This is a genomic window from Psychrobacter sp. Ps2 (genome assembly GCF_022129405.1).
Lineage (GTDB): Bacteria > Pseudomonadota > Gammaproteobacteria > Pseudomonadales > Moraxellaceae > Psychrobacter.
The window spans coordinates 189243-235738 of the sequence record NZ_JADQAM010000060.1; the positions used below are offsets into that span (position 1 = coordinate 189243).

Annotated in this window: 40 protein-coding genes; 26 read left to right on the forward strand and 14 right to left on the reverse strand. The window is 42.9% G+C overall.

From position 1 onward, the window contains the following. The first annotated feature begins 276 nt into the window (after positions 1-276). The 7 genes from ahcY (at position 277) to I3254_RS11565 (ending at position 12842) form a co-directional block, all read left to right on the forward strand. Positions 277-1701, forward strand: a complete 1425-nt coding sequence (gene ahcY / locus I3254_RS11535; RefSeq protein WP_238052960.1) for an adenosylhomocysteinase — start codon at positions 277-279, stop codon at positions 1699-1701. Continuing rightward, positions 1685-2563, forward strand: a complete 879-nt coding sequence (gene metF, locus I3254_RS11540; protein WP_228707007.1) for a methylenetetrahydrofolate reductase [NAD(P)H] — start codon at positions 1685-1687, stop codon at positions 2561-2563. Before ahcY ends, metF begins: the two co-directional genes overlap by 17 nt. 300 nt (positions 2564-2863) lie before the next feature. After that, the gene (locus I3254_RS11545) at positions 2864-3760 is read left to right on the forward strand and encodes a 16S rRNA (uracil(1498)-N(3))-methyltransferase (protein ID WP_238052961.1); all 897 of its coding nucleotides are present in this window, start codon (positions 2864-2866) and stop codon (positions 3758-3760) included. A 173-nt stretch (positions 3761-3933) separates the two neighbouring features. Continuing rightward, positions 3934-5646, forward strand: coding sequence for a GGDEF domain-containing protein (locus tag I3254_RS11550; RefSeq protein WP_238052962.1), 1713 nt, complete (start codon positions 3934-3936; stop codon positions 5644-5646). 587 nt (positions 5647-6233) lie between these two features. Continuing rightward, positions 6234-8027, forward strand: a complete 1794-nt coding sequence (locus I3254_RS11555; RefSeq protein WP_201571754.1) for an acyl-CoA dehydrogenase C-terminal domain-containing protein — start codon at positions 6234-6236, stop codon at positions 8025-8027. Between the two features lie 348 nt (positions 8028-8375). After that, positions 8376-10160, forward strand: coding sequence for an acyl-CoA dehydrogenase C-terminal domain-containing protein (locus tag I3254_RS11560; protein ID WP_238052963.1), 1785 nt, complete (start codon positions 8376-8378; stop codon positions 10158-10160). Between the two features lie 237 nt (positions 10161-10397). Further along, the gene (locus I3254_RS11565; RefSeq protein WP_238052964.1) at positions 10398-12842 is read left to right on the forward strand and encodes a site-specific recombinase; all 2445 of its coding nucleotides are present in this window, start codon (positions 10398-10400) and stop codon (positions 12840-12842) included. Positions 12843-12981: 139 nt separating this feature from the next. Here the strand turns inward: I3254_RS11565 and I3254_RS11570 are convergent, their stop codons facing one another. The 4 genes from I3254_RS11570 to rsmA form a co-directional block, all read right to left on the reverse strand. Next, positions 12982-13503 (reverse strand): endonuclease V, encoded by a 522-nt coding sequence (locus I3254_RS11570; RefSeq protein ID WP_238052965.1) that lies wholly within the window; start codon positions 13501-13503, stop codon positions 12982-12984. Between the two features lie 50 nt (positions 13504-13553). Next, positions 13554-14489 carry a hypothetical protein gene (locus I3254_RS11575; protein ID WP_238052966.1) on the reverse strand — a complete coding sequence of 312 codons (936 nt, stop codon included), beginning with the start codon at positions 14487-14489 and terminating at the stop codon, positions 13554-13556. Between the two features lie 168 nt (positions 14490-14657). Continuing rightward, complete coding sequence (locus I3254_RS11580) at positions 14658-15494, reverse strand: symmetrical bis(5'-nucleosyl)-tetraphosphatase (protein ID WP_238052967.1); 837 nt, start codon at positions 15492-15494, stop codon at positions 14658-14660. Between the two features lie 141 nt (positions 15495-15635). Then, positions 15636-16499 (reverse strand): 16S rRNA (adenine(1518)-N(6)/adenine(1519)-N(6))-dimethyltransferase RsmA, encoded by an 864-nt coding sequence (gene rsmA, locus I3254_RS11585; RefSeq protein ID WP_102091795.1) that lies wholly within the window; start codon positions 16497-16499, stop codon positions 15636-15638. 521 nt (positions 16500-17020) lie between these two features. Between rsmA and I3254_RS11590 the strand changes: the two genes are divergently transcribed. Further along, entirely contained in the window at positions 17021-17800 is a 780-nt protein-coding gene (locus tag I3254_RS11590) for a transglutaminase family protein (protein ID WP_238052968.1), read from the forward strand. Positions 17801-17961: 161 nt separating this feature from the next. Here the strand turns inward: I3254_RS11590 and pdxA are convergent, their stop codons facing one another. After that, on the reverse strand, positions 17962-19062 hold the full coding sequence (pdxA, locus tag I3254_RS11595) for a 4-hydroxythreonine-4-phosphate dehydrogenase PdxA (protein WP_238052969.1): 1101 nt from the start codon (positions 19060-19062) through the stop codon (positions 17962-17964). A 298-nt stretch (positions 19063-19360) separates the two neighbouring features. Between pdxA and dnaB the strand changes: the two genes are divergently transcribed. From dnaB to argF, 3 genes are all read left to right on the forward strand, one after another. Further along, a complete protein-coding gene (dnaB, locus tag I3254_RS11600) occupies positions 19361-20764 on the forward strand; it encodes a replicative DNA helicase (RefSeq protein ID WP_238052970.1) in 1404 nt (467 codons plus the stop codon). Between the two features lie 178 nt (positions 20765-20942). Further along, complete coding sequence (gene alr / locus I3254_RS11605; RefSeq protein WP_238052971.1) at positions 20943-22049, forward strand: alanine racemase; 1107 nt, start codon at positions 20943-20945, stop codon at positions 22047-22049. A 247-nt stretch (positions 22050-22296) separates the two neighbouring features. Beyond that, positions 22297-23220 carry an ornithine carbamoyltransferase gene (gene argF / locus I3254_RS11610; protein WP_057760398.1) on the forward strand — a complete coding sequence of 308 codons (924 nt, stop codon included), beginning with the start codon at positions 22297-22299 and terminating at the stop codon, positions 23218-23220. A gap of 136 nt (positions 23221-23356) precedes the next feature. Here the strand turns inward: argF and rpiA are convergent, their stop codons facing one another. Further along, positions 23357-24016, reverse strand: a complete 660-nt coding sequence (gene rpiA, locus I3254_RS11615) for a ribose-5-phosphate isomerase RpiA (protein ID WP_057760400.1) — start codon at positions 24014-24016, stop codon at positions 23357-23359. 306 nt (positions 24017-24322) lie between these two features. On the opposite strand from rpiA, the gene ilvA reads away from it, so the two are divergent. Beyond that, complete coding sequence (gene ilvA / locus I3254_RS11620; protein WP_238052972.1) at positions 24323-25876, forward strand: threonine ammonia-lyase, biosynthetic; 1554 nt, start codon at positions 24323-24325, stop codon at positions 25874-25876. A 167-nt stretch (positions 25877-26043) separates the two neighbouring features. On the opposite strand, the gene I3254_RS11625 is transcribed toward ilvA, so the two are convergent. Further along, entirely contained in the window at positions 26044-26286 is a 243-nt protein-coding gene (locus I3254_RS11625; protein WP_238052987.1) for a hypothetical protein, read from the reverse strand. On the opposite strand from I3254_RS11625, the gene I3254_RS11630 reads away from it, so the two are divergent. From I3254_RS11630 to I3254_RS11660, 7 genes are all read left to right on the forward strand, one after another. Further along, a complete protein-coding gene (locus I3254_RS11630; RefSeq protein WP_201579448.1) occupies positions 26264-26368 on the forward strand; it encodes an excalibur calcium-binding domain-containing protein in 105 nt (34 codons plus the stop codon). The two genes, I3254_RS11625 and I3254_RS11630, sit on opposite strands and share 23 nt — an antisense overlap. 98 nt (positions 26369-26466) lie before the next feature. Further along, on the forward strand, positions 26467-26889 hold the full coding sequence (locus I3254_RS11635; RefSeq protein WP_102091790.1) for a S4 domain-containing protein: 423 nt from the start codon (positions 26467-26469) through the stop codon (positions 26887-26889). A gap of 207 nt (positions 26890-27096) precedes the next feature. Next, positions 27097-27594, forward strand: coding sequence for a low molecular weight protein-tyrosine-phosphatase (locus I3254_RS11640; protein ID WP_238052973.1), 498 nt, complete (start codon positions 27097-27099; stop codon positions 27592-27594). A 325-nt stretch (positions 27595-27919) separates the two neighbouring features. Further along, a complete protein-coding gene (murB, locus tag I3254_RS11645) occupies positions 27920-28960 on the forward strand; it encodes a UDP-N-acetylmuramate dehydrogenase (protein WP_238052986.1) in 1041 nt (346 codons plus the stop codon). A gap of 49 nt (positions 28961-29009) precedes the next feature. Continuing rightward, the gene (locus I3254_RS11650; RefSeq protein WP_238052974.1) at positions 29010-29738 is read left to right on the forward strand and encodes a YdcF family protein; all 729 of its coding nucleotides are present in this window, start codon (positions 29010-29012) and stop codon (positions 29736-29738) included. 115 nt (positions 29739-29853) lie between these two features. Next, positions 29854-30114 carry a cbb3-type cytochrome oxidase assembly protein CcoS gene (gene ccoS / locus I3254_RS11655; RefSeq protein ID WP_227526711.1) on the forward strand — a complete coding sequence of 87 codons (261 nt, stop codon included), beginning with the start codon at positions 29854-29856 and terminating at the stop codon, positions 30112-30114. Positions 30115-30211: 97 nt separating this feature from the next. Next, entirely contained in the window at positions 30212-31111 is a 900-nt protein-coding gene (locus I3254_RS11660) for a sulfite exporter TauE/SafE family protein (protein ID WP_238052975.1), read from the forward strand. 107 nt (positions 31112-31218) lie between these two features. Here the strand turns inward: I3254_RS11660 and I3254_RS11665 are convergent, their stop codons facing one another. Next, the gene (locus tag I3254_RS11665; RefSeq protein ID WP_102091784.1) at positions 31219-32373 is read right to left on the reverse strand and encodes a DEAD/DEAH box helicase; all 1155 of its coding nucleotides are present in this window, start codon (positions 32371-32373) and stop codon (positions 31219-31221) included. A 290-nt stretch (positions 32374-32663) separates the two neighbouring features. Beyond that, on the reverse strand, positions 32664-32879 hold the full coding sequence (locus I3254_RS11670) for a cold-shock protein (RefSeq protein ID WP_057760416.1): 216 nt from the start codon (positions 32877-32879) through the stop codon (positions 32664-32666). A gap of 445 nt (positions 32880-33324) precedes the next feature. Here I3254_RS11670 and aroQ point away from each other — a divergent pair, with 445 nt between their 5' ends. Both aroQ and I3254_RS11680 read left to right on the forward strand, forming a co-directional pair. Further along, on the forward strand, positions 33325-33861 hold the full coding sequence (gene aroQ / locus I3254_RS11675; protein ID WP_057760418.1) for a type II 3-dehydroquinate dehydratase: 537 nt from the start codon (positions 33325-33327) through the stop codon (positions 33859-33861). A 123-nt stretch (positions 33862-33984) separates the two neighbouring features. Next, on the forward strand, positions 33985-35286 hold the full coding sequence (locus I3254_RS11680; protein ID WP_238052976.1) for an AarF/ABC1/UbiB kinase family protein: 1302 nt from the start codon (positions 33985-33987) through the stop codon (positions 35284-35286). A gap of 41 nt (positions 35287-35327) precedes the next feature. On the opposite strand, the gene I3254_RS11685 is transcribed toward I3254_RS11680, so the two are convergent. After that, entirely contained in the window at positions 35328-36158 is an 831-nt protein-coding gene (locus tag I3254_RS11685) for an ion transporter (protein WP_057760421.1), read from the reverse strand. A gap of 317 nt (positions 36159-36475) precedes the next feature. Between I3254_RS11685 and I3254_RS11690 the strand changes: the two genes are divergently transcribed. Continuing rightward, entirely contained in the window at positions 36476-37225 is a 750-nt protein-coding gene (locus I3254_RS11690; RefSeq protein WP_102091781.1) for a YebC/PmpR family DNA-binding transcriptional regulator, read from the forward strand. Between the two features lie 80 nt (positions 37226-37305). Here the strand turns inward: I3254_RS11690 and I3254_RS11695 are convergent, their stop codons facing one another. Together I3254_RS11695 and ftsY are read right to left on the reverse strand one after the other, a co-directional pair. Next, entirely contained in the window at positions 37306-37872 is a 567-nt protein-coding gene (locus I3254_RS11695; RefSeq protein WP_238052977.1) for a methylated-DNA--[protein]-cysteine S-methyltransferase, read from the reverse strand. 54 nt (positions 37873-37926) lie between these two features. Continuing rightward, complete coding sequence (gene ftsY, locus I3254_RS11700) at positions 37927-38838, reverse strand: signal recognition particle-docking protein FtsY (protein ID WP_227526712.1); 912 nt, start codon at positions 38836-38838, stop codon at positions 37927-37929. A gap of 765 nt (positions 38839-39603) precedes the next feature. Here ftsY and I3254_RS11705 point away from each other — a divergent pair. From I3254_RS11705 to I3254_RS11715, 3 genes are all read left to right on the forward strand, one after another. Next, complete coding sequence (locus I3254_RS11705; RefSeq protein ID WP_156410696.1) at positions 39604-39753, forward strand: hypothetical protein; 150 nt, start codon at positions 39604-39606, stop codon at positions 39751-39753. Between the two features lie 65 nt (positions 39754-39818). Then, complete coding sequence (locus tag I3254_RS11710) at positions 39819-41315, forward strand: pitrilysin family protein (RefSeq protein ID WP_238052978.1); 1497 nt, start codon at positions 39819-39821, stop codon at positions 41313-41315. 67 nt (positions 41316-41382) lie between these two features. Next, positions 41383-42960 carry a pitrilysin family protein gene (locus I3254_RS11715; protein WP_238052979.1) on the forward strand — a complete coding sequence of 526 codons (1578 nt, stop codon included), beginning with the start codon at positions 41383-41385 and terminating at the stop codon, positions 42958-42960. 148 nt (positions 42961-43108) lie between these two features. Here I3254_RS11715 and I3254_RS11720 read toward each other — a convergent pair whose 3' ends face one another. Together I3254_RS11720 and I3254_RS11725 are read right to left on the reverse strand one after the other, a co-directional pair. Beyond that, complete coding sequence (locus I3254_RS11720) at positions 43109-43684, reverse strand: hypothetical protein (RefSeq protein WP_102093395.1); 576 nt, start codon at positions 43682-43684, stop codon at positions 43109-43111. Positions 43685-43952: 268 nt separating this feature from the next. Then, positions 43953-44900, reverse strand: coding sequence for a D-Ala-D-Ala carboxypeptidase family metallohydrolase (locus tag I3254_RS11725; RefSeq protein ID WP_238052980.1), 948 nt, complete (start codon positions 44898-44900; stop codon positions 43953-43955). 284 nt (positions 44901-45184) lie between these two features. Here I3254_RS11725 and rodA point away from each other — a divergent pair, with 284 nt between their 5' ends. Then, positions 45185-46327, forward strand: coding sequence for a rod shape-determining protein RodA (gene rodA, locus I3254_RS11730; RefSeq protein WP_057760433.1), 1143 nt, complete (start codon positions 45185-45187; stop codon positions 46325-46327). Positions 46328-46496: the final 169 nt, after the last annotated feature.

Here is a 46496-nt window from a genome sequence, read left to right on the forward strand (position 1 = left end):
ATTCCTGTTTGAGGTTTTGTTTGTCTAAGGCATCAGCTATTTATCTCAGTCAATAGGTGACAATCACTGATTCATCTATTACAATAACGACCTCCGAGAGGTGTTGCGCCATAATTATTGATAACTGCATTTGAGCTAAATTGCTTTGCAAACCATTTGTTATGTTAGGCTCGGTTAACTGTCGAGAGTCCATATTTTTGGTCGCTCACAGCGCAAACAACGGCACCTGCGTTTTTATTCTTTTTATCATTCGTTAACCACTGATAGGAGCATATTATGGACGCAGTGTCTACTACACCATCTGCCCATACGATCGATCCCTCTTTCACTGACTACAAAGTCGCTGACATCAGCCTTGCTGATTACGGCCGCCGTGAAATTACCCTTGCTGAAGCCGAAATGCCTGCCCTAATGGGTTTGCGTCGTCGCTACGAAGCAGACCAGCCGCTTAAAGGCGCGAAAATCGCTGGCTGTATCCACATGACCATTCAGACAGCCGTACTTATCGAGACACTAGTCGCGCTTGGTGCTGAAGTACGCTGGACATCATGTAATATCTTCTCAACTCAAGACCATGCTGCTGCTGCAATTGCTGCTGCTGGTATCTCTGTTTATGCTTGGAAAGGCGAAACAGAAGAAGAGTATGAATGGTGCCTACGTCAGCAAGTACATGTTGGCGGCGAAGCATCAGGCCAACTTTGGGATGCTAACTTAATCTTGGATGACGGCGGTGACTTAACTGCTTTGATTCACAGCGATTATGCAGAGCTGCTTGACAACATCCATGGTATCTCAGAAGAAACCACCACTGGCGTTCATCGCTTGGTTGAGATGCTTGGTAAAGGTGCACTTAAAGTACCAGCCATCAACGTCAACGATGCGGTTACCAAGTCTAAAAATGATAATAAATATGGCTGCCGTCATAGCTTAAACGATGCTATTAAACGCGCTACCGATATGTTCCTTGCTGGTCGCCGTGCTTTGGTTATCGGTTATGGCGATGTAGGTAAAGGCTCTACGCAAAGCTTACGCCAAGAAGGCATGATCGTACGTGTTTCAGAAGTTGACCCTATCTGTGCTATGCAGGCATGTATGGACGGCTTTGAAGTCTTATCACCATACATCGACGGTGATAACACGGGCGGCGCAGCCAGCATCAACAAGCGCTTGCTTGAAGACACTGACATGATCGTCACGACTACTGGTAACTACCATGTTTGTGATAGACATATGCTAGCAGCCCTTAAGCCTGGTGCTGTGGTATGTAACATCGGTCACTTTGACACCGAAATCGACACACAATTCATGCGTGACAACTGGCGCTGGGTTGAAATCAAGCCACAAGTACATCAAATCTTCCGCTCAGACGATGAGAACGATTATCTAATCTTGCTTGCTGAAGGTCGCCTAGTAAACCTAGGTAACGCAACTGGTCACCCATCACGCGTGATGGACGGCTCATTTGCCAACCAAGTATTGGCTCAAATGTATCTGTTCGAAGAAAAATTCGCTGACTTGCCAGCCGACCAACGTACTGACAACCTATACGTAAAAGTATTGCCTAAGAAGTTAGACGAAGAAGTGGCCGCTGCGATGGTTGCAGGCTTTAACGGTACGCTAACCAAGCTGACCCAAAAGCAAGCTGAGTATTTGGGTGTGCCAGTTGAAGGTCCATTCAAGCCTGATGCTTATAAATACTAAAAGGAGCCTGACTGTGAGTAAGCCTGCTTTCTCCTTTGAGTTCTTTCCTGCGAAGACCGAGCAAGGTCACGAAAAGCTTCTAAGTACTTATGATGAGCTTAATAAGTTGTCACCAGCTTATTTTTCGGTAACGTATGGTGCGGGCGGTTCAACCCGTAGCCGCACCTTAGATATCGTACAGGCACTAAGTGTACGTGGTACCACTGAAATCGCGCCGCACATGTCTTGTATTGGCGATGACAAAAGTGAAATCGCTGAATTGCTCGAGTATTATAAGACTTTAGGTATTAGACGCTTAGTAGCGCTACGCGGCGACTTGCCATCAGGTCAGGTGGGCATGGGTGAGCTACCATTTGCGGTAGATTTGGTAAAGTACATTCGTGAGCATTCAGGTGATCACTTCCATATCGAAGTGGCTTCCTACCCTGAGATGCACCCACAAGCGCGTAGCTTTGAGTTTGATATCGATAATCTGGTAAATAAATACCAAGCTGGTGCCAATGCGTCGATTACCCAGTTTTTCTACAACGCTGACAGCTATCTGTACTTGCGTGATAAGTTAGAGAAACGCGGTATTGATACAGTAGCTCAGCCTTTGGTCGCTGGTATCATGCCAATTACCAATTCAAGCAATCTCTTGCGTTTTGCTGATAGCTGTGGCGCTGATATTCCGCGCTATGTACGTAAGCAGTTGACGGATTTTGGCGATGATAGTAAGGCCATTCGTGAATTTGGCTTTGATGTGGTTTATCGCTTGTGTGAACGCTTGATTGCCGAGGGCGTCCCTGCCATGCATTTTTATAGCATGAACAAAGTTGAGCCAAACAAACGCTTGGTAGAAGCATTGGGATTGACTGCTTAAACTTGTAAGCATTCTAGAATACCCCTTAATCATTCCTGAATACACTATCAATGACTGGCGCTTCTAGGAGCGCCAGTTTTTTATTGTCAAAATTTTGACCAATCACCTTTTACAGTTTTATTCATACACTTTATCTTATTTGATTTTTAAAAATTTCTTCACTGTGTAATAATGCTGCTCTAAAAATAATTATCTTTATTAAGAAAAATTCTCATAAAACAAATGTCATTAATTGTCTCAAGTGATATTCTATAGATCTAATAATAACTATACTCAATCAAATAATAGGAATAAGACCACGTGCGACGTTTTTTTTATGCCGTTAACAACGACAATACTGATACCTCACCACTGCCTAAATTGGGTGAGTTACCGCTAGGTAGCAATGTCGAATTACCCGATAGTGTTGTCCATCACTGGTGCCGTGTACTACGAGCCAATATTGGTGATCAAGGGATTTTGTTCGATGGATTTGGCGGCGAATATAAAGTAGAGCTACAGGCAATCAGTAAAAAAAATGCCACTGCTACTTTGCTTACACATATAGACGACGATCGTACGCCGCCTACTATCACTCAGATTGGTTTGGTAATGAGCCGCGGTGAGCGTATGGATTATGCTATTCAAAAAGCAACTGAGCTTGGGGTAACTGCTATTCAGTTGCTCAGCAGCCACCATGGCGAAGTCACATTAAAACCTGCTCAAGTTGAAAAGAAACTGGCGCACTGGCAACAAGTAGCGATTGCAGCTTGTGAACAATGCGGTCTTAATCGTCCGCCCCTCATTCTTGCGCCACAATCTATCAACGAATGGCTAAGCAATACCAATTCTGATGCTAAGACTACTGAGGCTATGGCTACTGACGTTACAAAGACGCAAATGGCCGTCAGTTCTATCGTTTCTGTGCTTAGTCATGATCCTTACTACCAAGTATTAGCAAACGTTGCAGATCTGTGTATGCAGATGAGCGTACCAGCAGCAGGACAGCCTGCTATGCCTAACGCTTTACCCGATACTCTCAAACAACAGACTCCTTATATCAAACTGTTGATCGGGCCTGAAGGTGGTCTGAGTCAAGATGAATGTCAGCAAGCGGAGAGTGTTGGCTTTAAGCCTTGGCAAATCGGCACAAGAGTCTTGCGTACCGAGACTGCACCAGTGGTAGCGTTAGCTACTTTACATGCCTTAAGCACCTAGTAAAAACTGATAAGTATTAGTATGACTATCGTAGTTTTTATCTTTTATGCTTATAGTCAAAAATAATGTCTGTTCTGTATCGTGCATAGTAAAACGCGATGCCAACTCAATGTTAATAAATTGATAATGCAGTTCTTATTTTTATAAGCCCTTATCTTTTGTGAGCCACTATTATGAGCAATTTTGACACTATTCCAGTATCAATCAAGCAGCAGTTGATGAGTACGCTATGTGAACAGCTTGAAGACGCCATTTTTATACTAGACGAAAATCTACGTTATTTATCTGTTAATGCTAGTTATGAGCTTTTGATTGGCTACAAAGAAGAGTTCTTGGTTGGTCGGCCACTTGGTATTTATGCTGCTGAGTTTTTATCAGAAGAAGAGCAAGTAATTCTAAAAGATATCAAAAAAAACTTAAACGAACATGGTTTTTATGAACTTGATTTTTCGATGGCCAACCGTTATGGACAGAATATTGACTGTCATATTACTTATCGCAGAATTTATATAGATCAAATGGCTTATCATATTGGTATGCTGCGTGATATGTCTGCAGTTATTAAAGATCAAAAACAGGTCGCCCATTTACTCAACTATGATCAGCTCACAGGTCTCCCTAACCGCAAGGTATTTTTGAGTCAGACAAGTGACATGCTATTGGATAGTTACCAAGAGGTTGTCCTTGTACGCTTAAACATTGACCGTTATCGCAATCTTGCCAGCCTATTAGGGCCTGATGGTGCCAATGATTTAATAAAAAACTTTGCAGAAGGAGTCGAAAAGCTCAAACTGCATAATTTACGCTCCTTTTCTCACTTTGGGGGTGATGATTTTGCGCTATTATTTGAAGTTAAAGATGCCAATATGGTACGTCATCAGCTAGACACACTCATGCAAATGTGTGAGCGTCCCTTCTCTACTGACAAGAGCCATGCGACAGATGCAAATATCTATTACCATATTTCTGTGGGTGTGAGCTGTTTTCCAAAAGACGATAATGAAGTAACTGGTTTATTGACCAAGGCAGAAAAAGCGCTGGACTATGTCAAGCAGCACGGTGGCGATGATATTCGCTGGTACGATGAGGCCATTGAAAGCGCCACCGCTGGTAGCTTAGAGTTAGAGTCTGAGCTTAGGACTGCTACCCTTGAAGGTCAATTCGTTCCTTATTATCAGCCGAAGTTCTCATTAGAGACTGGGGCTATCACAGGTTTTGAAGCATTGGTACGTTGGCAACATCCTACTCGCGGATTGCTCAAGCCCGTTCATTTTATCAATGCCATTATCGCGCACAAGCTCTCCTTTGATTTGTTTTCGCAACTGGCCATTAAAATTGTCAAACAACTAGCCATTTGGCAACAGCAAGGGTTTCATCAACACGTCTGTATCAACGCTGATGCCGCAGAATTTAGCCACCCTGACTTCTTTGATATGGTGAGCACACTACTGACAGAGAATGACGTTGCTGCCCATCAGTTGCATATCGAAGTAACCGAGTCGTCTTTGATTCAGCGTCATGACAATGTAAAAAAACAGCTTAACTCGCTCAGAGAGCTTGGCGTACGTCTAGCGCTCGATGATTTCGGTACTGGTTATGCATCATTGAGCTACTTGCAAGAATATCCATTTGATTTTATCAAGATTGATAAGAGCTTTATCTCCAATATTGAAACCGATCGTACCCAGCACGCGATTGTAAAAGCCATTTTAGACTTAGCAGTCGCTTTAGACATGCAAGTCGTTGCTGAAGGTATCGAAACTGAGCAGCAGCGCGATGTGTTGTTAGGTATGGGTTGCAAAATTGGTCAGGGCTATTGGTTTAGCAAACCCGTGGCTGCTGATGTCGCCACTGCGATGCTGATTCAACAAAATGCTTCTGAGTAAACGCTAAGCTATTCGCTATTAATCATAAACTACTATGTTCAGACTCCTAGCATACGAGCATGTTTGATGTTTATCACGTCTATATCTGTGAAATAACTTACATGTTCGGTTCTACCAAATAGTGCTGTAATTTATACCGATGCGTTTGTCTTTATGGCGAACGCTATTTTTTTGGCTGTCGTTTTTTCATGTTAATATCGGTCATATAAAGGACTATCTGTCTTAGTAACATTAAATTTTTCATATGCTTAATGCTGCTGTTTCCTAGCGCCTAACGTCGATTGCATAACCGATGCAAGATAGGTTCATGACTTATCAGTCCTGTCACCAAACTTGTATAATCACTTATGAAAGCCTATCTTTTATAGTGAATTTGTTAGAGCACATTTAATCTCTCATTGACTCTGACAATCACCACTCTTTTCAACACTATTTTATGTAATCGATAGCATGGTTGACTTGCTTTACTGTTTATCATTTATTTAGATTTTCAGATTGGCTAGGTAAGAATAACGCACTAGAGGATAGTGCGACCATATGCTCATTATTGGCTATGATCGGTTACATTCCAAAAAGGACAGGAAGTTATGCAATACAAAGCGCCCTTACGTGATATCCAATTCGTTATGCATGAACTACTCGATAGTGAAAGCCACTACAAAACTCTGCCTGCGTTCCAAGAAGCTGACCGCGAGCTAATGGACAGCCTATTTGAAATGGCTGCAAGCTTTGCTGAAAACGAACTGTCACCATTGAACCAAAGCGGTGATGCTGAAGGCTGTAAGTTTGATAATGGTAAGGTCACCACGCCAAAAGGCTTTAAAGAAGCTTATGACGCGTATTGTGAGCTTGGCTTCCCTGCTTTATCTGCTGAAGAAGATTTTGGCGGTCAAAACATGCCGTTCTCATTATCTACTGTCATCAATGAAATGGTTGGTACGGCTAACTGGTCATTCTCTATGTACCCTGGCCTATCACATGGTGCTATTCAAACCATCGAGCATCATGGTACTGACGAGCAAAAACAAACCTATTTAGAAAAAATGGTCACTGGCGAATGGTCAGGCACCATGTGTCTTACTGAAGCGCATGCGGGTTCTGACTTAGGTATTATCCGTACCAAAGCTGAGCCTAAAGAAGATGGTAGCTATAGCATCACGGGTCAAAAGATTTTTATCTCTGCAGGTGAGCATGACCTAACTGATAACATTATCCACATTGTTTTGGCTCGTCTACCAGGCGCACCTGCTGGCACCAAAGGTATCTCATTGTTTATTGTCCCAAAAATGACGGTCAACGCAGATGGTAGCGTTGGCGAAAGCAACAATGTCGTTTGTGGCTCTATCGAACACAAAATGGGTATCAAAGCTTCTGCAACTTGTGTCATGAACTTCGATGGCGCAACGGGTTACTTGATTGGACCTGAAAACCGTGGCCTACAGTGTATGTTCACCTTTATGAACGTGGCACGTATCGGTACTGCTGTGCAAGGTTTGACTGCAGCAGAGTATGCGTTCCAAGGTTCATTGACTTATGCAAAAGACCGCTTAGCGATGCGTTCACTATCAGGTACGAAAGCACCAGAGAAAGCGGCTGACCCTATCATCGTACATCCAGCGGTTCGTAACATGCTATTGACTGAAAAAGCCTTTGCTGAAGGTGGTCGTGCGCTAGTGTATTATCTCTCACACTTTGCAGATACCGTCGCAAAAGGCGAAGGCAAAGAGTTGAAGTTTGCTGACCAAATGTTGTCACTACTGACACCAATTGCTAAAGCGTTCTTGACTGAAACAGGTCTGGAAGCTGCCAACCATGGTATTCAGGTTTATGGTGGTCATGGTTTCGTTAGTGAATGGGGTATGGAGCAGAACGTACGTGATACGCGCATTTCTTGCTTATACGAAGGTACCACAGAGATTCAAGCACTTGACTTGTTAGGCCGTAAAGTCCTAGGTTCACAAGGTAAGCTACTTGCGAACTTTGTAAACGTTATCCAAGAATTCTGTGAAGAAAACAAAGAAAATGACGAGATGGGTCAGTTCATTCGCCCACTTGCCAAGCATCTTAAAGAATGGGGCGATTTGACTGCACGCATCGGCATGCAAGCAACTGAAACGCCAGACGCTGTCGGCGGCGCTGCAGTAGACTATATGTATTTCAGTGGTTATGTCACCCTAGCCTACTTATGGGCACGTATGGCACTGGTTGCTCAGACTGCTATCGCAAACGGTACTGGCGAAAAAGCATTCTATGACGCTAAAGTTAAAACGGCTCAGTTCTACTTTGCTAAGCTATTGCCACGTACTACTACGCACGTACAGCGTATCAGCACTGGTGTAGAGCCATACATGAGCATGGACGTTGATCAGTTTGCCTTTTAATTAAAGCGCTAAACTTTGCAATCGTGTAATCCTGAGCGGCAACATACTTCGGTGTGTTGCCGCTTTGTTTTGCGTATGCTTATGACGACTATCGACATAGTTTTAACAGTAGCAACTATCTATAAGCACCGACCTATCTACCTTCTCACATTATAGTTGTCAGTGAGGTGTCTATAAGCACTTCAATAGCCGCTGCTAACTTTTGGTGTACGCACAATTCACGAAGAAATACACTCGCTCACAAGCTTATTTGTTAAACTTTGATTATTAATCGCTAAGGTTATACCAAGAGAACAGTTGATAATCTTAACAACTTCAATTTTAATTATTTGAACCAAAGGAATGTTTATGGCTGTTTATAATGCCCCTCTTAATGACATGCGCTTTATCTTAAATGACGTATTCAAAGCGCCAGAGTTTTGGCAAAACAACGAAAACTTGGCTCATGTCGACATGGAAACTGTCGATATGATTTTAGAAGAAATGGGAAAACTGTCAAAAAACATTCTACTTCCTATTAACCGTAGCGGTGATGAAGAAGGCGCAACTTTCGAAGGTGATGGCGTCGTCACGACTCCAACAGGATTCAAAGAAGCCTACAAGCAATATGCTGAATCAGGCTGGGTTGGCTTAAGCGGTAATGCTGAATACGGCGGTCAGGGCTTCCCTAAAATGGTTACCATGCTCACCGAAGAGATGGTTTTCACTGCCAACCAATCATTTGCCCTATATCCAAACCTAACTGTTGGTGCGACGCTTTGCTTAAATGCAGCTGGCTCTGAAGAGCAAAAGCAAACTTATCTAGAAAAAATGTACAATGGCGAATGGGCTGGCACCATGTGCTTGACGGAGCCGCATGCTGGTACTGATTTGGGTATTATCAAAACCAAAGCTGTGCCTAATGATGATGGTAGCTATGATATCTCTGGTACCAAAATCTTTATCACTGGTGGTGAGCATGACCTTACTGACAACATCATTCATTTGGTATTGGCAAAAACACCAAATGCACCAGAAGGCTCAAAAGGTATCTCGCTATTTGTCGTACCAAAATTCTTGGTCAATGCAAATGGTAGCTTAGGCGAGCGCAACACATTAGCGGTAGGCTCTATCGAACACAAAATGGGCATCAAAGCCTCTGCAACTTGTGTCATGAACTTTGATAATGCTAAAGGCTGGATGGTTGGCGCGGAAAACACTGGTCTATCATCAATGTTTATCATGATGAACTATGAGCGTGTCACTATGGGCTTGCAAGGCCTTGGTGGCTCTGAGCTTGCCTATCAAAATGCAGCATTATATGCCAATGACCGTGGTCAAGGCCGTAGCGATACACAGCTACAAAGCCCAGAAAAACCCGCTGATGCTATTATCCATCATGCTGACGTCCGTCGTATGCTATTGAACGCCAAAGTAAACACTGAAGCGTCGCGCTGTTTTGCGATGTATGTTGCCAAAAATCTTGATGAAGAGAAGTTTAGTACCGATCCTGAGTCAGCCAAAGCAGCTGCGGCTCGTGTTGCCCTACTGACACCGGTTGCTAAAGCGTTCCTGACTGATAAAGCACTAGAAGCCACTGTTGATTGTCAGCAAGTATTTGGTGGTCATGGCTATATCCGCGAATGGGGTATGGAGCAGATCGTTCGTGATACACGTATTGCACAGATTTATGAAGGTACCAACGGTATTCAAGCGCTTGACTTACTAGGTCGTAAAGTTGCTCGTAACAACGGTAAGTACGTCACTCACTTCTTGGGTGAGATTCGTGACTTTGTTAGCAACATGCAAGCAGATCACGCTATCAAACAAGCTACGTTAAATGCAGCAGATACCATTGAAGAGTTAACCACCACTGTGCTTAACAACATCGGTGAACGCAAAAACGAAATCAATGGCTGTGCGGTTGACTACATGCATGCGTTTGGCTACCTTGCTTACTCATACATGTTTGCGTTGATGGTAGAAGCCGCTAATGGCAAAGAAGGCGAGTTTTATACCAATAAAGCCAAGCTTGCTGACTATTTCGTTGGCCGTGTCCTACCGCGTATCGATGCTCATGCAAAAATGGTCAAAGCTGGTAGTGACCCAATGATGAACTTTGATCTTGCTTATTTCGACGTTCCTGCAAGCTAAGCTAGCTTTACAACTAACCTAAAATACCTTTATTAAAAGGACAGTCGTGTTACTGTCCTTTTTTTTGTCAAAATAACTGCTAACAAAATAATTCAATATCAATAGGCAGTTCCGATTAAAATAACGCAAGACAAGATGTCGCTCGACTACAATTGAACGATTGGTAAACATTACTCAACCACTTATACCGACTTAAATAATAAAAACGATTGAAACAACCATGATAAAGGGTGCGACGTGTCAGAATTAAAACGCATTTTACAACAGATTACCGCCTTGAGCGATGTGCCAGATCCTGCGGTACTCAAACGCTTGATTGATGAGCTACGAGTCAGTGATAAAGAACCTGCATTGGCCAACGAAAAAATTCAATCCCTTATTGATATCATACATCAGCATCCAGAATATGGAGATGGACTGTCTAGTTTTGTGCTAAAACTGATTATCCAATATCGACAAATTGCACTGTATACCGACACTGGTATCATGTCCGACCAAGGATTTTTTAACAGTTTACGCCGGTTAATTGGTCATCGGTTTTTGCCATTATTACCACAAGATGACTCTGTCGTAGAATTGGTGGGCTACTTATTTAATAAACGCTCTGATGAACGCTGGCTGGCCAATATCGAAAAGGAAAAATGGGACAAACTGGTTGAGCTGGTTCGCGTAGAAGAGAAACATTTAAATCTAGTCGCTACTGCAAAAAATAGTATTTTAAACGCCATTATTATCTTATCTTATCGCATCAGCGGTATTGGCTTGCATCCTGATTTGATGGAGTCGTATCCACAGATACTGAACTATTCCGCATCTTTTGTTGCACAAAATCAAGAAGCCGTACTCTTCGTTAATCAATATCGTCAAGCACATGAGCTTGATACCTTGACAGATATTACGCCTGAGCAAGCAGTCGATCCCGCACCTCTATTGGTTATGCTTGAACAGTGCGAAGATATCGTCGCTACCGTACGCAAGCGGATTTATAAAACTGGTATCTCTATCCGTTTGACCAATATGATGCTGCGTTTAGATCAAAGCTTGCAGCGTATGCGGATTTTGACTGAGCTGGTCACAGACGATAATCAAAAGCGAGATCGTGCTGTTATCGAACTGATACAGGCGCTCATCACTACAGCCAACCAGCGCTATAGTATTGGTTATTTGATTGATAACAATACCAAACTACTCTCTCGAAAAGTCACAGAAAATGCCAGCCGCGTCGGTGAGCATTATATTAGTACCGACAAAGCTGGCTATCAAAAGATGCTCAAAAAAGCCTCTATTGGTGGCTTTATCATTGCATTTATGGCAACTATAAAAATACTGGCGTACCACTTAGCGCTCGCACCCATGGGTCGCGCGTTCATCAACAGTATGATCTATGGTTTGGGCTTCGTATTTATTCATGTTATTCGCGGCACAGTCGCGACCAAGCAGCCAGCCATGACCGCAGCTGCGATTGCCTCTACCATTTCTGAAGGCTCTGGTAAAAAATCGCATCAGTTGACTAAGCTATCAGAATTGGTGGTCGATATCTTGCGTACCCAGTTTATCGCTATCATGGGTAACGTCATGTTAGCCGTACCCGTCGCTTTGATTATCTCTTTTGCTTGGTTGCAATATACTGGCGCGCCAATGATCGACACCGAAAAAGCAGGACACTTGCTACATGATCTCGACCCGTTCCACTCATTAGCACTTCCCCATGCTGCCATTGCTGGGGTTTACCTGTTCTTATCTGGTTTGATTGCCGGCTACTACGATAACTTGGCAGTTTATAACAACGTAGGCGCACGCATACAACGTCACAAATTATTAAAATACATATTGCCCAGCTCATGGCTTCAGCGTTTAGGCGGTTTTATAGAAGCCAACTTGGGCGCTATCATGGGTAACTTCTTATTCGGGGTGTTCTTAGGTAGTACCGCGACTATTGGCTATATCTTTGGCCTACCAATTGATATCCGTCACATTGCCTTTGCTTCAGCAAACTTGGCACACGGGCTATTCAATATATCTGCTGATGACATCAGTTGGAGCCTCATCCTGATTTCTATACTTGGCGTGGCACTTATTGGTCTGGTCAACTTGATCGTTAGCTTTTCGTTGGCACTGTTTGTCGCCCTACGTTCTAAAGAAGTTCGCTTTTTTGAATGGAGTCGCCTCACAAAGCTGGTATTTGGCCATATTATTAGTCATCCATCTGATTTTTTCTGGCCACGTGATAAGCCTATGAAATATGCGCGTATCGATAGTCAGGGTCACATGATATTTGATGATACCTCCGCACAAAAAAATGGCAAATCCATACCGAGTAATTATGTGGTAAGGCGTTTGTCTGATGTCAGAATCCTGCCTGAATCTAAACATGCTGATGCTCAACATTCCCAGACAAACACCGACATCAACTATGAAAAGCAGCCAACAGATGAGCATACGCAGCCGTATAGCTCTCCTGAAAAGGTAATGGATTTGGACGATGGTTTAGTCGATGACGAGCTAAACAGCGTTCCTTATACCGATGACATCCAATACGATAAGGTCACCAAAACGATAAGTGCGGTTGATAGCGACGTTGTTAGTGATGATCCACACCATACTGACTCTGATGACAAGCAGACTGGTGACGCAAAAACACCTTTACCAAAACCTAAAAAACCACCAAAGCTACCTAGTTAAATAGGTAGTTGCGGTGGGTTTTTGCTCGATCGACTGTTGATAATAAAGTCATTTATCATAACGTCTGTTGTGGGAAGAAGAGCGGTTCCCTAGTTAATGTTTGGCTGTAGTCCAAATTCTTTCAATAGGTATAGCTGTTCTAATTTATGACACGGCCTAGTTTATCTACATCAGCGACCATTTTAGGTATTCGATGTTCACCTTCCATTTCACTGACCATCTTTTTCGCCGTTGTAATATTTATACCAATACTGGTGACATATAGAGGGCGCTTACTTATCCCTCGCCAAACGGCATAGTCTTCTGTAATGTCATAAAAATGATTTTTAGCGATACCGATGATGGGCTTTGTATTAGCTAGGTGATCATACAGATATTTGCCTAATCCTGCTTTGCCAACACTATCCAGAAATACATAGCCGTCTATGATAATTACATCAAAAGGTTCGTCAATCTGGTTAATCAAAGCCAGTAAGCAAGGCATTTCTCGTTTATAGAACTGACCTGACTCATAAGGCGCAACGTCATTAACTTCTACAGTATATTCATTTAGAATACGTGATTGCTTAATGCCTTCGAAGCGGATACCTGCAACAGTTGCTGTAACAGCGTCGGTTTCTTGGCCTTCTTTATAATGTACGTCTAGAATTAGGTAAATCAATTTATTACTACCTTAAAATACAGATGACTTAATTTTAGTGCTTCAAACAATTAATAATTCAGTATTACGATATTGGTATCGGGCATGTGGTATTTGAGTCGATTTATTTGCTTCGCTGAAGTTATCTTATCTAAACGAACCTCTTTTAATTTTCCAAATACTTGTTTATTAAAAAAGTAATCGAAATCCTCTAAGCCATCTAGTCCATTAAGAGACATGCTTTCAATATGTTCAAAGCTGTTATTTTTGACCCATATATTGAATAAGTCTTGTATGAAGCTTTTATCTATATCTAATCGTATAGACTTGCCAAATATAAATCTCTTATAATTACTCAATATTCTATACACGTCAGGCACAGATATAGGACTTTCCATATAAGATTTTGTGATTAAGGTATTGCCTGCGACTTCAAAATAGCTAATTCTGTTCAACGGTTCAGTGTATCTTATGCCAACCTTTTCATCATTGTTTTCTCCGCAAACAGAACTATAATAATTGAAATTTATTTCAGTTGAATGTACATCGTAAGAGTGCATCACTCCATTATCGCAATAATTTAATAAAAATTCTTTTGGTTCATACGAAAGAGTATTCCAGTCAATTCGATTTTCGGATATGCCGTCTTCGTGAGTATATAACTCTAGGTTGCACCTACCTTCTACAAAGGTATAAGACATACCTTGATACAGCTTATTCTTATAGAGTTGTGGTATTCCACGAGAACCATATATATCATCAATCTCATTACAGAACTCTGTAGAATCTATTTGGATAGGCGAAGATAGTCCTCTCTGACAGGGTGATACATAAGGCCTGATAATCTCTCCATTTTTGACCTCATAAGCTTCAAGTTGATGGTCAGGTTTATCAAAGAAGATAATGCCTGTGTATAGCTTATCGCGCTGATACCATTTACCCTTCTGATACCATTTACCGTTACTTTTATTTAACAATGTTGATTTCAATCGTTGCATATTACTCATGTTAATCTTCTCTGAAAGAGGAGTTATTAATCGTACCAGTAGAAGCGGTAATGTTAGAGCGAGTTAGCTTAAGGTATACCCCAAAGGAACCAATTGTCTTACCCTTCAAACCTATTAACAGACTACTTAAAACAGGCTGATATAATGGAACCACTTATAACAGACTATTTATGGGCTCAGGCACTGTGCGCTTGAAGTTATTACCTTGCCGTCACCCAATCTATAAGCCAATAGATAATTACCCCACACACAGCCCCCGTCGAGTGCGCGCGCATGTGGCAAATCAATCTCGCCTTTTAGCGCAGCCCAATGACCAAATAGTATCTTACGAATGCGCGGTACTTGCCACTCAAACCAAGGCAAAAAATCGGTTGGCATAGCTTCCTCTAAGCCTGCTGAAAAGCTAAACTCAAGTGACCCGTCCTGCTTACACAAGCGCATACGCGTGAAGTAATTAGCAATCGCCCGCATCTTAGTAAATCCTTCGATACCTGCATGCCATTCATCCGCTTCTTTGCTATATAGATTCGGCAGCAATTGATCGAGCTGATTCAAATTACTTTGCAGCTGAGCTTCTAATTGCTGTGCGTATCCTGCAGCGGCTTCAATACTCCAATGCGGTGGAATCCCTGCATGTACTAGCACCGTGTGCTCATCAGGATAGGCTAATATCGGCTGCCTACGTAACCATTCGAGCAACTCATCACAGTCATCCGCAGCAAAGATAGGTGCCGTTTTGTCTTTATTTTTAAGCTTGGCGGCCCCGCGCCAGACTGCTATCAAATTAAGATCATGATTGCCCAATACCGTTGCCGCAGCGCCTTGCTCACACAACACTTTGACATGACGCAGCGTGTTCAATGAGTCCTCGCCGCGTGCTACCAAATCACCAGCAAACCATAACTTGTCTTGGGCAGGATCGAAATCCAGTGTCTTTAGCAATTGTAGATATGCAGCATAGCAACCCTGTAAGTCACCGATAACATACTGATGGCGAAAACTCATAACACCTCAACGATTTAAATACGATAGTTAAAGACAGCTCGATAAGAAATAAATACTTAAGTACTAGTCATAAAAATAAAGCATAAAAAACCGCCATTATAATTGACGGTTAGTAGCATGCTATTATTCATTGAAAATACATTATACGTCTAGCTGTTGTGAATGATTGCTCAGGTTCACAAAGTCTGTGACGCTTAATGTCTCAGGTCGTGCCTGTGGATCGATACCACAAGCCTCAAAATCGTCTTCGCTCAATGTCGGTAGCAACGTTGATTTTTTGAAGATAGCACGTAGCGTCTTGCGACGATGGTTGAAAGTCTCACGCACGACAATAGCAAAGTGCTCTTCATCATTTGCGACTACTGGTTTGTTGATATGCGGTGTCAGGCGGAAGACAGCACTGGTCACCTTGGGTGGTGGATTAAACGCACCGCGAGGAACGGTCAGCAAATAATCTGTATCACAGTGGTACTGCATGATGACCGATAAGCGGCCATAAGTCTTGCTGCCCACATCAGCTGTGATACGCTCAACCACTTCTTTTTGCAACATAAAATGCATATCTTGAATCACATCGGCATAGCTAAGCAAATGAAACAAGATAGGCGTTGAGATGTTATACGGTAGGTTACCCACCACGCGCAACTTACCGCGCTCTTCACTATACAGCTCACGGTAGTCCACATGCATCGCGTTGTCTTTGATAATCTCAAAGTTTGGATGGCTATTGGCACCGATACGAATACGTAAACTATCAGCCAAATCGCGATCCAGCTCCACCACGGTCATCGCATCCACTTCTGCCAATAACGGCTCGGTCAATGCGCCCATACCAGGCCCAATCTCGATCAAATTGTCATCGCGCTCTAGACGAATACTTTCGACGATTTCGCGAATGACGCTAGTATCATGCAAGAAATTTTGGCCAAAGCGCTTACGCGGCTGGTGCTTAGCAGCACGTAAGCTGTTAGAAATAGTTTGAGCATCAAATGAAGTTTTGGACATAAAAGAGTCTTAATGTATAAAAGATAAATGGGCGACAATAATGTAATGGCAGCGATACGCTGACTTTATAATGACAAATTATACCACAGCTCATAATTAGGCTGTGTTTTTGAATAATTATTATCGATAGACGAGCCATGCTTTGGAGCAACTGACTCGGTAACTTTTTACCTCTACATCCATATAATATAAACTCTGATTATGCTAAATGGCAGCATCAAACCAAGTGCTAGCAGACAGAAACAGGTCCAAAGATGGAATCCTCATAACAATTATAGCGTTAAAAATAAATCGATAATTAATTGATTTTTAACGCATCTCAGGTTTAGTAAAGCCCGACTGCATAACGCAATTGGTTATGTCTCACCTTTTGAGTTTGAAAAGCGCTATTATGATAATTTAACTCTGTCAGGTATTGCTGTCTGACTCCAGTAAAGTAAGCCAGTCTCTGATATGGTCGAGGCAGTTTAGCCCTACGCGATCGTCAGCCCGCCAGATAAATCCCCTTAGGGAATTCACATATGATCCTGAAACTTAACGTCACCCTCCATTATCGACTCTCAGAGCCAATGGATCTTTTGCTTCAGATCGAAGCTGCTGATCTTGCGGATCAACGGGTACGGTCAGCCGAGATTTGGACATCAGACGTTGCGCATTTTTCACGGGTTACCGCCGATGATGGCATAGGAGAGCGGATTTGGATTCACGCTGAAGGGGATTTTAGCTGCACTTATCTCGCAGAAATCGCCGTTGACCGTCCTGCCTTGGACATATCGGTACTGTCCCAAACGCCCCTGCATCTTTTGCCCGGAGAGACGATCAGGCATTTAATGCCGTCTCACTATTGCCCGTCAGAACAGTTCCATGCCTTCGTGGACGCCGAGTTTGGCAATCTCGCTGGCGGCGCACGGATTGCCGCGATGCGCGACTGGATCGAGTCGGCATTTAGCTATGTACCCGGATCGAGCCATGCACAAACCACCGCGCTCGACAGCTTTGCTCAACGTCAGGGCGTATGCCGCGACTTTGCGCATGTTCTCGTAACACTAGCGCGCGCGTCGTCGATACCAGCTAGGTTTGTGAGCGTTTATGCGCCCGATGTGACACCACAAGACTTTCATGCCGTGGCCGAGGTCTATCTTGAAGGGAGCTGGCACCTCATTGATCCGACTGGCATGGCAGGTGCCGACACAATGGCCCGCATCGGTGTTGGGTCCGATGCGTCCAATGTCGCGTTCTTAACCTCGTTCGGATCCATGGAATTGGTCAATCAATCGGTATCCGTAACCAGACAAGCTTAGGCTCCTGACCCTAGGCTTACGGGCCTGTGTTTAAGACAGATGCTGCCTGTCATACACGATAAAAACTTTACTAAATCGTCTTAAGCGGCTGCCTTTTTAGGTAGGCATTACTGATAATAAAATTATTAAGTACTATGTGAAAAATATCTATAAGCACTGACTTATACAGCAGGTACATCGATAAGTGACTTATCCGCCATCTCATTAGCCATATTTAGTGCTTGATATAAACTGGTCGCACTCGCACCGCCGCTTCCTGCCAAGTCTAACGCCGTACCATGATCGACAGAGGTACGAATGTAAGGCAAGCCTAAGGTTAGATTGACCGTATCGCCAAAACCGTGCGATTTTAATACTGGCAGTCCTTGGTCGTGATACATGGCAATGACCGCATCACAGTTTGCTAAATGTCTGGTAGTAAATAACGTATCCGCTGGCATTGCCTCTGAAATATTGACGCCCATATTGATAAACTCGTTGAGTACTGGATTGATAATTTCAATTTCTTCCATACCCAAATGCCCGCCCTCGCCTGCATGTGGATTGAGGCCGCAAACCAAGATACGAGGCTGCGTGAGACCAAACTTCTCTCGCATATCATCGATGACAATTTGTACCGTTTGGCGCACGTTCTCCGCGGTGATGGCAGCAGGGATGTCCTTTAATGGTAAATGCGTAGTGACAAGCGCGACTTTCATCGCTTGATTGGCCAGCATCATGACGACTTTTTTACGATCGCTTTGCTGCATAAAAAATTCAGTATGACCACTAAACATGGTGCCATCTAATAGCTTGATACCAGCATCTATCAACGCTGATTTTTGCAATGGCCCAGTGACGATGGCAGCGACTGTATTATTTATTGCCAGTTTATGAGCAATATCTAATTGCTGAGCCACCATCGCTGAGTTAGCGATATTGATTTGCCCGCAGACAACTGGTGCGGCACAAGGAATATCCAGTAGGATGAAAGCACTATCAGCGTCTATATCTTGCTGCGATATCTGATCTACCAAGTTAACATCGACGTTATCGGCATTTATATCTGTATTGATAGTATGCCAACTAGGTGTGCTTTTGAGAACGCTAGCTGCAACCAATTCCTCCGCGCGAGTTTGCATCGCTTTAGCATCAGCAGTCACCCAAATTGGTCGAGCAAAGTCTTGCAACTTACTCTCTGTTGCTAGTCCTAGTACTACGTCCATGCCAATACCCGCAGGCTCACCTGTGGTGATTAATAGCGGGCGTTTTTCTTCTGTCATAACAATAGCCTTATGTTATTCAAATTATTGATTTTATTGTATTTATAATTGATATTATAAGTTTTTATACTTAGTTATTGTATGGTATTTCTTAGTTCATGAAAAACAATCACTTCATATTTAGTGCTTTATCAAGTCTAAAAAACCACATTATGTGTTAAACTTTCGCATCTGATTGTAGCATTTACAGACAAACCTGAAACCGCGTTTTGGTACTTCTATCGTAGAGGCGCGCTATGTTTGTATTGCCCTATCATCGACATCTTTTTTCATACCCATTTTAACTCATTAGGCACTCATGGCAGAAAACGACAAAACCGACGACTTACTCAATCAGACACCGCCGCACAATATTGATATTGAAAAGGCATTGCTCGCGTCTTTGATGAGTATCGAAGAGGCGTACGACAAGATTGCCGATATTGTCACCAAAGATGACTTTTATGCTGGGCGACATCAATACATTTTTGATGCCATTGCTCATTTGGCGGCAGTGAATGAGCCTTATGATACGGTCATGGTGCACGACTGGTTAGAAGCGCAAAAGTTACTCAAAGGCGCAGGTGGAGACAGCTACTTAGCCGATATTTTGAGCCAAAGTCCGGCGACCTTGTTCAACCTGACTGCCTATGCCCAGCGTGTGCGTGAGCTCTCAACGCTGCGTCAACTAATTACCACTGGCAATGAGATGCTGACGCTTGCCTATAATCCAAAAGACCAAAGCGTTAGCGACATTCTAGACAATGTCGAAGGCAAGATATTTAGTATCAATGAGCAGCATAACAAACGTGCGGAACAGCGCGGACCTGTTGGTATCACTTCTGTCTTGACCAATGTTATCGATAAGATTCAAGAACTCAAATCCAACCCCGACGGCATGATTGGTTTGCAGACACCATTTGCTGAATTGAATAACAAAACCCAAGGCCTACAAGCGGGTGACTTGATTATTGTCGCTGCGCGTCCTTCGATGGGTAAAACCACTTTTGCGATGAACTTGGCAGAAGGGATTTTATTTAATGAAGATTTGCCAGTCGTGGTGTTTTCGATGGAGATGCCTGCGGAATCTATCGTCATGCGTCTGCTATCCTCATGGGGCGCGATTAACCAGACGCACCTGCGTTCTGGGCAAATGAATGAAGATGAATGGGCAAAGATGATGAACGCCATTCAACATTTGCAATCAAAGCATTTATATATTGATGATAGTACTGCCCTACCGCCGTCTGAGATGCGTTCTCGCTGCCGCCGTATCGCCAAAAATCATGACGGTCGCTTGGGTGCTATCGTAGTCGATTATCTTCAGCTGATGAAAGTACCCAGTCTAGATGGTAACCGTGTTGGCGAGATTTCCGAGATTTCTCGTAGTCTAAAGGCGCTCGCACGTGAGCTTGAATGTCCAGTGATTGCGTTATCACAGCTTAACCGTAGTCTAGAAAACCGTCCAAATAAACGCCCTATCATGTCGGATCTACGTGAGTCTGGTGCGATTGAGCAGGATGCCGATTTGATTATGTTCATCTATCGTGATGAGGTTTATAATGAAAACTCAGACCACAAAGGCGTGGCGGAAATCATTATTGGTAAACAGCGTAACGGCCCTATCGGTACTATTCGTTTAGGCTTTGAAGGTCAATTTACCCGCTTTATTAATCTAACGCCAGAGTACTATCAAGGCGTGAGTTTTGAGAATGATGAGTAATTAACCTTATAAAACTTAACCCTAACAAAGACTGAGCCTTATATAAACTCAGTTTCAATTATAGGTTAATGAATAATTTTACATAACCAGTTTTAATACAATAGCCAGTACCGCATCAACTCAATCGATGCAGTACTGGCTTTATAACTTCATAATTCTACTCATACAGAAGGCGATTATGCGCACTATCACCATAAAACCAAAAGCCCTTACTCATAACCTAAATCAAGTCAAACAACGAGCACCCCAATCGAAAGTGTTGGCCATGGTCAAATCCAATGCTTACGGACATGGCGTGGCGGCAGTCTTGCCAGCCCTGCAGCAAGCAGATGGTATTGGGGTCGCGACTTTAACAGAAGCATTAGAAGCCAGACAATTAGGCTGGGAGAAAACCATCGGTCTAGTAGAAGGTGCATTTACCGCTGATGAGTGGCAACAAGCGATTGATCATGAGATCAGCTGCGTGATTCACCATGGACCACAGCTAGAGTGGGCACTACAAAACATCCCGCCAGCTGGCAGTGCAACTAGAGTAGCTTGGCTCAAATACAATACAGGTATGAACCGTTTGGGTTTCAATGCTGAGGGTGTGCTATCAGCAGCAAAACGCCTACATGAAGCGGGTTATCAGCTGATCCTAGCCACGCATTTTGCCAATGCTGACGACTACGATCACCCATTGAATGCGATGCAGATTGAGCGTTTCTCAAGCGTACTGGCGACTTTGAAAGACACCATTAGCCCAGATATCCAAGGCTCATTATGCAACTCTGCTGGTATCGTCAACTTTCCAGAACATCATTATGATTGGGTACGTCCAGGCATTATCTTGTACGGTAGCTCACCTGTCGTCGATAAAAGTGCACAAGAACTAGACTTGCAGCCCGCGATGGATTTCAGTGCTCAAATCATTGCTCTACAAACCGTTAGCGCCAATGATACAATCGGCTATGGTAGCCGCTGGCGTGCGCAGCAAGACACCAGAACGGCGTTGGTCAGCGTTGGATATGGCGATGGCTACCCACGTGTGGTCACTGACGATGCGTATGTCATTGTCATGGATGCTAACGACAAACAAAGCTACCGTTGCCCGGTGATTGGACGCGTGGCAATGGATATGATTGTTATTGATATCAGTAATGCACCTGAGAGTCTTGCTATAGATAGCAAGGTCATGCTATGGGGCGATGCGCCGCGTGTCGATGAAGTTGCAAATCATGCTGGGACGATTAGCTATGAGCTATTATGTCGCCTAAGTATACGTCCAAACCGTACACAGGCATAGTCATTAGCGGCACAGTCATTAGCGGCACAGTCATTAGCGGCACAGTCATTAGCGTACAAGGTATCGTGGCTTGCTAAGGAGATTTCGGTCTATTTGGCAAGCCATTTGATCTTGATAAAAATGAACGTTTACATTGAAAGTAAATACGCTATACTAAAAGTTTGTTGTCAACCCAGTATACGCACTGACGCGATGCTATTGAAGACTGATGACGTTTCACTGACTGCGATCGACTGCTAGGATTACTATGAGTTTGCGCCATTTTTTAACCTTATCTGATTTAACCAAACAAGAACTAGAAAACTTAATCAAACGCGCAAGCGAATTGCGTAAGATGCAACACGCAGGCGAGATATACCAGCCTTTTGTTGGTCGTACGCTTGGCATGATATTTGAAAAATCTTCAACGCGTACCCGTATCTCATTTGAGACGGGCATGGGTCAATTTGGTGGTAACGCCATATTTTTATCACCAAACGATACGCAGCTCGGTCGCGGCGAGCCACTAGAAGATTCAGCACGCGTGATTTCCAGCATGGTAGATATCATTATGATTCGTACCTTTGGTCATGAAAAAGTTGAAACCTTTGCTGAATATTCCAGTGTACCGATTATCAATGCGTTGACCGATGACTATCATCCTTGCCAGTTGCTTGCTGATATGCAAACCTATTACGAGCATCGCGGTAGTATCGAAAATAAGATCGTCACGTGGGTCGGTGATGGCAACAATATGTGCTCCTCATTTATGCAAGCTGCAAATCAGTTTGGTTTTGAATTACGCGTGGCAGCGCCTTATGGGTTTGAGCCTGATCCGAAACTTATGGAACGTTTCTCACACTGCGTCAGTCTGGTAGAAAACGTACAAGATGCGGCAAAAGATTCTAACTTAATTGTCACCGATGTGTGGGCAAGTATGGGTCAAGAATCAGAGCAAAACACGCGTGCACGTCGTTTTGCGCCTTATCAAGTGACGCCGTCTCTATTAGACAAAGCCGATCCTGAAGTGGTGTTTATGCATTGCTTGCCAGCCCATCGCGGCGAGGAAATCTCTCATGATATGCTTAATGACCCACGCTCTGTCGTATGGGATGAAGCTGAAAACCGTTTACATGCACAAAAAGCATTGATGGAGTTTTTACTTAAAGACAAAATCAAGTTACCTGCATAACTTAGACTATTCTGTAAAAAGACAGTGAGATCAATAGTAAAAAAACTTGCTAGTACCCTCCTAAATAAGTTCTCAAATAAAAAAGCCGTCCAGATCTGGACGGCTTTTTTGGTTATACAAATGATTCAAAGATAGTTTAACGCGTGAGCGTTGTCACGCCATTAGCACCTGCTTTTAGCAAAACGTCTGCTTGGTTTGCTGCAAAGATACCATTACAGACCACACCTACGATATTATTTAGCTCTTTTTCGAGCGCGATTGGATTACTCACATCCAAATCATAGGTGTCTAGAATGACATTACCATAATCAGTGACAAAGTCTTCACGATATACTGGCTCACCGCCTAATTTGGCCAATTGGCGAGCCACATAAGAGCGTGCTTGTGGTAATACTTCAATCGGTACTGGAAACGCGCGACCTAATATATCAACACTTTTACTATCATCGACCATACAGACGAACTTGTTTGAAGCGGCTGCCACAATCTTTTCGCGAGTCAATGCACCGCCGCCGCCTTTGATAAGTTGCAAGTGTTCATTGACTTCATCCGCACCATCGATATAAACATCCAACGTACCAGCAAAGTTTAAATCGACTATTTCGATACCAAGCGCACGAAGTTTGTCTTCTGTCACCTGTGAGCTAGCGACAGCGCCAGCAAGCTTCAATTGTGGCAACAACTCAATTAAACAGTTGACCGTACTACCTGTCCCTACCCCAAGTATCATATCGTCTTCGATATAGCTTAGAGCAGCTTTGGCCGCGGCTTGCTTTTGTGCTTGCTGATCACTCATCATAAATCCTTGGAAAATAAACGTATGGTCTTAAAAAAAGTAAAAGGCTAAAACAGATAAAATGCGCGGCTATTATAACCGATGATATTAATGGATGTTAGCGCATCATGACGCTAATTTGTGAGTCCTATCTTGCCGACCTAAGACTTAACTTCGTCAAATACTTGCACTTCATGTAAATTTGAGCATGAAATCTCAAGAAAACTGCAATTGAGTCTTGCAAGATACTAAAAATCGGCATAGGCTAATCTATTTCGTTTTTATATTCATTTACACTTTTTATATTCATTCTGTTTAGGGATTACTATGCTGTCACACTGGGTACGAGCCATCTTACAAGCCACCGTCTATGACGTTGCTATTCAAACACCACTTGAAACGGCGCCCAAGCTGACCCAACGTTTTGCCAATGACATTAGATTTAAGCGTGAAGACTTACAACCAGTCAAATCATTTAAATTGCGCGGTGCCTATAACCGTATCAGTCAGTTGAGCGATGAGCAAAAAGCGCGCGGTGTGATTTGTGCTTCGGCAGGTAATCATGCGCAAGGCGTGGCTTACTCTGCGCGCAAACTATCACTAAATAACATCATCGTCATGCCAACCACGACTCCTGATATCAAAGTGGATGCGGTAAGAGCACTTGGTGGTAATGTAGATCTGCACGGTGATAGCTTTGATCAAGCAAACTGCTATGCGATTGATCGTGCTGAACGCGAGGGACTTACCTTTATACCACCTTATGACGATGAACTGGTCATCGCAGGACAAGGTACCATCGGTCTTGAGCTGACCCAGCAGTGGCGCAACATGGACTATGTGTTTGTTGCCGTTGGTGGTGGTGGCCTAATCTCTGGTGTGGCCGCATTCTTAGGCGAAGTGGCACCACATGTCAAAGTGATTGCGGTAGAAGCCGAGCAGTCAGCTTGTCTAAAAGCCGCGCTTGAAACAGGTGAACGTGTCAAGCTCGAGCAAGTAGGATTGTTCGTTGATGGCGTGGCAGTCGCGCAGATTGGTGAATTGCCTTTTGACGTCGTCCGTACACAAAAAAGCGATAACTCAGGTCCTATCGTTGAGCCTGAAGTGATCACTTGTACCAATGATGAGGTGTGTGCAGCCGTTAAAGATATATTTGAAGAAAACCGTAGCATTGTTGAGCCTGCTGGCGCACTGTCAGTCGCTGGTATGAAAAAGTATATCGAAGCCAATAATATTCAAGACAAAAACTGCGTCGGCATTATTTGCGGTGCCAATATGAATTTTGACCGCCTACGTTATATCGCTGAGCGTACTGAAATTGGTGAGAAAAAAGAAGCCATTTTTGGGGTCACTATCCCTGAACAAACGGGCGCTTTCTTGAACTTCTGTCGCAGTCTACACGGTCGTAATATCACAGAGTTTAACTACCGTGCTGATAGCAAAAAATCACCAGATTCAATGGAACCTGCTTCAATCTTCGTTGGCATCGCTTTAAAAGAAGGCGAAAAAGAGCGTCAAACCATTAGTAACCAATTGTCAGACGATGGCTACACTGCTCACGACCTGACTGATGATGATATCGCCAAATCACATATCCGTCATTTGATTGGTGGTCATGCTCATGTCGAAAACGAGCAATTGCTACAAGTGGTATTCCCAGAACGTCCAGGCGCATTGCTAACGTTCTTAGAGAAATTGGGTGATGACTTCAATATTACCTTATTCCATTACCGCAACCATGGGGCTGCTGAAGGTCGTGTACTGGTTGGCCTGCAAGCCTCCGAAGGCAACTCTCGTCAGTTACAAGACGCACTTTTAGATATTGGTTATGACTGTGCCACGGTCAATGACAATATTGGCTATCAGTTGTTTTTGAGATAGTAAAAATAGATATCATATTTCTTACCTAATGGCAGTTTTTAAGTCGATTAAAAACTGCCATTTTTATATTAATAGTAATTATGAGCTGGCAGGTATGGCACAGTGATAAACAAAGTATTAGTGATATTGACCTGTCTGATTTTCGTGCTTATAGGTTATAAATTCCTTCAACCTAAGAACACGGTACACCAACCTGCAACCAATGCAGCAGCAGATATCGTAACGCAACCTACTCTTACCTCTAATGACGTTGATAATATTGATGATATACCGCCAACATACGTTGATTTGGGTACCACTTCAACATCGGCGCCAACTGCAACCCCGGCCTTATCGACACAACCGACCTCAAACTTTTCATGTGACGGCAGAACACATTGCTCACAAATGACATCCTGTGCAGAAGCCACCTATTTTACAAACTACTGTCCTAATACTAAAATGGATGGTAACCACGATGGTGTACCTTGTGAACAACAATGGTGCAACTAACCCACAGTTATCAAATCTATTTGCAAATATTAAAGTTGCCCTAATATTGTTTATATAAAACTATGATTTAATATAAAAACGAATGCAGAGTGACTCTTATGAAAAAAAATACTGATGACAATAACCAAGGTTTGGTGAAAATACGTCTCGATAAATGGCTATGGGCAGCTAGGTTTTATCGTACACGCACCCTTGCTAAGCAAGCGATTGAAAGTGGACGCGTACACTATGCCGGTAGCCGGGTAAAAACCAGTAAAGAGATTTCAGTCGGAGATGAGCTAACCATTCGCCAAGGCTCAGCGACCGCTATGACCGAAAAGACTGTCGTTGTTGAGGCGCTATCTGCACAGCGTGGCAATGCGACTGCCGCTGAAGTGCTATATTCAGAGACCAAAGAGAGCGAGACGCGCCGTGCTTACTATGCCGAACAGCGCAAACTGGCCAACCTTGCTCGTCCTGACAACAAGCCCAACAAAAAAGAGCGACGCGATCTACAGCGTTTTAAAAGTAATCAAGATTAAAACCATTTCACTATCTCGCCTTTTGGCCATGCATCATATGGCCAAAGCTTCATTGTTAAATGACGCTATTGTTTAGTCTCTATCCTTGCCATTCCAAGCATTAAGCGTTACGCTAGCAGCTGATTCAATCGATTGCATGCTAATAAAAGCCGCATTAACAATGCCGGTCTCTTATAGCATGTTTTTTTTGTTATAGAAGGTCATATTATGCTGATGAAAGCCTGTACTCCCTCGTCTGTATTATTGGTATGTTTGGGAAATATCTGCCGCTCCCCTACTGCTGAAGAAGTTTTTCGTCAGCAAGCAGCGATTGCTGGACTATCCATAAAAGTAGACTCAGCAGGCACCAGTGATTGGCACGTTGGTAGTGCGCCTGATGCTCGCTCACAACGTCATGCTAAGTCACACGGCTACAAAATCAATAAGCTGGTCGCTCGTCAAGTCAGTGCCAATGATTTTCATAATTTTGATTTAATCTTAGCCATGGATTCACAGAATCTAGCTGATCTACAAGCGATCAAAGACAGCATTGCAGAATCAGAAGATAGTTTAGCAACACTAGCACTGTTCAGTGAAGAAGACCCTACCTATTGCGGTAGCGATGTGCCAGATCCATATAAAGGCGATAACGATGATTTTGAAGAAGTGATCGAGCGTATCGAATCAAGCGCCCAAGCTTGGATAGAAAGCTGGAAAGCCTGCTAGCCATACCGTCTATATTTCTGCTACTCTTGCATCCGGTATCCTCTATAATATGATTAATCCTCTATAAAAGAGCTACAGCGTTAACCTCGCTTAAAGTATCACAGTTACGTCTGCACTCAGTTGCCTTGTATCTCTTTTAAATTGAATCAATTATAGCTACCTTATCATTTATTATCATTTATTATCATTTTGCCACATAGGCTACGTTATGACCCAAGCTTCACGCCTTGACCACAGTGCTCAGTCTAGCATCGCCACTGATGTTTCGAATGTCTCAGCGACTGCCGTAGTCAATGATTCGATCGACTTATCACATGACAATACGATGGCATTGGCCTGTGTTGCTGACTCTGTCGTGACATTAGAGAATGAGGCGCAGCTTGACAGTTTTATGGCAACTTATATAGAAGATATAGCAAACAAATTGCCACTGTTTGTGTTGTCTGGCGGTAGTAATGTTTTATTACCTGAAGCGTTGAACGCCATAGTATTGCAGCCAAAGATGCGTGGTATTCATCTGACCAATCAAACCGACGATTATGTCGATATCGAAGTAATGGCTGGCGAAAACTGGCATGATTTGGTCGTACATACGGTCAATCAAGGTTGGTATGGGTTAGAAAATCTTGCACTAATACCGGGCCTGACGGGCGCAGCACCCATACAAAATATCGGTGCATACGGCGTACAATTAGAAGACCGCTTACAGTATGTACGTGCCTATCATTTGCCGACACAAACTTGGCATCATTTATCAGCTGCTGATTGCCAATTTGGCTATCGTGACAGTATCTTTAAACGCACACCAAACACATGGCTTATTAGTCGTGTGGGTTTCAGATTACATACTGATCCTGCCAATATTTTAGCCAGTTATGGCGATGTACAGACTGTGGCGCAGCGCTATGCGCAGCAACAAGGGCGCGAGCAAGCAACTCCTGTTGATGTTATGCAAGCTATTATAGATATTAGACAACAAAAGCTGCCAGACCCGAAGCAGCTACCTAATTGTGGCAGTTTTTTTCAAAACCCTATTATCGCTCAGGAGCAGTTCACAGCGCTGCAAGCAACTTATCCAGCTATCGTTGGTTATGCGATGCCTGATGCAATGGTAAAGGTTGCTGCAGGTTGGCTCATTGAGCAAGCAGGGTTAAAAGGGGGCGGCATTGCACCTATTTTTACGCATAAGCAGCAAGCACTCGTACTGACCAACCATACGCCTCAGCAAGCCACGCAAGAGGATGTAGCCATAGCGCAGAAATATATCGCTGCTACTGTCTATGAAAAATTTGCCATTCAATTGTCACGTGAGCCAGTCTGGGTAAATGCTGATGGCTCAATTGGATATGCTGAGCATGTGGCCTAAAAAATCATGGTCTAAGCGGCTATTATCTAAACGATTATGGCGATATTACTTGCGGTTTTCTGAACGCATGGTGACGCTTTTTCGCATTATCAATATTACTTTTATACTAGGCTCTACGTCCGTCATTTTAGTGATTATTAGCCTATTTACCCCGCTATTTTCGCAAGCAATCGTTTATATCTTTTCTCTACTACCCCTACCTGATATGCCTGCTGCTGCCATGAGCTCACCGCCTACCGCTTATGTAGTCCTAGGCGGCGGTCTGACCAATGACCACAACAACCAAATTATCCTAAACCGCTATAGTCTTAATCGTGCTCGTACCGCTGCAGGCGCTTACCATGACTTACCTCTACCGATTGTACTGAGTGGCGCCGAAGCTCCATGGCTCGGTCAATGGTTGATGGAACACGGTATCGACGGACTGATCAGCGAAAATGCTAGCATGAATACATGTGAAAACGCCCGTTTTACAGCCAAACGTATTCCGCTACGCCATGTATATCTGATTACTGATAGCTATCATATGGCGCGTGCACGCAGACAGTTTGCCTTAAATGGTATCAATAGCACACCACTCCCTGCGCCACTGCCAGTAAGACGCGACTGGATGAAGCCTGCACACAACTTAAGTCACTCACGGCGCGCTGTCTATGAGGTCGCAGCCTATCTGCGCGATGTGATACGTCCCCAGATGGACTGCCGCCATGCCAATGATGTGACTTCGCAGCAGCTATTAACCCCAAGAGGCAATGCCACAAAAAACTCTGACGAATAAACGTTAAAGATGTATACGATACCATTGAGAGACGCATTCTAAATACTACCGAACATCCACTACATTTGTGATGGGTGTATAATAATAAGAGACACTGCTATTTAAGAGATTTGCCATGCTCAGTATATTTTTATTAATTCCATTAAGTCTCATGCTGTTTGTGGTTGCTATTTGGGCAGTGCGTTATGCGGTCAAGTCAAATCAATTCGAAGATCTGGACAATGCATCACAGCGTATTATATTGGATGACCGTCAAGAACGCCGCCAAACTATGCAGGCTCATGAACGCTCAGCACCTACCCAGCAGCAAGATAAAACAGCCGCAACTGATGGAAATAACGATCATTCTGAGATAAATAAAGATTCAGAAATCTAATTTATCTGCCTTATACATGCGTAATTTATTGGTGCCGTTTTATTAAATAATTCAGCACTAGCAAGTTCGCCCTTTACCATTCTTAGGAGACGCATTCATGACCATCGCTTTACTTGTGGCGGCATTACTAATGGGATTCTTTGGTTCACCGCATTGCTTAGGCATGTGTGGCGGTCTTGTGACCGCGTTTGGTCTGTCTATGAAAGATGTCAGCCCCGCCAAACGCCGTGCCTTGGTGGCTACTTACCATCTTGGGCGTTTAACGAGTTACGCATTATTGGGTTTAATTGCAGGGCTAATCGGTATTACCGTATTAAAGCCATTGATGATGGGTAATAGTACACCGCGTATTTTATTAGGATTGGTACTGGTATTCGTCGGTGTGACGATGCTTGGTGCGCCGTTTTTGACTAAGCTTGAACGTTTTGGTATGCGCTTTTGGCAGTATCTTAGCCCATTGCGTCAAAAGGTATTTCCACTTAATACTTTTCCGCGCGCATTAACAGCAGGGTTGCTTTGGGGCTTTTTGCCTTGTGGTTTGGTATATGGCGCTCTACTAATTGCGGTCGTTGCTCATAATCCATTAAGCGGTGCTGCGTTGATGTTTGTCTTTGGTCTAGGAACCATACCGATGTTGGTTGCGACGCATGAAACAGTCGGTTGGCTACGTGATAAGATCGGACGTTTTCGCTTAAGGCAGTTAAATGGTGCGGTTATGGTCATATCAGGGTTGGCAGTAGCAGTCGTGCCGATGGTCATGGCAAATATGCATGGCGGCCATGGTGAGATGAATCATGGTAGCCACACTGCTATGATGTCTGATATGGACTCTCACGACATGAGCCAAATGAATCATGATACGGATATGGCAGCAGACATGGATCACAACATGCAGGATATGGACGACCATATGGATCATAGTATGAATGACATGAGTGATGAATCAGTGGACATGAATCACCATGAGCATACTGAGATGATGGAACACACTCAATAAAGTCATCGGTAACAGATACTATTAACACTTAGCATATAAAAAAGCCCTCAATACCATTTTCGATATTGAGGGCTTTTATTTTTTGAATAATGCTCAGTTTATAGCAATTATTCCTGCCATTGCTCAAGCGTAAACTTGGTTTCTAAATGCTTCTCTAATGCCGGTATATTAAAGGCATCATCCTCACTCACAAAGCTGATACTAATACCTGTCTGGCCTGCACGGCCCGTACGACCAATGCGATGTACATAATCATCTGGCTGATCAGGCAAAGTAAAATTGACCACATGGCTGATATCATCGACATGGATACCGCGCCCTGCTACATCTGTCGCCACCAAAATAGAAGCGTGACCATCTTTAAATCGCTGTAAGTATTTCTCACGTTTTTGCTGAATGACATCGCCCGAGAGCATCACAATATTATGCGCTTGACGCAGCTTGTGATACAGACGCTTTACTTGGTCTTTACGATTGGCAAAGACGATGACCTTCTCTACTGCTTCATCACTGATAATACGCTGCAAGGCATCTAGCTTTTGATCTTCTGTCAGCAAATAAAAATGCTGATCTACTAACTCGCTGGTCTTGTGTTCAGGCTCAATTTCAACAAACTGAGGCTCATGTAACCAACGATAGGCCAAATTCATAACATCTTGGTTAAAGGTTGCAGAAAACAACAAGCTTTGGCGATCGGTATTGGCAGGCATTCGACCAACTAGGCGTTTGATATCAGGAATGAACCCCATATCTAACATGCGATCGGCTTCATCAAGTACCAGCACCTCTACTCTATCTAGATAGACCATGCCTTTGTTAGCAAGGTCAATTAGACGGCCAGGCGTCGCTACCAAGATATCAACGTATTGACGTTCAAGCTCGTGCTGCTGAGTTTCATAGTTGGTACCGCCCATAATACAAACACTATGTAGCGAGGTATATTTGGTTAATGCAATGCAGTCATCAAATATTTGCTGAGCCAGTTCGCGAGTTGGCGCCATGACCACAGCGCGCGGCTCACCAAGATAGCGCTCTTCGTCGTTGGTAAATGGACGCTTAAGCAAGGCTTCCATAATAGTCAGTAGAAAAGTCGCTGTTTTCCCTGTGCCCGTTTGTGCTTGTCCGATAGCATCTTGATGTGCCAATGTATGCGGTAGTATCTTTGCTTGAATGGGCGTCAATTCAGTAAAGCCTAGATCACTTACTGCACGCAGGGTCGCTGTGGAAAGTGGCAAATCAGTAAACGTTGTAAAATTGCTCAAAAAAATATCCTTTTAAATGAATTGCTTGTATTTTATTAATTATAAATAGGCTCACAATGAACCTTTATAGTGTCAAATGTAGCGTTTAAATCGTAATCAGTAAAAGTAGCCTTATCGAGTCTGTGGAAAACCATCAGACATATAGGCATAAAAAAAGCCAAGCCCAAATCCAATCCTACCAAATATGCTGCAGTTCATTCAACATAGGTAAGATAAGATGGGCTTGACTCAGTAGTATATCAGTAGTTTGTACAGACATTATAACTAAACCGCTTTAATGTCTGAGTAAATTACTCTTCTATCTTTCTGACTTCTTCAGCTTGCAGACCTTTGTCACCTTCCACTACACTGAACTCAACTTTTTCGCCATCCTTTAGAGAACGATAGCCATCACCCTGAATCGCGCGGAAATGGACAAAAATATCTTCTCCGCTGTCACGTTGAATGAAACCAAAGCCTTTTGAGTCATTAAACCACTTAACGATACCTTGCTCACGAGCTGACATAATATTACTTCCTAAAAAAGTCCGCTTAGCCCTAGCTTCCTTTGCGACATTGCATATAAACAGGGTCTAAGATTATGAAATCAAACATTAAGAGTATTACTACTCTACTTACCATCATCTATGTAGTGCTTTAATTACCTACATAGTGTGTCCATAACGAATTCGCCAAACGCACTTATCGTCATGAAATTCGATGATAGCAACAAACTTGCAATATTTATTGCATAAAAAATATCATAGCACGGGTTTTTAGCAACATAAAGACTTTTAATATGCTTTTTGATATCTAAATAATTTTTTAGACAAATTTTTATAACCTAGCTGGCAAGCTGTTATGATAAAGAGCAAAATGCGTTGAAGCCAATTTAGCTTGGCAGCTCGCGCCTTAAATTATTCATATATTATTATAAATTATTAACATCGCTCAATAGTTACCGAGACCATTATGACCTCCTCTACTCCGTCAAAAACAGCCGAACAATCGACTAACGAAAATTCAAATCAAATACTGACTCATAAATTACTACTGGTAAACGGCGTAAATCTGAATTTACTAGGTAAACGGGAACCGCATATTTATGGTCATACGACACTTGCTGATATAGAAAAGCAACTAGTTGAGCGCGCCGCACGCCACGGTGTAGAGTTAATATGCATACAGTCCAACCATGAAGGTAAGCTAGTAGACGACATTCAGCATCATGGATTATTGGCGGATAAATCTGCCCAAATTGACGCTATTATTATCAATCCGGCTGCATTTACGCATACTTCAGTGGCTCTACGCGACGCGCTATTGGCCACCCAAAAGCCATTTATAGAAGTACATTTATCCAATGTTCATGCCCGTGAACCTTTCCGTCATCATTCATATCTAAGTGACGTTGCGGTCGGAGTCATTTGCGGCTTGGGACAATTGGGTTATCAAATGGCGCTTGATTACTGGTTGAGCAATATGTATGCAGTTGACACAAACAAATGATATGACTGTGCTTACTTTTTTGTAAATGATTACTCGCGTCTTCACACATTAGTCAAACAGTAATCTTGCAATTAAAATAATAGAATTACGACTGAGCAAACAACCCATTATACGGTGACATGAATGGCAAAATCGTCCGGAAAACGCTTTATGAAACTCGCTGGTATGACAGCAAGTATTGCTGGCAAAGCCGCTAAAAACTCATTTAAGCATCTCTCAAGTGACGAAGAAAAACGTCTGCAAGCTCGCTCAGATCTGATGCAAGACGTGGGCGTTCAAATTGCCGAAACGTTGGGTGAGATGAAAGGCGCAGTGATGAAGGTCGGACAGATTGCTTCACAATATAAGGATGTGTTCCCGCCTGAGGTTGCATCAGCGCTCGAAAAGCTACAGAAAGATGCGCCGCCAATGCCGTATGCGCAGATACGAGCTCAAGTTGAACGTGAGTTGAAAGCGCCAATCTTAGAATTGTTTAGCGCGTTTGAAGAGACACCTTTTGCCGCAGCATCCATTGGACAGGTACACAAAGCAACGTTGCCATCGGGTCAAAAAGTGGTGGTCAAAGTCCAGTATCCTGATGTCGATGAAAACTGCGATAGCGATCTCAAACAAGTACGTATGGCATTGAAAATCGCTGGCGTGCTCAATATGAGTAAGCACCTACAAGAGCAGCTTTTTAATGAGATTCGCCAGAGCTTGCATGATGAATTGGACTATGTCAAAGAGGCTCATAACTTACGCGTGTTTGGTGCTTTTCATGCAGAAGATGAAGGCCTTATTATTCCCAAAGTGATTAGCAGCCATTCTTCTAGACGGATTTTAACGTTGACCGAAGAGATGGGAGAGACATTGACTGTCGCTGCGACATGGGACAATGACGTCAAACAAAAAATAGCAGAGCGTCTGTTTCATTTTACCGCAGGGCAGCTATTTGGCTTATACCGTATGCACTGCGATCCTCATCCAGGTAACTTCGCGTTCCGTCATGACGGCAGTGTCGTGGCTTATGATTTTGGGGGTATCCGCAGTTATAGTGATAGCGAAGTGCAGCTATTTAAACGCTTTGTCAAACATGCACTAAAAGGTGACGTCACCGCACTTGAGCAAGATTTGATTGCGCTAGATATTCGCCGCGAAGATGACAAGAACATCCCTGGTGAGTTTTATGAAAAGTGGCTATCAATCGGACTCAAACCTTTATCCATTAGCCCGTATCAAGAAGGAAATTTTGATTTTGGTAGTAGCCAAGTCCATCATGAGGCAATCGCACAGATGCGTACGTCTTTAAAGTACTTCGGTCAGTTTCAACCCTCAGCCACCACTATGATGCTAGACCGTACTGTATCAGGACAATACTGGAATCTGGTCAATCTAGGCGTCGAGATCGACCTGTCACCACTGGTTGATGAATACATTGATGCGTAGATGCGTAGTAGGTATGTTGACTGCCACGATTAAATCTATCTCTAGATATGTAGCGCGTGCCCACAACGATCACAAAAGTCTGCCCCTACTGCATGGCCGAATTTACCACAGTTCGGGCAAGTTACTGGGTTAAGTTGTGGACGCATGTTACGTGCTAGCTCTGACGTGAAGATACCTGTTGGTACAGCAATAATCGAATAACCGGTGATCATGACCATGGTTGCAATTGCTTGGCCGAGCGGTGTTTTGGGTGACATATCACCATAGCCAACCGTTGTCATCGTGACAACTGCCCAGTAGATAGACAGTGGAATACTGGTAAATCCATTTTCCGGCCCTTCTACCACATAAATAATTGAACCAAAGATGGTTACCAACAATACAAGCGATAAGAAAAAAACCGTAATTTTCTGCTGACTGGTCTTTAATGCGGAAGCCAAAAACCCAGCCTGTTGCATATAGGCTTTGAGCTTAAGAACACGGAACACACGTAAAATACGTAATACCCGTATCACGAGTAGATACTGCACGCCTACAAACATTAAGCTCAAATAACTTGGCAATACAGACAGTAAATCCACTATCCCAAAGAAGCTAAAAGCATAGCGTAAGCGGTTGGGTGCTGAAAACAGCCTTAACGCATACTCAATAGTAAACAAAATGGTAAAAAACCACTCTGCATAAAAGAACAACGTGCCATACTGCAAACGCATATATAGCACACTATCAAGCATGACGACGGCCACACTGGCTAAAATTGCAATCAGCAATACAATATCAAAGAGCTTGCCCAGACGAGTATCTGTGCCTTCAATAATGATATGCGTACGGTTACGCAAGTGTGTAAGAGCTTCGGCGGTTGGTTGCTTCATAGAATCAGTACTTTATAAAATCAATGGCTTGATAGCACGCAATGACTTAAAATGTGATGGATAAGGGCAAGTTGGTCAAAATAGCTAAAACTGGTTTATAATATCGCTCACCTATCACAGTGAATACAATCTATAAGTTGCCACAGTGTAGCAAAAAAGCACTCTCAACAACATACAAATCGTTAACGTGCTAGTAGCACTACTACCTCAAATAGACAAAGTAATGATAGTATAAAATCAGGCAATCAGATACCGAAGGTTGTTGTTGATCACTCTTTTTACCCATAAAAATAGTATGTAGAACTTAAGGATGTTATATGGCAGGCCATTCAAAATGGGCAAATATTAAACACCGCAAAGCCCGTCAGGATGCAGTAAGAGGTAAGATATTTACCAAGATTATTCGTGAAATCGTTTCAGCTGCCAAACAAGGCGATCCCGATCCTGACAAAAACCCACGCTTACGTGCCGTTATCGAAAAAGCCCTATCCGTCAATATGACGCGCGACACGATTAATCGTGCTGTCGACCGTGGTACAGGTGGTGGCGATAATGAGAATATGGAAGAAGTCAGTTACGAAGGCTATGGTGTTGGTGGTGTGGCTGTATTGGTCGAAACCATGACTGATAACCTTAACCGTACGGTCAGCGAAGTACGTCATGCTTTTACCAAGAATGATGGTAATCTTGGCACATCAGGCTCAGTTGCGTATTTATTCACTAAACGTGGCGAAATTACTTTTAACGATGTTAGTTTAGAAGATGAGGTCATGCTCGTTGCACTAGATGCGGGCGCCGTTGATATCGAAAACGATGGTGAAAGCTTGCTCGTTATTACTGAATGGGAAAGTTTTGGTCAAGTCCAAGATGCCCTTAATGCGGCTGGTCTTATTTCTGACAACGCCGAGGTCACTATGTCACCATCTACCACGGCTGAGATCGACAATGTCGATGATGCTGAAAAGATCATGAAGATGATTGATATGTTAGAAGATGCTGATGATGTGCAAGAGGTTTATACTAACGTGAACTTCTCTGCTGACGTCATGGCGCAACTTGAAGCATAAGCGTATTAATTTTTCAGTAAAAAGGGCCAGATACTAAAAGTATTTGGCCCTTTTTTATTAAGACAGATTTGGACTCATTTTTACGTCCAACTTCCTTCTAGTGCTAGTAAATACTCTTTTTTATCTAGCCCGCCTGTATAACCACCGAGCTTACCATCGCTTGCAATCACTCGATGACAAGGCACGATAATGCTAAAAGGGTTTTTGCTGTTAGCATTCGCAACCGCGCGAAATCCTTTTGGACTATCCACACGCTTTGCTAATGTGGCATAGCTGATGGTTTCGCCATACTCAATACCTTGTAGTGCCTGCCATACTCTTTGCTGAAACTCAGTACCCATAGAGAAATCTAAAGGCAAATCCAATGTCTTACGTTTACCATCAGCATAGTCTTTAAGTTGAAAAATCGTTTCTATTAATAACGCTTGAGCAGGTTCATTCATGCTTAGGCTATTTTTATCTATAAAGGTAAAGTCTTCATCTGTCAGTCCATAGTACTTTTTAATTTTGGGTACAGATTTTGAGCTATGCCATGAGTTACCTGCTAGCAGCCAGTTGGCTTCAACGAGCATAGGCTGACCATGCCCATTGACACGAGCAATCAGTGTTAATCGATGTGACCCAAAGGCTGCTGTGGTAACTATCATAGCGTCTACTTCCAAATTATCTCAAAAATGATTTACCAATTAAAACTGGCTCTCTTATTCTTTATCGTCGGTCTCGAACAAAGCGGCGACAAATTGTTTCGGACTAAAAGAACGCAAGTCATCAATCGACTCACCCACACCGATATAGCGGATAGGCACATCTGTCGTTTCGGCAATATTAAATACCACACCACCTTTAGCAGTACCGTCTAGCTTAGTAATAGTAATACCTGTCAGTGGCACAACTTTATTAAACAGTTCGACTTGGTTGATAGCATTTTGACCCGTGCCAGCATCTAGCACAATCATACCTTCATGCGGGGCACTTGGATCCGCTTTACGCATGACACGTACGACTTTCTCCAACTCTGCCATTAAATGTGTCTTGTTTTGCAGACGTCCCGCAGTATCGGCGATAAGCACATCGATATTTTTTGCTTTGGCTGACTGCATTGCATCAAAAATGACAGAAGCGCTGTCAGAACCATGACCTTGAGCTACCACTGGAATATGATTGCGCTCGCCCCAAATCTGTAGCTGCTCAGTAGCTGCCGCACGGAACGTATCGCCCGCTGCCAGCATGACTGATTTGCCTTCACCTTGTAGGCGCTTGGCAAGCTTACCAATCGTTGTGGTTTTCCCTACGCCATTGACCCCTACTACCAATATAACAAACGGCTTTTTGCTAGTATCAATCACCAATGGCTCAACTTTTGGTGTAAGGATATCAACCAACTCACTTTGCAATGCTTTATATAGAGAGTGTGCATAGATCAAGTCACCACGATCTGTCTGCTCGGTGAGGCTCTTGATGATACGGTTCGTCGCGTTGACGCCAATATCGGCTACCAATAGCTGATCTTCAACTTCTTCTAATAGCTCGTCATCAATCTCTTTACCACCGATTAAGATACTGACCATGCCTTCGGCTAAGTTTTTGCGTGACTTACTGAGGCCCGTTTTCATACGGTTGAACCAGCTGCCCTTTTTCTTATTTTCTTTAGTCTCTTGTGACTCTGTAGTAGGCTCTTTAGTAGTAGCTACCTGTGCGTCATTGTCAGCCACTAGGTTTACACTTGGTGTATCGCCCAATTGCTCTTGCAATGGCATAGCAGGAATGGTTGACGCAGTATTAGTTTGACTTGTAGCAGCGGCTGTCTCTGTAGCGCTCGAAAAGCTTTCAGAATTACCTTTAGGAACATTATGCTCTTCTGTCATGACAATTGGCGTCGCCAAAGCAATATTTTCTGCAGCATCATTGCTAGAGACGTCCTGGTTTACCGTACTGTCCTTCTGTGGAGCAATACTCTCTGTTTCATCAATAATGGGCACAGATTGCACTGGTAGACTGGGTAAGGTAATATCATCGTCATCTAAGTCGTCAAGACCAGCATCAAGGTTAATGACTATGCGGTTGCTATTGTTTGGGTTGTTCATAAATTTGCCCTAAAAGTTATCACGATCAACTATTTGTTTATTGTTAATGGATTTACATATTGTCATCTGGCTACAAGCGACATAATATCTAATTTTGACCTATTTTAGCATAATTCAAGTCATGCTCAGCCCTTACCCTATTAGACTATCGTCAAAATTTATCTGTTTAAAAAATCACTCGATGATTTGAGAAAGTTTTGCTTAAGGTTTGGACACAAAATTCTGACCTGTTACTTGTCAGACTTCGCCTACTCTACCAAGACTTATTCGATAAATACTTATTAGGAATCCGTTATGTCATTATTCTCTAAGCACTACAAAAAAATCAGCAGCATCAGTGTGGCGGTTTTATTAACGACGACTATATTAGTGACAGGTTGCACCACTACGCAAGAGTTTAGACCGACTGCTAGTGTTATGGTTGGTGCTCAGACCTCTTTGTAATGCCATTTATTACTATGATTAGCATTTAATTCTTCAGTTATTATTTTATATAAGTAGACCATACCATGTCATTGTCTTTACCTCTAGCAGCTGCGCCATTACGCATTGCTTGTGCCTTAGCAGTAGCAGCGTCACTTGCTGCATGTCAAACCAATACGATACCTACTAACTCTGCAACCGCGACAAGCTCAATCACAACAGATAGCTCGGCTCAAAATATGTCAGATGAAAATAAAACGAGCAAAGACACACAGCCGTCTGAGTTGACAATGGACATGTCAGGTCGACATGAATATCAGTTAGAAAACGGTCTAAAAGTCGTTATAAAAGAAGACCACCGTGCCCCAGTCGCTATGACACAAATCTGGTACCGAGTGGGCTCGGCAGATGAGCCTCTTGATAAAGGTGGTATCTCTCACTTGCTTGAGCACATGATGTTTAAGGGCACGACCAATGTCTCTAGTGATGATTATGAGCGGCTAATTGCTAAGTTTGGCGGCGTCAACAATGCCTTTACCAGCTATGACTATACGGGGTACTACGAGCTATTCCCTGCCAATCGTATGCCATTAGCGTTAGAGCTTGAAGCAGATCGCATGAAAAACCTTATATTCGATGACAAAGAATTTGCCAAAGAGCATCAAGTGGTCATGGAAGAGCGTCGCCAACGTACTGATGACAATCCCCTTGCCAAAGCGTATGAGTCATTTCGTCTGCTGGCCTTACCTGACAGCCCAAAAGGCGAATCTGTCATTGGACCTATGAACGAGCTAGAATCGATTAAACTTTCAGATCTAAAAGACTGGTATAAGACGTGGTATGCACCAAATAATGCAACGTTAGTCATTGTCGGCGACGTACAACCACAAGAAGTACTCACTCAAGTAAAACGTTACTTCGGTGATTTAGAAAAAAGCAACCTACCCAAGCGCACTTCTGTGACTCAAAAAGGCTTTCGTGGTTATCAAAAGGTAGACTCCGAGCAAGCCGTACAAGTGCCCGTTCTACTGATGGGTTACAACGTGCCAAGCCTTGCCACGGCAGGCTCAAACAATGAAAAACAAGCTTATGCCCTGTCACTTGCGCAAGATGTGCTCGATGGCGGCTTATCTGCACGCTTAGAGAGTCGACTAATACGTGAGCAAGGTCTGCTTACTACAGTTGGTACTTCTTACGACTTGTTAGATCGCGGTGATGGGCTGTTTTTGATTCAAGCAACACCGCGTGAAGGCGTCAGCTTAGAGCAAGCACAACAAGCCATAACTTCGGAAATAGAAAAGCTAAAAACCGATCCTATTGCCGATGACGAGATCAGTCGCGCCAAGACCAATACGGTTACTGGTTTGATTTATGCGCAAGACAGCATGGAAGGACAGGCACGTATGATTGGCTCGTTACAATCTATCGGTCTAGATGACAGACTGCTTGCTAAGTTACCAGCTAAGCTCGACGGTATCAGTGTGGCTGACATTCAGGCTGCTAGTAAAAAGTATTTGGTCAAAGACAACTTGACGGTGATGCATGTCGTGCCACCTAAAGACAGTAAAACCCCAGCGAAATAGTCGCTGCCTATTATCAAACGTCTCATAAAAATGGCCATAGCACCGTATTCTTAATAAGAAGAAACTCATGATTCAGAATAAATACGACTCTAAAGCAAGACAACAATCTTTTAAGACTGCTTCATCCTCTATAAGCAGCACTATCGCATCTAAAAAGCGAGCCTACCTCAGTGCTAGCGTAATTTTTGCTTTTAGCGTCTTAGCTACTACCGCGCAGGCAGATACAACAGCTGCTGAAGATTACCGCGCACCTGCTGCAGTCGATGCAAGTGCGCCAATTGCTGCCTTATCTAAACTGACCAGCTTAGATGATGACAAACCTTTAAAAGTCACCGTACCGACCATTCAACAGTTTAAGACCAAGTCTGGCGTACCTGTTATGTTTGTACAAACGACCACCTTGCCAATCGTCGATGTGGATTTGCGTTTTAATGCTGGTAGCGCGCGTGATGGTAGTATCAAAAAGGATGGTTTTGGTATTGCTAATATGACAGCGACGATGCTCGAACAGGGCTCCAAAAGTCTAGATGAGAACGCATTTACACGTGCAGTGGAAACGTTGGGCATCAATCTAAGCAGTAGCGCATATAAAGATATGTTTATTGTTTCACTGCGTAGCCTATCTGATGACAAGCATCTTCTGCCAGCCATTGACTTAATGACACAGATGGTGAGTGAACCTACCTTTGACGAGCAAGTTCTAGCTCGCAATAAAGCAAGACTGTTGGTAGGCCTGCAGCAACAAAAACAAGATCCTAATAGCTTAGCAAGTATCGCTTTCAATGATGCTCTATATGGTACTCACCCTTACGCGCATCCATCAGTCGGCACACTAGAAAGCGTTCCTACGATTGAAAAGCAACAACTGATAGACTTTAAAAACAAATATCTGGTAGCAGCAAACGCATCTGTCGCTATGACCGGCAACCTGACATTAGCACAAGCCAAAAAACTGGCAGAAGACATCACTGCTAAATTGCCTACTGGCCAAGCTGCCACTGATCTACCTGAGCCGAAACTGCTTACTCAAGCGCAGCACGTTCATATTCCATTCCCAAGCACTCAAACCACTGTACTCATGGGACAGCTGGGTAGCAAAAGGGCAACCGACCCAATAGCACAGCAGCAGCAAACCAACTTTGCTGTTGGAAACGAAGTCATGGCAGGCAGTGACTTTAATGCGCGGCTAATGACGGAGGTGAGACAAAACCTTGGCTATACTTATGGAATCTCAGGATCGATGAACCCAATGCTCTCTCGAGGTCCCTACCAGATTGGTTTTTCGACACGTAATGACAAGGCGCGTGCGGCTATTGATGCAAGCTTAGCGGTTATCAATGAGACGCTAGACAAGGGTATCACCAATGAGGAGATGCGCTTAACTACAGATAATTTGAAAAACAGCTTCCCGATGGGGTTTGCGAGCAATGCTGGTATTAATAGCTTACTTGGAATGATGAATTTTTACCAATTGCCGAATAATTACTTAGCTGACTATACCAATCGCATTGATCAAGTCACACTTTCAGAGGTCAATCAAACCATGCGAGATACGCTAAAGCCTGATAACTTTTTAATAGTTACGGTTGGGCAAGAAGATCCTTGGAAAGAAAAGAAAGTGGTAGAAAAAACCAGTAAGAAATAAATCGCTAGGAAGCAATATTAGAAATAAGCGTTATCAATCCAATGGACGTATTATAAATGGTAAAAAATACTACTCATAATATGTCCATTTAAATATTTGAACGGCTATAATCTTTAAATAAGAAGCAGAACATTCTTAATGCTTGGCATTAGGAATACTTGGCGTCAGAAATTTTTAGCGCAACATCATAGACAAAATGCTCAGGCTTATGGGTAGCCCCGTTATAGCTCAAACGGATAACATGCTTATCATAAGACGTCACTTTATAATTACCATTGGCAAAGTTATGTAGCGTCGGCACAATTAATAGCGCTTCTATTTGACGGTTATCTACTTTAACATTGAGGCGCTGACCCTCTCGCGGATATAAGAAATAATCACAGTAGTCATTTACCATGACCTCTGATATACGTTCGATAACCTGATTACCTGTTTCTTCTTGAATTAATTTTGGACAGACATCAGAGCGCTTAGAGGCTAAACGAGCGTAAGAGTTCTTGATACTATCTTCTATCTCTTTAGAGCTTTGTATATGTCTATCAGCTTTATCCGTCACTATCATATTGTTTTCAGAGGACATCTCTGTACTACACGCATTAATCAATAATACCGACATAAGTGCAGAAGTAAACAAAGCGCCATACTTATAGTTCGAGTGCAAAAAACTTTGCTTCTCGTTATTTAATTTATGATAGTTTTTCATTGTCAAGCGCTGATTTTTCATAGTTTTCGCTTAAAGTAAATTTGGTGGTTTTCTTTATAAGCCATGAAAATATAAAGGCGATTGATAACAGATATTATTAAAGCATAGTTTTTAAAGACCAAACAAATTTTTAATGAACTCATGCGTCTATCCTATGAATCCTACCAAATAATTACAAAATTATTATTTTTAGTAAACACCGGAATAGTATATATAAAAATGAATATATATCTAGCGTTATCTCGGCTAACTTTATAATTATTTGAATTCTCGATTCTTGATAAATCAATTAATAGCGGCAAGAAGAGGAACTACTAGCGTGATTGAACCCCCACTTACGATAACCATCAGTATCTAAATGAATAGCCCCTGTCGCATATAATCCTAAGCCAAAGTTATAAGGCTGTCCTTGATACTGCCAAAACTGGCATAAGCCATCATGCATGGTACTCAAGCGCCATAAATTGTCTTCGTACTCAGGTACCCAGATATCCATAGCACTTGCATTCATATGCTTACTACCGTCTGCCCCGCCTGCACAATCATTCAAACCTGGGTTACGATATACCGAACGTATCTCACTGCTGAGTGGTAAAATACCTTGGTTTTTCAACTCACTATAAAGACGTAATGTTGGTACAATGTTAGACCATAGTTCTTGAGGTGGCAGTTGATAAGGCTCATATCCGCATTTACTCCAACTACGGGCAGTCGTCAGCAGTTGAGACAATGGCGGTACATTCTGTGATCCGACTCGTGCGCTAAGATAACGCTCATACTCTGCTACTTGTCTGGCACGATAACTATTGCTATTTAACCATGCATTAAAGTCCATATTCATAGAATCGTTATAAGCACCATTATAGGTGTTGTTTGCTGTACTATAAGTAGTACCGCGTCTCACTACATTCACACGTTTGTTTTCTTCAATGGACAACCTAGCATCAATCTCGAAATCACGCTGTTTTTGTACAATCAAGTTTTGCATACTGTCGCTATTTGATGCGTTCGCACCACTCAACATGGTAACACCAGGACGCTGATTTGAGCTGTTAGTAGAGGGCGTTATATACGCATTACTGTTATTGCTTGTACTGCTACTTTGACGTATTTGAATACGGCGTTCACTATCATCACTGATGATAACGGCATGAGCACTGACACTGCCAGCACATAGGATAAGGGTGATAATAGGTTGGCAAATTTGCCTATACGCATGGATTTTTGATTTTATCATTGCAATAAACTACCGCTAAAAACGTTTTATCGATACTATCAAATTTTCAACAAGCAGGCTAAACTATCGCTTCTAATTTGAAGTCCAATATTGATAATTAACACTTATCCTTACAACTTTTATAATTGAGTGACTTTATTATTATTTGTGAATTATATAGCCATCGCGTGCTCGCATACTTTTATTAAAATCGGTAATTTTAAGTACGCTTCTCATCATTATTTATAATGAGATAATTTAGTTAGTACTTCCCTCCTACACCAATTGTTAGCCAAATTCTGCCTATGTCTTCTAACCCGCAATATCGTTTTTCACGTCAGAGCCATCATTTGGGTCAAGGTCATGCACCGACACTATGGCAACGCATTCATATCGATCCATGGTTAACTTTACTGTTATTGACGGTCTGTTGTATTGGTCTGACGATTCTATACAGCGCCGCAAGCCAAGATATTGGTATGGTCATTCGCCAAATGGTCAGTTATGGGGTTGCATTCGCTGTAATGTTTACTATGGCGCAGATACCGCCTAGTCTCTATCGTACTTTTACGCCCATATTTTATGTCTTAGGACTTATCTTATTGGTATTGGTAGATATTATTGGTGAAGTACGTATGGGTGCTCAGCGCTGGATCAATTTGCCTGGGTTCGGTAGTGTGCAGCCTTCAGAGTTCATGAAGCTGGGCATGCCAATGATGTGTGCTTGGTTTTTGTCTAAGCGTGATTTGCCACCGTCAGCATCTAGCATTGCTATTACCTTAGCATTGATCATTGTACCGGTGCTATTAATTGCTAAAGAGCCTGATCTTGGTACGTCGTTACTGGTCGCTGCTAGCGGCATATTTGTGCTTTTCTTAGCAGGCCTCTCGTGGCGATTGATTTCTGCTGCTGTAATTTTAGCTGTGCCGTTTATTGCTTTTGCTTGGAACTTTTTACTTCATGACTATCAGCGTACGCGGGTATTAACACTCCTTAATCCTGAAGCAGATGTACAAGGTGCTGGATGGAACATCATTCAATCGAAGACAGCCATTGGCTCTGGTGGTCTTACTGGAAAAGGCTATCTAGAAGGCACGCAATCACACCTACATTTCCTACCAGAAGGCCATACTGACTTTATTATTGCCGCCTTCTCCGAAGAGTTTGGTTTACTCGGTGTGATGCTACTGATGTTCATTTATTTCTGCCTTTTATCACGCGCCTTATATATCGCTTTCACTCATCCTGATGTTTATAGTAGATTGTTGGCTGGTGCTATCGCTATGTCTTTCTTTGTTTATATATTCGTCAATGTCGGCATGGTTGGCGGCATTTTGCCTGTCGTAGGTGTTCCACTACCATTTATTAGTTATGGGGGTACGGCTATCGTGACTCTGATGGCAGGATTTGGCCTACTCATGTCTATCCATACACATAAATCCGGCTAACTGGAATAAGATACTGTCTGTATAATTCGTCTTTCGAGTAAGTCGTTCTGATGATTATGGTAGTACCATTAAAATAAATTGTTTTGTACTACTAGGGCGTGTTGAACATTCATAATTTGAGCCAGATATAAGCACAAGCAAGAGCGACCGTATTTTCATAACTCTGCTT

What these genes read in the sequence shown, in the direction of transcription:
- ahcY (WP_238052960.1), top strand. Translation starts at nt 277, where the DNA reads ATGGACGCAGTGTCTACTACACCATCTGCCCATACGATCGATCCCTCT.
- metF (WP_228707007.1), top strand. Translation starts at nt 1,685, where the DNA reads ATGCTTATAAATACTAAAAGGAGCCTGACTGTGAGTAAGCCTGCTTTC.
- I3254_RS11550 (WP_238052962.1), top strand. Translation starts at nt 3,934, where the DNA reads ATGAGCAATTTTGACACTATTCCAGTATCAATCAAGCAGCAGTTGATG.
- I3254_RS11555 (WP_201571754.1), top strand. Translation starts at nt 6,234, where the DNA reads ATGCAATACAAAGCGCCCTTACGTGATATCCAATTCGTTATGCATGAA.
- I3254_RS11560 (WP_238052963.1), top strand. Translation starts at nt 8,376, where the DNA reads ATGGCTGTTTATAATGCCCCTCTTAATGACATGCGCTTTATCTTAAAT.
- I3254_RS11575 (WP_238052966.1), bottom strand. Translation starts at nt 14,489, where the DNA reads ATGAGTAATATGCAACGATTGAAATCAACATTGTTAAATAAAAGTAAC.
- I3254_RS11580 (WP_238052967.1), bottom strand. Translation starts at nt 15,494, where the DNA reads ATGAGTTTTCGCCATCAGTATGTTATCGGTGACTTACAGGGTTGCTAT.
- rsmA (WP_102091795.1), bottom strand. Translation starts at nt 16,499, where the DNA reads ATGTCCAAAACTTCATTTGATGCTCAAACTATTTCTAACAGCTTACGT.
- I3254_RS11590 (WP_238052968.1), top strand. Translation starts at nt 17,021, where the DNA reads ATGATCCTGAAACTTAACGTCACCCTCCATTATCGACTCTCAGAGCCA.
- pdxA (WP_238052969.1), bottom strand. Translation starts at nt 19,062, where the DNA reads ATGACAGAAGAAAAACGCCCGCTATTAATCACCACAGGTGAGCCTGCG.
- dnaB (WP_238052970.1), top strand. Translation starts at nt 19,361, where the DNA reads ATGGCAGAAAACGACAAAACCGACGACTTACTCAATCAGACACCGCCG.
- alr (WP_238052971.1), top strand. Translation starts at nt 20,943, where the DNA reads ATGCGCACTATCACCATAAAACCAAAAGCCCTTACTCATAACCTAAAT.
- argF (WP_057760398.1), top strand. Translation starts at nt 22,297, where the DNA reads ATGAGTTTGCGCCATTTTTTAACCTTATCTGATTTAACCAAACAAGAA.
- rpiA (WP_057760400.1), bottom strand. Translation starts at nt 24,016, where the DNA reads ATGAGTGATCAGCAAGCACAAAAGCAAGCCGCGGCCAAAGCTGCTCTA.
- ilvA (WP_238052972.1), top strand. Translation starts at nt 24,323, where the DNA reads ATGCTGTCACACTGGGTACGAGCCATCTTACAAGCCACCGTCTATGAC.
- I3254_RS11630 (WP_201579448.1), top strand. Translation starts at nt 26,264, where the DNA reads ATGACATCCTGTGCAGAAGCCACCTATTTTACAAACTACTGTCCTAAT.
- I3254_RS11635 (WP_102091790.1), top strand. Translation starts at nt 26,467, where the DNA reads ATGAAAAAAAATACTGATGACAATAACCAAGGTTTGGTGAAAATACGT.
- I3254_RS11640 (WP_238052973.1), top strand. Translation starts at nt 27,097, where the DNA reads ATGCTGATGAAAGCCTGTACTCCCTCGTCTGTATTATTGGTATGTTTG.
- murB (WP_238052986.1), top strand. Translation starts at nt 27,920, where the DNA reads ATGGCATTGGCCTGTGTTGCTGACTCTGTCGTGACATTAGAGAATGAG.
- ccoS (WP_227526711.1), top strand. Translation starts at nt 29,854, where the DNA reads ATGCTCAGTATATTTTTATTAATTCCATTAAGTCTCATGCTGTTTGTG.
- I3254_RS11660 (WP_238052975.1), top strand. Translation starts at nt 30,212, where the DNA reads ATGACCATCGCTTTACTTGTGGCGGCATTACTAATGGGATTCTTTGGT.
- I3254_RS11670 (WP_057760416.1), bottom strand. Translation starts at nt 32,879, where the DNA reads ATGTCAGCTCGTGAGCAAGGTATCGTTAAGTGGTTTAATGACTCAAAA.
- aroQ (WP_057760418.1), top strand. Translation starts at nt 33,325, where the DNA reads ATGACCTCCTCTACTCCGTCAAAAACAGCCGAACAATCGACTAACGAA.
- I3254_RS11680 (WP_238052976.1), top strand. Translation starts at nt 33,985, where the DNA reads ATGGCAAAATCGTCCGGAAAACGCTTTATGAAACTCGCTGGTATGACA.
- I3254_RS11685 (WP_057760421.1), bottom strand. Translation starts at nt 36,158, where the DNA reads ATGAAGCAACCAACCGCCGAAGCTCTTACACACTTGCGTAACCGTACG.
- I3254_RS11690 (WP_102091781.1), top strand. Translation starts at nt 36,476, where the DNA reads ATGGCAGGCCATTCAAAATGGGCAAATATTAAACACCGCAAAGCCCGT.
- I3254_RS11695 (WP_238052977.1), bottom strand. Translation starts at nt 37,872, where the DNA reads ATGATAGTTACCACAGCAGCCTTTGGGTCACATCGATTAACACTGATT.
- ftsY (WP_227526712.1), bottom strand. Translation starts at nt 38,838, where the DNA reads ATGAAAACGGGCCTCAGTAAGTCACGCAAAAACTTAGCCGAAGGCATG.
- I3254_RS11705 (WP_156410696.1), top strand. Translation starts at nt 39,604, where the DNA reads ATGTCATTATTCTCTAAGCACTACAAAAAAATCAGCAGCATCAGTGTG.
- I3254_RS11710 (WP_238052978.1), top strand. Translation starts at nt 39,819, where the DNA reads ATGTCATTGTCTTTACCTCTAGCAGCTGCGCCATTACGCATTGCTTGT.
- I3254_RS11715 (WP_238052979.1), top strand. Translation starts at nt 41,383, where the DNA reads ATGATTCAGAATAAATACGACTCTAAAGCAAGACAACAATCTTTTAAG.
- I3254_RS11720 (WP_102093395.1), bottom strand. Translation starts at nt 43,684, where the DNA reads ATGAAAAATCAGCGCTTGACAATGAAAAACTATCATAAATTAAATAAC.
- I3254_RS11725 (WP_238052980.1), bottom strand. Translation starts at nt 44,900, where the DNA reads ATGATAAAATCAAAAATCCATGCGTATAGGCAAATTTGCCAACCTATT.
- rodA (WP_057760433.1), top strand. Translation starts at nt 45,185, where the DNA reads ATGTCTTCTAACCCGCAATATCGTTTTTCACGTCAGAGCCATCATTTG.